Here is a 57,671-nt window from a genome sequence, read left to right on the forward strand (position 1 = left end):
GGGGATGACTGTCGTCAGGAGCGCCCCATGTCCCAGCAAGCCCACCGCCCCGCGCCGCCCACCGCCGACGAGACGACCGACGCGCCCGGGTCCGTGGCCGCGGAGACGGCGGAGGCGCCTCCTCCGCTCGCGGCCCTGCTGGCCCGGGTGAAAGCGCCTGGGATGGTGCGGGCGGACATCGACGCGCTCATCGCGGCGATGGGCCGTGCCCCCTCCGCGGACGAGTCGCTCCGGGAGCGGGCGGACCTGCTGCTGGGACTGATGTCGCGCGACAACCCCGTGGGCAAGTACAGGGGAGAGAACTGGACGACGGTGCGTCAGGCGGCCAAGGCCGCCCTGCTGGACCTGGGGCATCCGTACGCGCTGGAGCTGCCGCCCGAAATGCTGGAGTCGTACCCGTCCGCTCCCCCCGTCGATGACAGCACGCGCACGGGACCGGGCCCCGGGGCAGGAAGCGTCGTCGTCACGCTGCTGTCCTCGTTGCACCAGACGGGCCTCATCAGCCTGGTCGCGGCGTTCACCGGCGCCAGGCGGTTCGACTGGGACTCCTCACTGGGGCAATCCCTCATCCTCGGGATGCTGGGGGTGTGGCTTCCCGCGCTGTGCTCCTTCCTGGGCCACAGCCTGGGGAAGCGCTGGCTGCAAGTCATTGGCGCGGTGGGGCTGTGGTTGCTGTTCGCCGGCTGGGGACTGGCGAGCCTCGCGGGCACGGCCTCCATGGGCCCCGGCAGCCTCCTGCTGCTGCCCTGGCACCTGGCATTGTGGGCCGCCATCGTGATGCGTCCGGTCTCGGAGACCTGACCTGCCCGCTTGACTGGGCCAGCTGAAGGGCCGCCTGGCTGCATGCGTGGCGATCCCCTTCCGGCTCGTCGCACGTCACAAACCGCCTGTCCCGAGTCCATTGCCGTGCCGTTTTCACGCACGCACTCCACCTCGCACGTCGAGGGTGGAGCACAAGGACTTGGATGCACCCCTTTACCCAATATGTGAATCCCTCGCTCGGCAGGCTGCTGCAGACCCTGCATATGGACAAACGCTTCGTGAAGGGCGAAGGCTGCTTCCTTCACGACGCCGAAGACAGGCGCTACCTCGACTTCGTCGCTGCGTATGGCGCCCTGCCTTTCGGGTTCAACCCGCCCGAACTCTGGCAGGTGCTCCACGAGGTGGAGCAGCGCCTGGAGCCCTCGTTCGTGCAGCCCTCGGCACTGGATGCCGCGGGTGCGCTTGCCGAGAAGCTGATTGAGAAAGGTCCGCCGGGCCTTCGCTACGTCACCTTCGCCAACAGCGGTGCCGAGGCGGTGGAGGCAGCCATCAAGCTGTGTCGCGCATCCACGGGACGCCTGGGCATCCTGACCACCCACAACTCCTTCCACGGCAAGACGCTCGGAGCCCTCTCTGCCACCGGCAACGACCATTACCAGCAGGGCTTCGGTGCCCCAGTGGCCGGCTTCGAACGCATCCCCCATGGGGACCTCGATGCCTTGCGACAGGTCCTGGAGGAACGCGCCGGGCAGTTCGCGGCGTTCCTCCTGGAGCCCATCCAGGGCGAGGGGGGCATCGTCGTGCCACCCGCCGGCTACCTCGCGGCGGCAAAGGAGCTGTGCCACGCGCACGGCGTCCTCTTCGTGCTGGATGAGATCCAAACGGGACTGGGCCGGACGGGCCACCTCTTCGCCTGTGAGGCCGAAGGCGTCACCCCCGACGTGATGACCGTGGCCAAGGCACTCGGAGGAGGACTGCTCCCCATCGGTGCGATGCTCTACACCGAGGCCGCCTACACCGAGAAGTTCGTGCTGAAGCACTCCTCGACGTTCGCCGGCAACACCCTGGCCTGCCGGGTGGGTCTGCGCGTCCTGGAGATGCTGACGCGGGATGACCGGGCGCTCGTGCGCCAGGTGGCGGAGAATGGAGCCTTCCTGAAAGCCGGCTTGGAGGAGCTGCGGCTTCGCTACCCCCATGTGCTTCGCGCAGTGCGGGGGCAGGGCTACCTGTTGGGGCTCGAGTTCCAGGTCGATCTGGACTCCTACGGACACGCCAGCCTCCTGGCCGTGCTGGCCGAGCAGAAGAACCTCATCCCGCTGCTCTCCAGCTACCTGCTCGAGGTGGAGGGGCTGCGGGTCGCGCCCACGCTGAACGGCTCTCAGGTCATGCGCATCGAGCCGCCGCTGATCGCCACCCGCGAGATGTGCGCGCAGGCGCTCGGCGCGTTGGATCGGATGCTGAGCGCGCTGGCCGCGGGCGACACCGCCGAGTTGGTTCATCACCTGCTGGGCATGGAGTCCCGCCCGCGGCTCCCGGCGCTGTCGCCCGGACAGCGCCGGCCTGCTCGGACCGGGACTCCCCAGGAGGGCCGGTTCGCCTTCCTGGTCCATCCGGTCACCCTGAGCAACTACACCGAATTCGACAGGAGCCTGGGGGAGCTCCAATCCGACGAGCTGCGGCGGCTCTCCCATCACTTCAATGACCTGATCACGCCCTTCGTGGCCGGGACGACGCGGATCGTGGCCGATGACGGGAGAACAGCCTACGGCGAGTTCATCGTCGTGCCGCGCACCGCCGAGGAGTTCCTGAGGATGCCGTCCACGCAGGCTCAGGCCGAAGTGCGGGCCGCGGTGGACCTCGCTCGGAAGCGAGGAGCACACGTCGTGGGCCTGGGCGCCTACACTTCCGTCGTCACGCGGGGCGGCCTGAGCCTGCGCAAGTCGCCGGTGGCCCTGACCACGGGCAACAGCTACACCGTCGTGTCGGCGGTGGACGCGGTCTCCCAGGTGATGCGGGGGCTTGAGCTCCAGCTCTCTGAGTCAACCGTGGCCGTGGTCGGGGCGACGGGCGCCATCGGCCGGGCGACGACCCTCCTCCTCGCGAAAGAGGTGGGCCGCCTCATTCTGCTGGGCAACCCTGCCCGGCCGGAGCGAAGCCGCCTGCGGCTGCTGCAGGTGGCGCTGGAGCTCTGCCAGTTCCTCGTCAGTCAGCTTCAGGAGGGCCAGGCCTTCCCCGCCGGCTCCCTGGGGGAGGCCGTGCGGAGCCTGGGTCCGCTGCCCATGAACGACCTGACGCCGGAGCATCTCGTACACCTGGTGGCGTGCCTGGAGCAGCAGGGGCAGCTGGTCCTCTCAACCGAGCTCGGCGACATGCTGTCCCAGGCCGACGTGGTCGTGACCGCCACCAGCAGCGTCGAGAAGCTGGTGACCCCCGAACTGCTGAAGGTTGGGGCGGTGGTCTGCGACCTCTCCCGTCCACCGAATGTCTCCCGGGCCGTGAAGCAGGCCCGGCCGGATGTCCTGGTCATCGACGGAGGCGTGGTGGCGGTCCCGGGGCGGCCAGAGCTCGGCTGGAGCTTCGGCTTCGAGAAGGGGCTGGCCTATGCCTGCATGGCCGAGACGATGATCCTCGGGCTGGATCACCACTACGAAGACACCTCCCTGGGAGCCGACCTCAACCTGCCGACCATCCTCCGGCTGCGCCAGAGGGGGGAGGCGTTGGGCTTCAAGACCTCCTGGTTCCGGAGCTTCGACCGCCCACTGTCGGTCACGGAGTGGGACCACCACGTGAAGCTGCGACAGGGCGCGTAGGTCACGCGAGGCCCGCCTCACATTCGACACCCCAAGAGCGCCCCCATGTCCGAGATCGAAATCTGTTCAAGCATCACCGCCATTCCTCACGACGAGTGGCAGGCAATGGTCCCTGCCGATGATCCACGCTGGAACTGGTCCTTCTTCAAGGCGATGGAATCCAGTGCCATCGGTCCAGATGGCTTCGTGTACTTCGTGCGGAGGCAGAACGGGCGGAGGGTGGCCATCCTGCCCGCCTGCTGGTACGCGGGGCTGCCGCTGGAAGTCGCGGCCGGGCAATCCTGGTCGCTGGAAGGGATTCGCCGGCGGTGGCCGGGATTCCTCCGCATCTCCGCGCTCATCTGCGGCCACCCCATGGCGGAAGGGCGGCTGCTGGTAGCTCCCGGCGTGAAGGACGTGGAGCAGGAGACGCTCGTCCACGCAGCCCGGGAGCTGGCGCGGCGGCAGCAACTGCGCTGGCTCATCTTCAAGGACTTCAGGGACGAGGAGCGCATGCAGGTGTTCCCCGGAGAGCTCCTGCCCCCCTTCTTCGCCGCGGAGTCCATGCCCGATGCCGTCCTCTCGCTGCCAGGCAATGGCTTCGAGGACTACGTGGCCCAGCTGAAACCCAAGGCGCGGCGGAATCTGCGCAGCAAGCTGCGCAAGTTCGAGGGCACCCCGGGCGTTCGCATCGAGGTGCTCGAGGACTTCCGCCACCTCATCCCCCAGCTTCTGCCGCTCTACCGGCAGGTCTACGAGCGGGCCGAGGCCCGGCTGGAGCTGCTGACGCCGGAGTTCTTCTCCTCGCTGATGGACAACCGCGAGCTGGGGGCCGTGGTGCTCGCATGCTGGAAGGAAGAGCAGCTGCTCGGGTTCCTCCTCTGCCTGTTCTCCAACGGGAAGTGCGTGAACCTGCGGGTGGGACTGGACTATGAGCGGGCCCACGAACTGCACGTCTACTTCGCGCTCTACGCCGAGAACATCCGGCTGGCCATGGCGCGGGGATGCCGGGAGATCAACTTCTGCCAGACCAGCTACCAGGCCAAGCTTGAGCTGGGCTGCCACCTGCGACCGAGCTCACACGTGATGACCCACAGCCATCCGCTGCTGCGGCCGCTGGCGCGGCGATACATGCCCCGGATGCTGGCGCAGTACCGACACAGCAAGCTGGTTCGAGCCCACCTCGCGCAACCCCAGCCCCAGGTCGCGGACTGATGGGCTTCGTCAGGGACGTGGTCCGGCCCACACCCTCAGGGCTGGACGCCGCGCAGCAGCTCCGCGTTGGCCATCTCCTGGACCAGCAGGACGGTGCGCTCCGTGACGCCCGGGGCCACCGTCAGCGCGATGCGCTCCGTGCCCTTCACGAACTCGTCGTCCGGCCGCGCCTCGTAGCCCAGCGCGGTGAGCTTCTCCTTGTAGAACGCGCGGATCTCCGCCGGGGTCGCCGTCGTCGTGTAGTTCATCGACTTCATCCACTCGAGCTGGGTGCTCATCACGGCACCGCTGCCCGGGTAGACGGGCGCGAAGGGCGGGACCTTCTTCGTCTCGCGCTTGCCCAGGTTCGCGGAGCTGACGATGACCGTCGTCGCGCCCGGCCCCGACGGCTGGAAGAGGACCGTGTACGAGATGAGGTTCTCCGTATCCAGCCCCGTCACCTGCTCGCCCAGCTTGAGCTTCAGCGCCTCCGTCTCCTCCGCGATGTACAGGCCGTTGCGGCCGAACAGCGCGCGGAAGTGGGCCTTCAGCGTCGCCACGTCCTTGCTGGAGACGAGCGTCGAGGTCTCGATGGTGACGCCGTCGACGACGGTCTTCTCCCCGGCCGTCGGCTTCGACACCGCGCCCGGGACGTCCTTCGCGAAGGGCTGCACGGCCGGGGGCGCGGCCAGCGCGCACGTCGCCGCGAACACGACGGCGGCGCAGACGCTCCGGTTCAGTCGCACGTGTATCTCCCCAGGTAGACGAAGTTCGTCGACGTGGATGCGCGAAGCGAGGTCGCGTCGTTGTACGCGACGCGATAGGTCCCTCGCACGCCCCCCGCCAGGTTGTAGTCCATGGGCTGCGTCTGCCAGATGCGCTCGTGGGCCTCGCCGAAGGTGCCCGACTCCTCGCCCCGGAAGCTCAGGTAGAAGCCCGTCACGCGCCCGTCGGGGCTGCTTCCCGTCACGCGCTCCGCGAAGCGCTCCGGCGCGCCAGTCCACCCCATGGAGCGGTCCCAGGTGTCGTGCGTGAGGCTGTGGAACGCCCGGTTCGCGCAGCGCAGCCCGGGGACGTCGTCCTGGAGGAGGATGCACTCCTCGGCCTCGCCCAGGTCCGACGTGAGGCCATGGTCCCCCAAGAGGAGGTTCAGGCGGCCCTGACAGCCAGCGCCCCCCGCCGGCCGGCCCATCCCGCACAGGGCATACGCGCGGCGCGTGAGGTGAGGGGCGGTGAAGAGCCCGTTGTTCGCGTCGTCGAGGAACTGCGTGGGGACGTTGATGGTGCTCACGCTGCCCTGCGTGACGCACGAGAGCGAGCCCGGCTCGCCATAGGCGGGCGCATTCGCGGTCGCCGCGATGTCGAAGCCGTTGCCCGGGTTCGTGTCACGGGTGCACGTCGTGATGAGCTCGTTCGCCCGGGTGAAGACCAGCGTGGGCGCCGGGCCGTTCGCCCTGCTCTGCCGGCCGTCCCAGTTCCCGTAGCGCTGATTGGTATCCAGGGTGGACTGCGGCGCGGCGATCCTCGAGGCGTCGTACCAGGAGTCGCCGTCCACACCCGGGCGCTCTACGCGGTGCGCGGTGGAATCCCACGCCGCCGCCGCCACCGCCTCGTGGGCCTTGAGCGACAGGTGCGTGAGCTCCGCGAAGTGCAGGCCGAAGATGAGCACGGTGACGAACACGCCCAGCCCCAGCACGAGCTCCGCCATCGCCTGGCCGCGCGTCCCCGCTCTCGCGCGCGTCACCATGCGACGTACCCGTTCGCCCGCAGGCTCTCGAGCGCGCCCTGTGCACCGGAGGAGCCGGTGCCCGACAGGAAGTCGTCCGTCTGGCCGTCGAAGGTGGACAGCGTGGGCTGGCCGGGGTCCGGCCGGTCCACGGAGAAGCGCGTCAGCCCCGCGCGCCAGTAGGGCGCGAACAGGTTGGGCGGCTCCGACGAGTGCCCGAACCGGTGGTAGTAGGCGACGCCGGAGCCCACGGCCACCTGGTGTGGCGGTCCGCCCAGGTACTGCCCGCCCGACAGGTCCACGCGCCGGTCCGCGGGCGTGAAGCGGAAGTTGAACGACAGGTCCCACACGTCGCGCTCGGGCACGTAGTCGCGCGACAGCGCCGTCACCAGCTTGGGCTGCCCGCGCAGGTTCTGTGCGTCCGCGACCTGCGAGCCGTTGAAGTCGACGAAGGGGGGGAACGTCTGGAACGCGTGGATGGCGCCGTGGCCCACGCCGTTGTGCTGCGTCGTCGACACCTGCGCGTCGCTGATGTCCACGTCGCGGCCCACGAGGCCCACGGCGATGGAGATGACGTAGGCGGGGATCGGTGACTGGCAGCGCACCCAGTCGCCGAACACCGGCGACAGCGCCACGAAGGCGGTCCGCGTGCGGCCTCCCTCGCCGTCGTGGGCGCGCGGATCATACGGGCGGCCTGACGGGTTGGTCGTGAAGCCAGCGTCGTAGTAGCCCTTCCCGTTGCGCGACGAGCTGAAGAAGATGTGCCCACCCGCGTAGAGGGTGTAGGCGCGCATGGAGAGGCTGTCGGAGGACGCGAACCGGTCCCACTTCTTGCCCTCCGCGCGGTCGCGCAGGAAGGGATGGCCGCGGCTGCCCATCACGATGTGCCCCACCTCGTGCGGCTCCTCACCGTGGACCGGGGCCGCGTGGTCGAACACCGCGTCCGCCAGCTCGCGCCCGGTGACGTCCGTCCCCGCGGGCTGGACCTGGACCTCGCCTGGCGCGGTGAGCCTCGCCTGGTTGAGGTATTGCTGCGCGAAGCCTGTCGGGCCGTTTCCCGCTCGCTCCCGGGCGCGTGCCAGCACCTCCACCTGCGCTTCATGGATGCGCTGCGCCGCGTTCCAGCGCGGCAGCGTCTCCGCCGCGAAGAGCTCGTTGTCCTGCCGCAGCTTGCTGCGGGTCCTGTTGGCGTGATTCGTCGCCAGCACGGCCAGCGCCAGGCTCTGCGCCAGACCGTTGGCGCACGGGCGGCACAGCGGCTTGGGAGGCCAGATGCACTGGATGACGGTGTTGAACGCGTAGGGGACCGCCATCAACTGGAAGAGCGTCGCCGCGTTGTCCGCGTGCTTCCAGTACAGCGTGGACCAGGAGATGAGGCTCAGCGTGCCCAGGGTGGACACGGCGTGCGCCACCTGCACGCGGTTCATCACCGCCACCGCGTTGTACGCGCGCGCGGTGGCCACCGCCGAGCTGTACGCGGATGCGTCCGCCAACGTCTGCAGCTCCATGCGCTCCTTGACCTTGGAGCCCATGGACAGCGTCATGCAGACCATCACGGTGAGCAGGAGCAGGGTCAGCGCGAACAGCACCAGCGTCTGACCGCGTGTGAACCACCCGGGCCTCGTGCTCATGGCGTGAACCCCGGCGCGGCGCACCCGGCCGCGGCGAACTCGGAGAGGCGCGGCGGCGTCATCATGCGCATGGTGGAGGTGACCTCGATGGGGAACGCGTAGTGCCCGCGCGCGATGCGCCGGCCCAGTTCGGCGGCGGTCCGGGCCGCGAGCTGGGGAGCCTCTTGCTCCCAGTCCGCGCGGTGCGCGACGAACAGCGGGTTCGCCTCCGTGTAGCTCTGGATGCCCAGGCGCGCCGCGGCCATCCGCGAGAACACCCAGTCCGCGAACGGGATGCGCAGGGGCGCCCAGAACACCATCCGGACCTCCAGCCGCAGCGGCTCGGTCCGGCCGCCGCGCGGCAGGGGCTGGTCGAACGCGACCACGTCGTCCGCCGTGGGCCGGGGCTGCTCCCGCACCAGCCACACGAGCGCCTCGTCAGCGCCGCCGACCCCGTCCCACCCCGCGCCCTTGTAGCCGCCGTAGTGGTTGTCGCGGAAGCGCCCGAACGACCGGCCCAGCTTCTCTCCCGGGGTGGCCCCCGGGTTCGTGGCGCCGAGGAACGAGTGCACCATGGGCAGCACGGAGAGGAGCGCCGCGTGCGTCATGGGCGTGCACGCGCCGTGGTTCACGGAGCCCACCCGCGTCGCCTGGAACACGCCGTACTGCGCCAGCAGGCGGGACTGGGACAGCAGGAAGAGCTGCATGCTCCCCAGGATGAGGAACAGGACGAGCGGCAGCGTCAGCGCTGATTCCACCGCCGCCTGTCCGGATTCGCGCCCCATCATGGCTTCTCTTTCTCGGGTGGGGTGGACGGCGGGGAGCGGAGGCCCCCGGCCGGGCTCCACCTACTCCGTATTCTCCGCCGTACAGCCGGTGGCACCGCAGTTCTTCGGGATGAACCGCCGGGCCTGCTCGACCTGCTTCGCCGCATCCGGGCAGACGATCTGCTGGCCCTTCTTGTCGCGGCAGAACATCTTCGACGCCTGCTCCATCGCCTCGCGCATCTGCTGCGCTTCGGCCGCCGTGCACCTGCGCATCCCGCCGTTGGCCCCGACGCAGTTCTTCTCGGCGCGGCGCTGCTGGGCCACCTCGCGCTTGTCGTCGGTTCGCTGGCACTGCGCGAAGCAGGCCTCCGCGGAGCTGCTGCAATGCTCACGGCACTTCTCGCCCTCGGCGCAGCTGACGGTGCAGCTGGACTGGCGCTGCGCGCACTTCTGCGCGCACCGGTCGTCCGCGCGCGCCGCCAGGGGCACCAGCACCCACGCGAGGAGGATGGCGCAGGCCCAGGGCACCGCGGTGAGCGGTCGCGCGGAAACGGCCTCTGGTTGGGGACGGGGGTGGTTGAACGGCATGTCAGGGTGCCCCCTTCTCAAGGGCGGACCCAGGGTATGACTGGGAGCACCACTGTGTCGAGAAGTGCCCGGAAATCCGGCTTGGGTGGATTGAACGGCAGACGCCTTGTTTCAACGCAAGGCGCCAAGGATGGCTCACCTCGCCCTACACCTGCGGGGCCCGCTCCCTTATGACCGCTACGGCGAGATGATTGCGTCTCCCTATCCGTTCAACGGCGTGGCCAGGTATTGCCTGATGCCTGACGCCTCCGGAAACCGGCACGCCGACGCGAACTGTGATCCGGATCTCGACCCGGGCCTTCCGGATGCGCAGGGCCTGTTGTGTGCCTACGTCCAGGCCCCGGGCCTTCCGGCGGGCTCCCAGAACTACAAGGTCTGCGTGACCCACCTCGGGACGAGCGACGACCCCACGCGCAAGCAGCAGACCGCGTGGATCCGCGCGCTCGTCAAGCCGGACCTGGATGCGGGCAGGGTCGTCAGCGTCTCGGGCGACTTCAACTCCGAGCCGGACATGCCGTCGCTCAACAACATGTACCGGCAGCGGCTGGTGGGCGACTACACCGGGAACGGCGACTTCGTGGACGGCGACGCCACCGACCCTGACTACTTCGCCAAGGCGCCAAGCGGGGTCACCTGCAAGGCCGCCAACCAGAACCGTCCCGCCATGTGCCGCAGCGGGCAGAACACGGCGCACACCACGTCGGGCATCGACAAGAAGATCGACTACGTGTTCTTCCCCATCGAGCGCCTGGACTTCGCGGCCTACGGGAGGTGGGCCATCGACATGTTCCGTAGACCGGGGAACACGTCGCACCACGATCTGCTCGTGGCTGGCGCCAACCTGAAGTTCCCGTGACAAATCCGTTTTCGCTCCGCGCGGGCGCCCATTAACCTGGGTTCCCCAGCAGCCCTGTCCCACCTCTTGGAGACGAAATGACGCGCGAGTACCCCGAGGAACAGCTCCTGGCGTTCGTCCAGGCCATGGCCAACGTGGCGGCCAGCGATGGCCGCGTCACCGAGGACGAGCGTCAGCAGCTCGATGACGTGGTGAGGGGGTTGGGGCTGTCGCCCCGGGATGAGCAGGTCGCCGCGCTCATCGAAAAAGAGTTCCAGAAGCCCGGCAACCTCACGGACATCGTCAGCAAGATTGAAGTCCGTGAGCTGCGGGTCTCCCTGCTGCGCATGCTCATCGAGGTGGCGTGCGCCGACGGAGAGATCGCGACCGAGGAGCGTGCGGCCGTGAAGGACGCCGCCAAGGCCTTCGGCTTCGACGTGGCGTCCGCCGATGAGCTCATCGGCTGGACGCTCGATTCAATCAAGCTCGAGCAGCGCGAGCAGGAGATCATGGCGAAGCTGCTGTGAGGCGGTGAAGCGCGTCCGGCATCTTCTGAAGCCTGGCAATCCCGACGGGTTGCCAGGCTTCTTGTCTTTTCCGCCCCTAGCGTCCGAGCCGGGCCGCCAGCTCGAGCCGGGCCGCCACGGCCAGCGCATCCGCGCGGTTGTTCTCCACGTCCGTCGAGTGGCCCCGCACCCAATGCCAGGTCACCTGATGGGCCCGGACGGCGTCCAGCAGCTCGCGCCACAGGTCCGCGTTGGACACGGGCTTCTTCGCCGACGTGCGCCAGCCATTGCCCTGCCACGCGTCCAGCCACTTCTCCTCGAAGGCGTTGCACACGTACTTCGAGTCGGTGAACACCTGGACGCGGCACGGCATCTTCAGGGCCTTCAGCGCGATGAGCGCCGCGGTCAGCTCCATCCGGTTGTTGGTGGAGTCCGCTTCCGAGCCCTGGAGCTCCTTGCGGTAGTCCTTGCGCTCGGGAGCGATGAGGATGGCGCCCCAGCCTCCCAGGCCGGGGTTCGGCGAACAGGCACCGTCGCAGTAGATGTGGACCAGGGGGAGCGCCATGGAACGCGCACCCTATCCCATCCGCGCGACGGCGCCTGACCTGGACGCTGTGAGCGCCGTCGCGCTATGGCATGCGCACCATGTCCGCCCAGACGTCGCCCCAGGAAATCACCGCGCAAGTGCGCGAGCGCATCGTCAGCCTCGCCCGGGAGGGCGGCTACTTCGACGCGGTGCTGAACGCGGGCGCGGAGCTGGACCGGCTGAAGCACTACCTGCGCATGCTCGCGGGCCAGGTGCCCGCGCCCCCTGCCCGGCCCGAGCAGTCCCCCACCATCTTCCCCCCGTTCCCCGGCCTGGACGAGCACCCGTGGCGCGACCCGCCGCCCCCGGCCGCGCAGGCGCTGGAGGGCTGCCTGGCCGCAGTGACGCGCGACCTGGAGCGGCTGGAGAACGCGGACCTGCTGCACTACGACTCCGGCATCGTCGGCACGGGCCGCTGGTCCGTGCACCCCATCTACTTTGGCGGCGAGCGCACCGACCGGCTCTTCTGGCCCCAGCTCGCCATGGAAGAGACGGCCGCGGCGGTGCGGTCGCTGGATGGCGAGTGCACCGGCTTCCCGCTGGCGGACGTGCTCTTCTCCTCGCACGCACCCGGCACCACGCTGACGCCGCACTGCTCGTGGGACGGCTTCCGGATGCGGCTGCACCTGGGGCTCAAGGTGCCGGAGGGCTGCGGCATCCGCGTGGGGACGGAAGCGCGGCACTGGCAGCCGGGCCGCGTGCTCACCTTCCATGACTCCTTCGAACACGAAACCTGGAACCGGGGCACCGAGCGCCGCGTGGTGCTCATCGCCGACTGCTGGCATCCCGGCCTCACCCTGCCCGAGCGCGAGGCCCTGCTCGGCCTCACGCGCAAGTTCGAGGTCCGCGCGCTGCTCGCCCAGCTGCGCGTGCCCGAAGCCATGTCCGAACCCCTCCTCGTCCGCTTCGCCGAACAGGAACGCACGGACGCCCAGGTGCGCCGCTTCTGGCGCATGTGAGCGCGTCCCGGAAGGCACGCCATGAACAAACTTCCACAAAAGCCATTGGACGCTCCGGCGCGGATGGCTCGCGCCCTTGTCTCGCTGGACGGCGTGTCCGTGGGGGATGCCTTTGGCGAGCGGTTCTTCGGCGCGCATGAGCTCGTGCAGCCCTGGGTGGCGGAGCGCATCCTTCCCCGCGCGCCGTGGGCGTACACCGACGACACGGAGATGGCGCTGTCCGTCGTCCAGGTGCTGGAAGACCACGGCCACGTGGACCCGGACGCGCTCGCCGACCTCTTCGCGAAGCGCTACCGCCGCGACAAGAACCGCGGCTATGGCGGGACCGCGCACGACATCCTGTGGAAGCTGGGGCTGGGATTGCCGTGGCGTGAAGTGTCCGGAGAGGTCTTCGAAGGCCAGGGCTCCATGGGCAACGGAGCGGCCATGCGCGTGGCGCCCCTGGGGGCGTACTTCGCGGGAGACATGAGCCGGGTGGTGGCGGAAGCGCGCGCGTCAGCGGAGGTGACGCACCTGCACCCGGAGGGACAGGCGGGAGCGATTGCCATCGCGGTCGCCGCCGCGTGGGCCTGCCAGGAACCGGAAGCGCGCGGCTCCATGAAGGAGCTCTTCGACACGGTGCTGGACTGCACGCCCGCCGGGGCCACGCGGCAGGGATTGGAGAAGGCCCGGACGTGGCCTCTGGAGGCCAGCCCTTCGTCCGCGGCGCGCACGCTGGGCAGCGGCCAGAAGGTCCTCTCCGAGGACACCGTGCCCTTCGCCGTGTGGTGCGCGGCAAGACACCTCGACTCCTACGAGGAGGCGCTCTGGTGCACGGTGGCCGGGTTCGGAGACCGGGACACCACCTGCGCCATGGTGGGCGGAATCGTCGCCCTGAGCGCGGGGCACGCCTCCATTCCCCCGGCATGGCTCTCCGCCCGGGAGCCCCTGCGCCGGAGGGTGTGACGCGGACTTCCTGCCGCCCTGTCCATCATTGGAAGCCCGCCTGCTTCAGAACCTTCGCGATGGCGGGGCTCCGGTCCGCCTGCTTTCGTAGGAGATCCGTGTCCATGCCATTTCGCCCCGAGCCCTCGATGCGGACTCCCCCCGCGAGGAGCGCCTGGAGAACCCGCACCGCCTCCGCTTCCGGACAAGCGGCGTCCACGCGCAGGGCCTGGGCGTAGAGATACCCACCCGGATGGCTGGCGATGGCCTGTGCAGTCATCTTGCTCAGCAACAGCGAGACGGCCTCCGCGCTACAGCCGTTGACCGCGAACTTGAGAGGTGTGGTGTTGAAGCGCTCGACGTCGGTGCTCGCCCCGGCCTTGAGCAGCAGCTTCACGAGCTCGGGGTTGCCCTTGTCCTTCTGGAGCCGCTCCGTCGCGGCGAGCAGCGGACGATCGTTGTCGAAACGGTTCCCGTTTGCATTCGCCCCCGCCTTCAACAGGACCCGGACCACCTCCGTGTGTCCATTTTGCGTGGCCCTCAGCAGAGGTCCGCGTGATTCACCTGTCCTTCCATTGGCGGAAGCGCCCATTTCAAGGGTCCGCGTCACCTGAGGGAGCAGTCCCGCTTCGGCGAGCGGGGTGAGGGGAGGCCGGACTCCCGCGTCCAGCAGCGCGTCGACGAGGGAGACCTGACGTTCGTACAGCGCCATCTCCACGGACTCCTGGAGTTGGTTGTCCCAGCCGCGGGTCTTCTGCGTGGGGACGCCCGCGGACAGAACGGCTTGAAGCAACGGCGTGTCCTTGTGGGCCAGGGCCGTCAGCACCGTGTATTGCAGAATGCCGTCCGAAATCCGTCCCTTTCCCTGCCGGGCAAGGAGGGCCACCTGGGGCGTCGCGCGTGCCTGCACCGCGAGAAGGAAGTCGGCCTCCAACAGGCAGGAGCCGGGAGCCGAGACGCCGGAGGACACCAACCGCGCCTCCACGCGCTTCAACTTGCCGTAGCGGGCGAAGCACACCGCGTTCCAGCCCGGCGGAGGCCAGTAGTGGTCATGTCTGGGAACGATCAGCAGCGGATCCGCTCCGACCTCCAGCAGGAGGTTCGCGGACTTCTCGCTTCCCGCTTCACACGCCACCATCAGGGGGGACTGGAGATGGGGATCGTGGATGTCGTCCGTGTCGTTCCGGGACTGCCCCTTCTTCAAGAGCTCGCGCAAGGTCTCGACGTCGTCGGCGGCGAGCGCCCGCATCATCGGGGGCCGGTAGGGCATGACGGAGGTCGCGTGGCTCGTCCATGCGGCCAGGGAGGCCGCACCGAGTACCGCGCGGAACAGCAAACGCAGGGAGCGCGAGATCATGGGCACGTGAAAGAGGCTAGGGGCTCAACAGCTTCTGCAAGCGGGCATCCTTCGTCCGCAGCATCAGGGTTTCCAGGCACTGCTTCCGGGGCGACTGGCGCCCCCGGCCCGCGGGTTCATACAAACACCCCAGCAGGTCCAGGTCGAACGCGGTGAAGGGCGCGATGCTCGCCGCCTGCCGCAGCTCCTTGACGTCGGTTCGGCCCAGGACGTCGTGGGCCCACCTCCAAAGACAGAGGCGGACCGAATCCGCCGCGCCCAGCACCTCCAGGCATTGGCCCGGGCGCTTGATGCTCGCGGGGACGTCGCTTGTGTTCCCGGAGGGCCCTTCCGGGCGGGCGCCCTGGTAACGGATGCGGGGCCGGGACCTGGTGACTTCACAGTCCTCGGGGCAGTTGCAGCGCTGCTCCCGGGCATCACAGACACCGTCGCCACAGCGCAGGCACATGGGCACGTCGGTGGACTTCGCCTGGGGCTCGCAGGTGCCCTCGGACGGCAGGGCGCCACAGCGGGCCACCAGCCCCTCGCAGCACGGCTCCGCCAGTCCACGAGTTCCCTCTGAACCACAGACGCGGTCACTGGGACGGTTGTGCCGGCTGGCGCAGAACCGCTGGCCGTCGCAGTAGGTCAGCCGGATGCAGCTGTCCGCGAAGTCCCCGCATCGTTCGGGAGAGAGGCCGTCGCACCAGACATCCGCGTACGGTTCGGTGGATGCCTTGACGGGCATCCCCGAGTCAGGCGCTGGCGCGGCGGCAACAACTGGAGCAGCGGCGTTCGAAGCCACTTCCTCTGGCGGCGTGGACTCGGAGCGGCGGGAGCACGCCACCTGCATCCCCAAGAGGGTGAGCACGAGCAGCAGGCTGACGCGCAAGCCGTGCTTCCAGGGAAGAGCCGCGCACGTCGCGAGGGGAAGGAGGGCTTTCCGATGGACAGACATTCCAGCATTCAACCTGAAGGCGCTGGAAGATGGCAGGCCCACCTCTGGCCACAAGGAAGCCACCACGATGGAGGAGCCGCATCCGGTGAAGCCTGCGGCTAGATTCGGCTCCGTGAGCGCCTTCCCGACCACCCTCCCCTCCGTTGAAGCCATTCCCTTGCGCGGAGGGCCCGCGCTGCGCTGGGGCGTGCTCGCGCCGGGCCGCATCGCGGGGGGCTTCGTCTGGGCCCTGCACCGGCACACCGACCAGCGCGTCCACGCAGTCGCCTCGCGGGACCCCGAGCGCGCCCAGCGCTTCGCCTCGCAATACGGCATCGCGCGCGTCCACGCGTCCTACGAGCAGCTTGTCACCGACCCCGACGTCGACATCGTCTACGTGGCGTCTCCCCACAGCGAGCACAAGCGACAGGCCCTGCTCGCCATCGCCGCCGGCAAGCACGTCCTCGTGGAGAAACCGCTCGCGCTCGACGCGGACGAGGCCCGCGACATCGCCCGGGCCGCTCGCGCCGCGGGCGTCTTCGCCATGGAGGCCCTGTGGTCGCGCTTCCTTCCCCAGACGCTGCTCATCGAACAGCTGCTGCGCGATGGCGTGCTTGGGGACATCCAGCTCGTCATGGCGGACTTCGGTGGGCGCTTCGACTTCGACCCCGAAGGCCGCGTCTTCAATCCCGCGCTCGGCGGGGGCGCGCTGCTGGACATCGGCATCTATCCCATCTGGCTCGCGCACTTCGTGCTGGGTCCGCCCCCGCATGTGCACGCCACGGGCTCCCTCACCCAGACGGGCGTGGACGGACAGGCGGCCCTCGTCCTCACCTACCCCGCGGGGGCCCAGGCGCTGCTGCACACCACCCTCTTCGCGGAGACGCCCCAGGAGGCCGTCATCGCGGGGACGCACGCGCGCCTCCAGCTCGACTCGCGCTTCTTCACGCCCGGCGGCTTCACGTTGAAGGCCGCCAGGTCGGACGAGCGGCTGCGCTGGACCGACCCGTCTGGCATCCACGGCAGCGATGGGCTCGCGTGGCAGGCCGCCGCGGTCGCACGACACATCGCGGAAGGGCACAGGGAATCTCCCCTGCATCCGCTCGAGCGCAGCATCGCGCTGCTCGAAACCATCGACGCGGCGCGTGGCCAATTGGGCGTTGTCCACCGCGCCGCGCCACATGACGTGGCGCGCAAGGAATAACGGGAAAGGAAACAAGACCCGGATTCCTGTGACCTGAATTGTCACAAATAGCAGACGTCAATCATTGTCATCCCCCGGCCCGCGAGGGTTTGGGCGTCATGGTCTGTGCGTTGCAGACGGCTGGCCTCCGCTGTCCACACCCCAAGGAGGCACGGATGTCGATGACGCGCGCAGGGATGTTCATGGGCCGGTTGCTGACGGCCACGATGTTGGGAGTTTTCGCGGGCTGTCAGGCGGAGCCCTCGCAGGGTTCGGCGCCCGGCGCCACGGAGCAGGAGGTCGCGGCGGCGAGGAACTGTGTGCAGCGCTTCCCGGGCGTCACCCACTGCGCCACGGGCAACGCGACGCTGAAGTCCACCGAGCGGGGCCTGGAGGCCACCGGGCTGACCCAGCTGGGCCAGGACGGCGTCGTCGGCGCCGTGGGCCATGCGGAAGCCTGGCGGCAGAAGGCCGTCATCGACCTGGGGGCTGGCAACGAGGGCGTGACCTACTACGGCCGCAACGCGGACCAGGTCATCAGCACCATCACCCTGGCTCCGGAGCCGGGCGTCCCGGGCGGGATGCGGCTGCTGCCCACGTTCACCGGGAGCCCGGGCGGCTCCGCCTACTCCATCACCGTGCGCGACCACGGCCAGCCGGTGGCGATGATGCTTCCGCACCGCTGGTGGGAGATGACCTCCGTGCAGATCTGGGCGTACCTGGACCGCGAGCGCCACCCGGATTGGTACTTCTTCCGCGTGGTTGGCGGCGGCACGGGTGAGGGCACCGAAGGCGCCTGCGGCTGGCGCGTGCGCTTCCAGGAGGGGGCGTTCCAGGTCACCCTGGAGGACGGCCGCCAGGTGACGGGCGATGAGATTGAGTTCGTGGAGCAGCTCGCGGACGGCGCCTACCCCTACTCGTCCTTCACGCACATCGGCATGACGGGCGCGGTGGACAAGGTCACCGTCCTGGAAGAGGTCGTGACCCTGAACACGAAGTGATGTCCCCGGGGCCCGCGTCCGGCGCGGACGCGGGCCCGCTGTTATGGTCCCGCCGCGGAACGCCGGGACCACTCCCATCCCCCGGCCCACGCTCGGAGGATGTCATGGGATTCCTGCGGCCCCACGCTGAACGCATCTACGCGCTGCTCCGGATCATGGCCGGACTGATGTTCATGCAGCACGGCCTGCAGAAGCTCTTCGGCCTGTTCGGCGGTGTCCCGGCCGGTGCACCGCCGTTCATCGTCTACGGCGCGGGCACCATCGAGTTCCTGGGCGGAGTGCTCGTCGCGCTCGGGCTGTTCGCCGGGCCCGCGGCGTTCATCTCCAGCGGCACGATGGCGTTCGCCTTCTTCATGGGGCACGTGGTGCCCAACGGGGGCAACATGATCCCCATCGCGAACCAGGGCGAGCTCGCGGCGCTCTACTGCTTCGTCTTCCTCTACATCGCCGCGCACGGCTCGGGCATCTGGAGCGTGGACGCCGCGCGCCGGGGCACACCTCGCGCTTGATTGGCCGCCCGCTTTAAGGCGTCCGTCGAGGGGCCAACGTCTCCGCCCACGTTCGGTCCGGCCCCTGAAGCGCGTGTGGTAACGAACGCGCTTGATGAGCTCCTCGATCCGCCCGCACGCGATGGCCTCCAGCGCTTCTCAACCGCCGGAGGCGTCCCACCGTGCGGCCTCGGAGGAGCCCTTCATCCAGCAGGGCGGCGACATGGGCGCCCTGATGCGGGCCCATGACTGGTCCACGAACTCGCTGGGCCCGCTGGAGCACTGGCCGCAGTCCCTGCGGACGTCCGTCAGCACGATGCTCCGCTCGCCCTACCCCATCATCCTCTTCTGGGGCCCCGAGCTGCGGATGCTCTACAACGACCCGTTCCGGCCCATCCTGGGGGCGAAGCATCCCCAGACGCTGGGGGCGCGCGGGAACGAGGCGCTCGTCGAGGAGTGGGCGCAGCTGGGACCGCTGATCCAACGGGCCCAGGACACGGGCGAGCCCATCTACATCGAGGACGGGAACGTCAACTTCGCGCGCCGCCCCGGCGGCCTGCGGGAGGAGTCCTACTTCACCTGGTCCTACAACCCGACCATCGGCGAGTCGGGGGAGATCGCCGGCCTCTTCGCCATCGCGAGTGAGACGACGCGGCAGGTGGTGGGCGACCGCCGGCTGGGCATCCTCCGGGAGCTGTCCATCCGGATGGCCCTGGACAAGAAGGTCGAGCAGCTCTTCCGCTCGCTGGAGGAGGTCCTCTCCCAGGCGGCGTACGACGTGCCCTTCGCGCTGCTCTACGTCGTCAAGGCGGACCAGGCGCGCCTGGTCAGCTGCGCGGGCCTGGAGCGCGGGGCGGCCGCCGCGCCGGTGACGCCCGCGGCGGATGACGCGTCCACCTGGCCGCTCGCGAGCGTCGCGGGGTCGCGGCAGGAGGTCCTCCTGGAGGACCTGGCCCAGCGCTTCGGTCCGCTGCCCGGCGGCCCCTGGCCCGAGCCCACCACCCGCGCCCTGGTCCTTCCGGTGCCCATGGGCGCGGACACCGAGACCACGGCGGTGCTCGTGGCCGGCTTGAGCCCCCTGCGCGCGCTGGACACGGAGTACCGCGGCTTCCTGCAATTGCTGGCGCGGCAGCTCGCCGCCGGCATCACCAGCGCCCGCGCCTACGATGAGGAGCGGCAGCGGGCCGAGGAGCTGGCCCGTCTGGACGCGGCCAAGACGGCGTTCTTCAGCAATGTCAGCCACGAGTTCCGCACGCCGCTCACGCTCATCCTCGGCCCTGTCGAGGACGCGCTGACGAAGACGCCGCGGGCGTTGGAGGGTGAGTCGCTGGAGCTCGTGCGCCGCAATGCCTTGCGGCTCTACAAGATGGTCAACACCCTGCTCGACTTCTCCCGGATGGAAGCGGGACGGGCCCAGGCCACCTACGCGCCCGTGGACCTGTCTGCCTTCACCACCAGCCTGGCGAGCGCCTTCCGCTCCGCGGTGGAGAGCGCGGGCCTGCGGCTGGAGGTGGACTGCCCGCCCCTGCCCGAGCCCCTCTACGTCGACCCGGAGATGTGGGAGAAGGTTGTCCTCAACCTGCTCTCCAACGCGGTGAAGTACACCCACCACGGGGAGATCCGCGTGAGCCTGCGGTGGGAGGACGCGCAGGCCGTCCTGCGCGTCGAGGACACCGGGGTGGGCATCCCCGAGGAGGAGCTGCCGCGCGTCTTCGAGCGCTTCTACCGCGTCCGCGTCACCCAGGGCCGCAGCCATGAGGGGACGGGCATTGGCCTGGCGCTGGTGCAGGAGCTGGTGAAGATGCACGGGGGCCAGACCCACGTGACGAGCCAGCTGGGCACGGGCACCACCTTCACCGTGCGGCTGCCACGCGGAACGGCCCACCTGCCCCCGGAGCGCGTCGAGCGCACGCCGCCGCAGGTCCCGCTGCCTTCGGGCGCCGCGCTCTTCGTCGAGGAGGCGCGCCGCTGGTCCACGGACGCCCCCTCCCTGGACACCGGGCCCACGTCCGAGACCTCCGCGCCGGACGGCGCCCCGGAGCTCGCGCGCTCCCGCATCCTCCTGGTGGACGACAACGCCGACCTGCGCACCTACGTCACGGGGCTGCTCAAGCACGCCTTCCAGCACGTGGAGACCGCCAGGAACGGGCAGGACGCGCTGGAGCAGGCGCGCGTCCGGCCGCCGGACCTCATCCTCTCCGACGTGATGATGCCGGTGCTGGACGGCTTCGGCCTGGTGCGCGCGCTGCGCGCCGACGAGCGCACGCGCGCCATCCCCATCATCCTGCTGTCCGCGCGAGCGGGCGACGAGGCCACGGTGGAGGGCCTGCAGAGCGGCGCGGATGACTACCTGGTGAAGCCCTTCTCCGCGCGCGAGCTGCTGGTGCGGGTGCGCACCCAGCTGGACATGGCCCGCGTGCGCCGGGAGGTGGTCCGCAACGAGGTGGAGCGGGATTCGCTGCGCGAGTCCGTGCGGACGCGGGACGACTTCCTGCGCCTCGTCAGCCACGAGCTGCGCACGCCCGTGAGCGCCCTGTCGCTCAACATCCAGTCCCTGGTGCGCTCCCTGGACGTCCCCGCCGCGGACGCCACCTCCGAAGCCACCCGGCTCAAGGCACGGACCACGGAGAAGCACCTCCACCGCCTGTCGCGGCTGGTGGGGCAGCTGGTGGACGTGTCGGAGTTCGTCACCGGGCCGCTGGACCTGTCGCGGGAGGCGGTGGACCTGGCGGAGCTGGCGGCCACCGTCGTGGCGCAGGCGAAGGAGAAGGCGCTTCGCGCGGACTGTGTCCTCACCCTGGAGGCGCCCCTTCCGGTGGTGGGACGGTACGACCGGGCGAGGCTGCACCAGCTGCTCGACAGTCTGGTGGACAACGCCCTCAAGTTCGGGGCCGGCAGGCCCGTGGAGGTCGCCGTGGCGCGCGCGGAGGGCCGCGTGAGCCTCACGGTCCGGGACCACGGCGCGGGCATCGGGCCGGAGGACCAGGAGCGCGTCTTCGGGCGCTTCGAGCGCGGCGTCCCCGCCAACCACCACGGCGGCTTCGGGCTGGGCCTGTGGATGGCCCGCCACATCGCGGAGGCCCACGGGGGGTGTATCCACCTGGCGGCCACGGAGGGGGGCGGCGCCACCTTCACCACGGTGCTGCCGCTGGAGGACCCTGCCGGAGGATGACCTCCGGTCGCTGGAGCACGGCCCCCCCAGCTGTGCTAATCCCGCGCTGGCCGCAAGGCCGTGTCACCCTCCTCCAGCCCGGAAGACATCCATGGCAGGCAGCAGCCTGATTGCGCTCATCGACGACATCGCCACCATCCTGGATGACGTCTCCATCCTGACGAAGGTCGCGGCGAAGAAGACGGCGGGCGTGCTCGGGGACGACCTGGCGCTCAACGCGCAGCAGGTGACGGGCGTGAACGCGGACCGCGAGCTGCCCGTGGTGTGGGCGGTGGCGAAGGGCTCGCTGGTCAACAAGGCCATCCTGGTGCCGGCGGCGCTGGCCATCAGCGCGCTGGCGCCCTGGCTGGTGACGCCGCTCCTGATGGTGGGCGGCGCCTTCCTGTGCTTCGAGGGCTTCGAGAAGCTGGCGCACAAGTTCCTGCACAGCAAGGAAGAGGACGAAGCGCATCACGCCGAGCTGCGCGAGGTGCTGACGAACCCGAACGTGGACCCGGTGGCCCTGGAGAAGGACAAGATCAAGGGCGCGGTGCGCACGGACTTCATCCTCTCCGCGGAGATCATCGCCATCACGCTGGGCACGGTGGCGACGGTGGACTTCGCCACCCGCGTATCCGTGATGGTGGGCATCGCCCTCATCATGACCGTGGGCGTGTACGGGCTGGTGGCGGGCATCGTGAAGCTGGATGACGCGGGGCTGTATCTCAGCCGCAAGAGCGGGGGCTTCGCGCGAGGCCTGGGCGCGGGCATCCTGCGCACGGCGCCGTGGCTGATGAAGTTCCTCTCCGTGGCGGGGACGGCGGCCATGTTCCTGGTGGGCGGCGGCATCCTCGTGCACGGCATCTCCAGCCTGCACCACGCGGAGGAGTCCTTCTCCGCCTGGGCCGGGCGCGTGCCGGGCGTGGGAAACATCCTGGGCGGCCTGGCCCCCATGCTGCTCAACGCCGCGGTGGGGCTGGGCGCTGGCGCCGTGCTGCTGCTGCTCTTCACCCTGGGCCAGAAGCTGTTCAAGGGCCGGGGCGCGAAGAAGTAGCGCGCGTTCGAGCGAAGTCCGCGTCTGGCACGCTCGCGACGGCGATGGGCAGTGGGCTGCTATCGTGCGCGGATGGAGAACGCATCAAGAACGCAGCAGGGCGGGAGCAACCTCCGGCCTGAAGCCAGGCCGTATACCTGGTCACGGCTCACGGATGATCAGCGCAGAGTGGCACGAGACATCCACGCCTGGCTCGTCGACTATCTCGCGGAGTCTCCCGAGCCTGGACCGTCAGGCGATGAATCGATCCTGGGTTGGAGCCTCGATCAGGCACGCCATTCGAATGTCCTGCTGATCGACGGGGGGCGCGGCAGCGGGAAGACCAGTGTCATGCTCTCGCTGCTGGACCTGTGGAAAGGCCTGTTTGAGAAGACCGTCGTTCCTGCGTCCTCTGACTGGAAGGACCTTCAGCCGGAGCTGGATGCCCTCAACGGAAGCCTCATTCCCGTAGCGGTCTTGGACCTCCAGCCGATTCCGCCCTCGACGTCCTTAAGGACCTGGATCGCGGGACGGCTTGTGGCGCTCGCCCAGAGCGCCGAGGCTCACCAGCCCATCTCCAAAGAGAGCATCGCGAAAAAGCCCATCTGGACTCCCGCCGATGAGCACGAGGCGCCCTGGCGGAAAGCCTGGCGCAAACTGCTCAATGACGCGGCCGCAGGCTGGCATGACCTTGGGGCGGACCGCAGGAAGATCGATCCTGAGTCTCTCGCCGTGGAGCTGGAGGAAGCCGAACTCGCGCGCAGCTCCATCGTCACGCATTGGCGGGCCTTCGTTGACCAGGTCGTCAAAGCCGTGGGCGAGGCCCGTCCCTCCGCCAGCCCCAATGCTCGCATCATCATCCCCATCGACGACGCGGACATGAACCCTCGGCGCTGCGTGGAGCTGCTGGAACTGCTGCGAACCTTGTGGCACCCCAGAGTCGTCTTCCTGCTGACCGGCCACTCCGACCTGTTCCTGAAAACCTTGACCCTCCACTTCCTGGGCATCTTCCGAGCTCAGCTGGGAGGCAGCGCCACGACGGAACGGGAACGGTCCATCCTTGAAGACCAAGAGCCAACAGCGAACGACCTGTCCCTCCAGACCTACGACAAGGTGCTACCTCCGCGTCAACGCTTCGCGCTGAACACCCTGTTGCCAATGGAGCGGGTCCGGTTCCTCTCGGATATTCTTGAAACAAAGGTCTTCAGCAACACCTGGCCGACTGGCGTTTCGACGCTGCGCGGCTACTTCGAACACAATCCCTACGTCCATGGTGCGCTGCCGGATCGGCTTCGCGGCCTTCAGGGCTTGATCCAACGCTGGAACTCGCTCCGGGCCGGGAAGGATGGAGTTGGGACGCCCGTGTATGAGCTCTGGCGTGAGGCCCTGCTTACGGACCGCTACCGGCTCCCCATGGACCACGCGCAATGGTTGACCTCGCTCGTGGGCCTGGAAGACGGGCATCTCCAACTCCAGCATACGGACTGGCGGATCCAACGTCGGCCCAGCAAGGCTGTGCAACTCCAGATCCAGGAGTCAACACACTCTCTCCAGTTCATGGAGGCCGTGGGGTTTGACTGCGTCCTGCCTTTTGCTGAGAAGAACAACACACTGCCATCCCGGCTGAACGCGGCGCTGCTCCTGGCTGTGGACGTCTACCTCCAGGACAGGGGTGAGAGCATCGAGCAGTCGTCGGTCATCCCCCGGGGGCACGAGCACGCGTTGGTCATGAACAAGCTGACCCTGTTGAGGGAAACCAGCACCGTCGTCGCGAACATCCTGAACCCAGGGCAGCCTGCGCCATCCGCCTCGTTCACGACCTGGATTCTCCCCGATTGGCGAACCGTGCTCGAGGCCGCCCTCTTCGATCATCACTGGAATGCGGCGTTGAAGCATCAGAGTACATCCAGGGAGCAGCGGGTTGATTCCATGGCCTATGCGTTCCTATGGACCGTCCTGGCCACTGCGGGCAAAAAACCCAGTGCTCCAGCGCCTTCCAAGAACACCGTGGACTGGAAAGCCATCGCGAACGACCTTGTGAGCGAAACCACCCGACTATTTGAATCCCCCCGGCGCACCGACCACGAGGAGCGCCTTTATCAGTGGTTGATGGGAAGGGCGATTCTGCTTTCAGCTCCAGAGTCGGGAATGTTTCCCAAGTCCGCGAATGCATTGCTTGAGGCGTGGCTTACCCGGATTGAGCACGAACCGGCCCCTTTGAAACAAGAAGCCCTCCAGGCCGCTCGCAATGAGCGACAAGCCCAACTCTCGCGCATCGACCGTCAATACAAGTCCCCCAATGACGTCATGTTTGAGATCGATGCGGCCTTTCCTCATCATGACTGGGCACGACTCCTGGAAATGTGGGATGCGACCAAGGACATGTCCATCCAAAAGCGTCTAAGCAACGAGCTTTCAAGCCTATCTGTCGATGGCCGCAGGCGTACGAACTCAAACATAAGAAATGTAAGAGACTACGCAAACGTTCTTGACCTCAGCATCCCTGTCACTCCCAGCTTCACTGCCCAAAGTCGCGAAGCCCTGGAACGGATTCGAGACATGGGATCTCGAACCCACAGCGCAATCCTATGGCTCTGGAATAGATTGGTGGATGAGTTCGAACCTCAGAACAACAAGCTACGAAAATGGATCACGCCGACCGATGCGGGTGGAAAACTAAATGTTCAGCTCCCTCCCGAACTCAGAAATCGCCTGAACTCATTCGACGTCCTACAAACGCGAGTTGAGAAGGCAGTCAATCTTGAGCCCCCCGGGATGAGCCTTTACCTCTACCAGGTGACGACCCCCAAACCCGCGGATGCCTTACAACAGTTCCTGATCCTGGCTCACGATGTTGTTTTTGACAGTCAAGACACTCAGGCCCGCCCCTTCAATTCGAGTCCCCCAAACGCGAAGATGTTCATCAGCATCCCGCATGCGGATACAGAGGTACTCTATGATGGGAAGCTTGTGCGCATGGGGTGGCCGGCGCCAAGGTGGCGGACCTTCGTAGACTGGAAGAATGAAACACAAAGCTTGACCGACAGCTTCGATGCCCTCAAGACACTCCTAGAGGATGACCCTTCTCTTGCATTTTCCAAGCTTCTGCACGCAAGCTGCCTAGATATTGTTCTACAGGTCAGCCGGAGTGTAAATCAAAGCATGAAGACCCAGGTTCATGCCGATCCACTAAGCCAGGGATTTCTTCGCTGGTATTATTCTGGCTCCTCACTCCGCTCAAACCAGCCTTCACCAGATGCGCCCCCTCAAGGGGAAGCTGCCCTGCTCTATCTGAATTGGGTGCATTGGGCCGTCCCCCTCTTCGCCACTCCGGAACTCGGGCTTGATCCAGAGTACGCGCGAGCAATGCTTGCGGGCCTCTTGGGAGCCGACCGGGCTCAGTTTGAAGGAAACCCCAATCGCAAGCTGCCGAAGCAAAGCGTTGACACCTCCGCGAATTTTCGAGCAATGCGTCGTGAGTGGGCCAGGCATTGTCTCAACACCTCGGACCCCCGGCTTGAGAACACGAATCCACGCCTGTTCCTCCAAGACGTGGACACAAAGCATCGGGGTCATCCTTGGCATGAGGTGTTTGGGAAGGATTCCGAAGATCCGTCATGAATCCCGGAGTTCGTTCTAAACATCTCGCGGCTGAGACGCTTGCGTGGCCCATCGCGTCCCTGAGTTCCTTCCGGCTGGGGTTGCTCCAGCTTGAACGCATGGACTCCGGAACGCTCCATCCCGCGTCCTCCAAGCTCGCTGATGACCTGAGCCACCACCTCAAGCCCCTGGCGCGAGGTGGGTCACTGGAAGTCTTGACCCAGCTCAGAGAGGCTCTTTGGTTCGAAGAGGTCGAGTGGGTCTCGCCACGCTCCAGCCAATGCCGCGTGTCCCTACATTCCTTCCTCATGCGGCAAGCCCAGGCGCGGCTGGAGTTCAGCGGGCCGCGCGTGTGCCTGCGCATCTCGCCCGGCCTCTCCCTTGCGGAGGCCGTGCACCACTGGCGGTGGACCTCCCTCTCGCTGCCTGGCGACGTGCTCATCGCCGCCCATGCGGCGGCGACCGGCCAGGAGCCCCCTGCGGACAGCGTGAGCTTGGGCGCGCCCGAGCTGGATGGTTTCTTCTCGGAGACAGAGCTCGCCCAGACACATCTCCATCTCGGCGCTGCCATCCCCTTCGAACGGCTCTGGACCCACCTCATGGCCGGGATTGCAAGCCAAGACCTTCTCCCCGGCGACCTCAAGGGAACAGCGGGGTTTGTCGACACGCGTGAGTTCCTCTGCTGGCTCGTCACCGCGGCGCTCGCTCGACTCTCGCTCGGCTCGTTCCTCTTTCACCTGGAGCAGGGCCAGGCCCAAGACCTGGGCTCGTTCTTGCCGGGACTCGCGAAGCGGACCCGGCCCCCCCAGGTCTTCCTCGGAGCCATGAGTGCGCTTTCGCAGGGCAAGGACCCTGTGTCCTTCGCGGAGGCGAGGCGGCTGCTGCGCACATTGCAAGGGCAGCCGCCGGAGCGATTACAGGGAGATCCATTGGAGGTCCTGGAGCAGCGCGATCCGCTGTTCGAATGGCTGGGGCTTGCGCCCACTCTTCCCGAAACGCGCTTGATTGCCCGCTCCTTCCGATACCTTCGGACATCCCCAGCGGACAAAGGTTTCGCCTCCCTCTTCTGGCAGTACCTGCGAATCCGGAACCTCACCTACCGGCATCTGGTCCTCGCTCCGGGAACAGGGGGCCTCGACTGGTTCTCCACGCACTTCCGGAACATCTCGCCCTTGCGCAAGGGGATGGATGAGCGCACCCGTGTCTGCTCCGCCCTGGAGATGGATTCACGAGGTGCGCGACTCGCATCCCTGGAGGTTCGCACGTCCCCCAGCGCACACTGGGGTGACATCCGGAACCTCGCGCGCGAGGTTAAGGCCGCGCCCTTCCGCCGCGAGGAACCCGTCGCGCGGGCGCTCGTGCTGCACTTCATCAAGGAAACGCATACATCCCGTCCGGACAAGCTTCCGAACGCGGATCCTCGCCAGCGCGCGCATGGGTGCCGCTTCGGCTCCTATTTCCATGCGCGGGAGCAGGAGGTTCTCGCCATCGAGACCGTCCTGCGGCGACATCCCCGACTGCTCCAGGTCCTCCGGGGGATGGATGTCTGTCACCTTGAGCTCGCGGTGCCAACCTGGGTGTTCGTGCCACTCCTTCAGCGGGTTCGGCAGGCCTCGGCGCGGGTCGCGGAGAGCAGCGGCGGCGGGCTGCGCGCGCTGGGGCTGACACTCCACGCAGGAGAAGAGTTTCGCAGGCTCAGCGAGGGGTTGCGCCACATCCATGAGCCCGTCGAGTTCCAGCTCCTTCAACGGGGCGACAGGTTGGGCCATGCCCTTGCGTTGGGGACAAAGCCGCGGGCATGGTGCCGCGACAACGCCGTCGTTCCACAGCCCAAGGAAGAGCATCTGGATGACCTGCTCTGGGAACTGGACCGCGTTGCCCATGACGACTGGCTCACGCCCAGAGGGCGGGCTCGCTACGTCAAGGAGCAAGCCACGCGACTGGGCGCCGAAATCTATGGAGGGTCGACCGCGCTGGTCGACCTGCGCCAGGCGCGCAAACTCAGAGGGGATGCGTACTTCCTGGCAACAGTTGGATACCCCTTCATGCGAAGCCATGAGCTCGCAAAACAATGGGGCCCTCCGGGAGAGTTGGCGGTTCGCTACCTCTCCGACTTCGCTGTTTACACCCGGGGGCGGCAACCGGAGCTCGTCACGGTGCATCCTACGGACGCCGCCATGCTGGAACGGACTCAACAGTTTCTTCGGAGCACCCTGGCAGCGTTGGAGATCACGATCGAAGCCAATCCGACGAGCAACATGCTTATCGGCGAAGTGGCGCTCGAGCACCATCCCATTTTCAGTCTCCAGCCTCTTCCTGGAAAGGCACGCAAGGGCGTCTCGAGCATCGCGGTGGCATTGGGAAGCGATGACCCGGTGACGCTCGCAACCTCTCTGCCGGACGAGTTCGCCTACTTGTACTTCGAGCTACTTAGAGCGGGGGTTTCTCGCCAGGAGGCGCAGAGCTGGCTGCGTCGGGTCGCCGAAGGCGGGATGCGCGCCCGCTTCACACATCAGCCGACGGGGCCAGGACCTCGCGCGCCGTAGGTGGGGTTGCAATAAACACGTAAATCGTGCAATCACGGCCCCGGGATGTCTTCACGAGTCCAGCAGAGGGGGAAGTTCCATGCGATTGCATTCATGGCTGCGGGGCAGCCTGGTCTTGTTGTGTCTGAGTTGTGGTCCCACGTCGCCGGAAGACGCTCCGGAGCCCGAGCAGGCCCGGGCGCGCACGCGGGCCGAGCAGCTGGTGGCGGAGCGCGGCTTCGACCTCCGGGACGTGTCCCTGGTACCGGACGCGAAGGGAGTGCGGCAGACGCTCCACTTCCGGGGCGTCCCCATCTGGGGATTGGAAGCGAAGACGGCGCTGGACCAGACCCTCTTCTCCAACGTCCGGTTCCAGCCCACGGGCGCGGTGGAGACGGAGGCCCGGTTCACCGAGGCGCAGGCCCGGGACGCAGCGCTCGCGGCCCTGAAGGACGCCACCGCGAAGGTGGAGTCCGCGCGGCTCGTGCTGCTGCCCACCGAGGTGCGCCAGCTGCGCAAGGGCGTGGCCCCGAGCATCACCGGTCCCCGGAACGCCGAGGACTTCGAGCGGGTGGTGACGGGCCTGCGGCTCATCTACCGGCTGAAGCTCTCCACGGGCGGAGATGCGCCGCGGCGGTGGAGCGCGCAGGTGGATGCGCGCTCAGGAGAGCTGCTGCGTCTGGAGCCGCTCGAGCACACGGGCGTGGCCGGGCAGTTCAAGAAGGCCGTGGGCACGGGCTACTACTCGGGGCGGATCTCCCTCGTCGTCTTCGCTGAGACCTTCAGCGGGCTCAACCGGCTGCGGGACAAGTACACCAACGACTACGAAGCCTATGTTTCGCAGGGGAGAGGCGGCACCTACGAGCTCTACCTCGGCACGGACGTGACCCTGGGCGACGGGCTCCTCTATAGCGGGGGCAACGTGCTCGGGACCAACGGCGAGACCGCGGCGGTGGACGCCTACCACGCCGTGGGCCTGTCGTGGTCCGTGTACGAGACCTTCCTGGGGCGCTCGGGCCCGACGGGAACCGGCAGGCCCTTCACGGTCCAGGTGCACGTGAACGCGGCGAACGCGTTCTATATGCCCGACGAGCTCGAGCCGACCGTCCGGTTCGGCTATCGCACCCTGGGCGTCAATCCCAAGACCCCCTTCACCACCACCGACGTCGTGGCCCACGAGCTGGCCCATGACTTCTTCGCCCGGGAACTGGCGGGAGATCCTTCGGATGTTCCGCCGAGCGGGTCGGAGCAGGCAGGGTTGAACGAGGGCACGGGGGACATCTTCGGCTTCGTCACGGAGCTGCTGCGCGACGCGAAGCGGGTGTCGTCCTCGTCGACGAACATCGACGGAGTGGTGCTGAAGCCCTCGAACCTCTCCGTCGCGGAGGAGACGGGGCTCGCGGCCCGCGACCTCCTGTCGCCCTTCTATTCCGAGTGGTTCGACACCATCGGGGACAGGGACGAGCACTACTCCGCGGGCCCCCTGAGCCGGATGTTCCTGCTGCTGGCCTATGGGTGCAGCCCCCAGACCCAGAGCCCGTGGCACTGCTACCTGGTGCCCGAGGGGTTCACCGGCCTGGGCGCCACCGAGGCGCTGCGCATCTGGGCGCAGGCGGTGCAGCTGATGCCGCTGGGCTCGGACTACCTCGACGCCCGCCAGGCGGCGCTCGCGGCGGCGACCGCGCGGGACGGCGTGTACGGAGGCCCCCGCATGAAGGCCGTGGCGCGGGCGTTCGCGGCCATCAACGTCGGCTACAAGCCGGACTCAGTGCCACCGCAGACGACCCTGAGCTGCCGGCAGGTGCAGCAGGACATCGAGTGCACCGGCACCATCACCGACGCCGAAGTTCCGGGGCAGTACAGCACCGCGCCGCGGCTGGTGGTGGACGGCGGCGCGCAGATCAAGACACTGTCCGGCTGGACGTTCGAGCAGGTCGTCCTGCCCGGCGCCGCGCTGGCCCATGGCAATCACACCGTCCAGTTGCAGGCCTGGGACTATTGGCAGAACCCGGCCACCCAGACGGTGACGGTCACGATGGACAAGCAGGCGCCCACCTTCTCCGTCCTGCGCTCGGGGGCGCCCAAGCAGCCCCTCTACTCCGTCACGCCGAGCGACCCTTCCGGAATCCAGGCCGTGGACTTCAGCGCCGACGGCCAGCTCATGTACGGCATCTTCGTGCCCCCCTATGAGCAGGAGCTGGATACCTCCACCTGGACGGATGGCACCCATGACGTGGCCATCAAGGTCTACGACAAATACCTGAACGCAGCCGTCCAGCACTTCGCCCTGAAGGTGGACAACACTCCGCCCGTCCTGACGATGACGGTGGCGGCGGGGACCGAGTCGCCGTTCCCGGTGAGTGTCTCCGTGACGGACATCTCCGCGGTGGCGCGGGTAGACTTCAAGGTGGACGGGTTCGTCTTCGCCACGCGGACCCACGAGGCCACGACGTACCAGGCCAGCTACACGCCCCCGGATGAGCTGGCCCACAACCTCACCGTGGAGGTGACGGACGCCTTCGGCAACAAGGCGACCACGTCCAGGGCGGCCCCACTCGACACCACGCCCCCGGCGGTGACCTTCGCCAAGACGCAGCCGGGCTCGCTGGTGCGGCTGACCGTCAGCGCGACGGATGGCTGTGGCCTTGAATATCCGTATGCGCTGTATGTGGACGGGGCGCTGGTGGCGCAGCCCACGACGCCGTCCTACGTGCTGGACTTCGGGGAGTCGATGACCGCGGGGGCGCATACGTTCCAGGCACTCGTTCGCGATGCGTGCGGCAACACGGCGAACTTCGTGACGTCGTTCATCAAGGACCTCACCCCGCCGGTCATCACGGGCATCACCCGGGACGACACCCAGCCGAAGAAGCCGAAGTTCACCGTGCAGTGCACGGACACGGAGGGCGTGCACCACGTGGAGCTGCGCGAGGGGGGCGTCGTCACCCAGACGGACACCACCGCGCCCTATGAGTTCGTGGTCGACACCACGGGCCGGGCGGACGGCGACTACTCGCTGCTGTTCCAGTGCACGGACATCAACGGCGTCTCCAGCTCGCCGGAGACGCGCACGGTGACGGCGGACAACACCGGTCCCACCCTCAACCTCACGGTCTATGGCGCGGGCCGCTCGTACCTCATCTCCGCGGAGCCCGTGAGCGACCCTCGCGGCATCCAATCTGTCACCCTCGCACAAATCCTGGTCCCCAGCTTCAGCGTCACGCGGACCCAGGCGCCCTGGTCCACGCAGTGGACCATCCCTGGCACCAGCTCCATCCAGACGGACCTGCCGTTCTCCGTCACCGCCAAGGACAACTGGGGAAACACGTCCAGCAAGTTGCTGTATTGCTCGGTGAATACCGCCTCCACCGTGGCGCAATACCGGACCTGCCACTGAGCCGGGGCGGGCCCGTTCCCGCCGGCTGAACACGCTCCAGGCACGGTGCCAGCGCGGGCACCGTGCCTGAGGAACGGGCGTCGTGCACCTCTAACCGACGGTGTAGCAGTAGGTCTTGACGCCCAGGGTCTCATCCGTGGCATCGGAATCGATGGGGCCGTTTTCATCGACCACCGCGTAGTTGAAGGCATCCGCGACGATGAGCGCGACGTTGGGCCGCTTCTTGACGATCGCTTCGACCCCGACTCCCTGGCCGATGGTCAGGTGGATGTCCACGGTGGGGTCGGGGGTCGTGCCTTGCGTCGCGTCACGGCAGATCTGGGTGAAGATGCTGACCCCGTTGAGTGTCACGACCTGGCCGCCATTGCCTGGCTGGAAGGTATAGCCGCCCACGGGCACCGGCACCCCGACCTCCCCCACGCCGTGCTGCTTTCCCACGAAGATCTCCGACTCGCCGCCGAAGTAGCCAATCACCCGGTTCTGCACCTTCTTGTCGGTCTCGACGACGAGCGAGCCCGGCACGATCAGGATCCGCGGGTAGGTGGCTGAAAGCTTCTCCATCGCGGTGAAGTACTGGCTCACCAACGCAACAGGGAGCGGCTCCGCGGGAAGCGGGCGGCCCTTGCCCTTCGCGGCGAATGCGTACTCGGGTGCGGTGAAGATCGACAGGGAACCGGGGTTGCACCGCAGCGAGAACTGAGCGACGGCCTGCTTCAGCGCGGCGAACTTCGCGGTGAGGGGCCGCTCCTCCCAATAGGGATTCACCCCCAGGTTGCAATTCCAGAAACCGATTCGGATGGGCATGGCTGGGTCTCCCCCACGGAATGCTCCATCCTACAGCCTCCGGGCCGTCCCGTTCGCCGCACGCGGGTGCCCGTTCGCCGCCCCCACGTTCCCACCGGCTGAACGCTCCCCCCGCGGGGTGCCAGAGCGGGCACGGTGCTTCCCACCCTCTCGCCCCGAAAGGACACCATGACGCGCAAGCTGCTCGTGTCGTCGCTCCTGTTGCTCGGTCTCACGTGCGCTCCCGCCCTCGCCGCGGACACCTTGCCCAAGGACCGGCATCAACAGGTGGATGCCCTCTTCGCGCCCTGGAGCGGGAAGACGACACCTGGCTGCGCAGTGGGAATCACACACGAGGGCACGCTGGACTACGCACGCGGCTACGGCATGGCGGACCTGGAGCACGACGTCCCCATCACGCCGCAATCCATCTTCCTCATCGCCTCCATCTCCAAGCAGTTCACCGCGTTCTCGATTGGACTGCTGGCGCAGGAGAGCAAGCTGTCCCTGGACGACGACATCCGCAAGCACCTACCGGAGCTGCCCGCGTATGCGAAGACGATCACCGTCGCGCACCTGATGCATCACACCAACGGCCTGCGCGAACAGGGCCAGTTGCTCAATCTGGCCGGCTGGCGCGGTGATGACGTCTACACCGAAGCGGACATCCTCTGGGCGCTGAGCCGGCAACGCGGGGTGAACTTCGAACCGGGCTCGGAGATCGTGTATGGCAATGCCGCGTACACGTTGCTGTCCATCATCGTGCGGCGAGTCTCCGGCAAGCCGCTGCGGGCGTTCGCCGACGAGCGCATCTTCAAGCCGCTGGGCATGGCGGACACCCACTTCCGCGATGATCACACCGAGGTCATTCCCAGGCGCGCATGGGGCTACGGCCCCCGCGAAGGTGGCGGCTGGCGGCTCGGCGTTCCCAACACCGACCACTACGGCTCGAGCAACCTGTTCACCACCGTGGGCGACCTGCTGAAGTGGGAGCAGAACCTGCTCAACGGGCGCGCCGGTGGGCAGGCGCTGGTCACGTCGTTGCAGACCTCCGGCAGATTGAACGACGGCACCGTCACCGGCTACGGCGGGGGCCTGCATTTGACCGGCTATCGAGGCCTGCGCATGGTGAGCCACGACGGCATGGAAGGCGGCTACCGCACGGAGGCCCTGCTCTTCCCGGACCATCGGCTGTCCATCGTGACGTTGTGCAACGGCGGCAACATCGATCCCGGAGAGCTCACACGGAAGGTGGCCGAGGTGTACCTGGGCGCTCACATGAAGAACGTGATGCCGCCCGCCGTGAAGCTGGCGGACGCGCAGCTGGCCACACTGGCCGGCAACTACTGGAGCCCCCAGACGGATGAAGTGGTGCGGCTGGAGCTCAAGGACGGAGCGCTGCGCCAGGTTGGCGTTCCCACTGCGTTCGTGCCCATCGGTAACGGTGCGTTCCGTCCGGGCGAGTCGATGCACGTGTGGCGCTTCACGGCGCCGACGGCCCGTGCTTCGCGTGAGTTGAGCATCCAGGACAGCTGGCCGACGACGCGGAACTTCATCCGCCTGACCGCCCCCGTGCCCTCGGCGTTGGCGACGTTCGCCGGGCAGTACCGCAGCGACGAGCTCGACACGACCTACGCGGTGCGCGTCGCGGACGGAAAGCTGGCCCTCCGCTGGCCGCGCCGGGACGAGGTCGTGCTGGATGCGGTGGGCGGTGACCGTTTCGTGGGCTCGCTCGGCGCGGTCACGTTCACGCGAGCGGCCTCCGGTGGCATCGACGGGTTGACCATCAGTAACCGTCGCCTGCGCCGCCTGCGCGCGGAGAGGCTCGGGGTCGCGCAGGCGCAACGAGCGGCTTCCGCGGCGTCTCAGTAAACGAGAGGACCGGCCGGCGGCGTAGTCCGGTGGACACACGCCGCCGTGTCCCAAAGAGTTCACTTGAGGCCGTCCCTGCAATCCTTGAAAGAGGAGGAATGCAAAGAAAAGCCTCCCTGAAGATCCATTACCTCCTGGCCGGAGTCCTGGTCGCCGTCACAGCTTGTGGAGAGAAGCCGGAGAACGACCCCGAGCTCCAGACACAAAGCGCCGCGGTGACCGCGGGCACGCGGCTCATTGGCGCGCAGTCCGGCCGCTGCCTCGACGTGGCGGGGAACAGCCAGACGCCGGGGACCGAGCTCCACATCTATGACTGCAACGGGCAGGTGAACCAGCGGTTCCTGTTCACGCCCGAGGGCGAGCTGCGCGCGTTCGACGGCGCCCGGTGCATCCAGCCGGAGACGGCCAGCTCCGGAGCCCGGGCCGTCAGCGTCGCCTGTGATGGGACGGCGAACCAGCAGTGGGTCCGCAACACCAACGGCGCGGTGGTCCACACGGCGTCCGCGCGGTGCCTCGACGTGTCCGGCCAGGCCACCGCCAACAGCTCGTCGGTCATCCTCTGGACTTGCAATGGCCAGACGAACCAGCGGTGGTCATTCCCGGCGGACACCCAGGCCCCCACCGTGCCCACGGGGCTCGCGCTGTCCAACGTGACGTGCAACTCAGCCACGCTGTCGTGGTCCCCGTCCACGGACAACCAGGGCGTCGCCTTCTATGACGTCTACCACGACGGCCAGCTCATGAAGTCCGTCTCCGGCGCCGTCGTGTCCACCGGACTCACCGTGGTCCCCGGTGCGACCTGGGGCCTGTATGTGAATGCGCGGGACGCCGCGGGAAATGTCTCCCAGGGCAGCGCCACGCTCTCCATCACCCCGCCTCAGTGCCAGGTGGATACCCAGGCGCCCAGCATCCCGACGGGCGTCGCCGCCACCGCCAATGGCACCAGCGTGACCGTGACCTGGAGCGCATCCACTGACAACGTGGGCGTCAGCGCGTACGACGTGTTCCGCGGGGGCGTGAAGATTGGCACCGTGTCGGGCTCGCCGCCGGGGACGACGTTCATCGACAGTGGCCTGTCCGCGAACACGGCCTACAGCTACGCCGTGCTCGCCCGTGACGCCCAGGCCAATGCGTCCGCCCAGAGCACGGCCGTGACGGTCACCACCGGTCAGGCCTGCGCGAACGCCGTCTGCTCCGTCACGCAGGTCGCCACCGACACAGACATCCCGTGGGGCCTGGTGAACCTGCCGGACGGCTCGGTGCTGTACGGCCGCCGGGACGCGCAGGACATCGTCCGCCTGGACCCGGCGACGGGACAGAAGACGTCCGTGGGGACCGTCCCCAACGTGCAGAGCACCGACGGCGAGGGCGGACTGATGGGGCTGGCCCTCTCCCCCACCTTCTCCACCGACCGGTGGCTGTACGTGATGCACACCTCCCCCACCGACAACCGCATCGTGCGCCTGCGGTATGAGAACAATGCCCTCAACACCGCGTCGCTCCAGGTGCTGCTCCAGGGCATTGGCCGCAACAAGTTCCACAACGGCGGGCGCCTGCGCTTCGGACCGGACGGGAAGCTCTACGCGTCCACCGGGGATGCCCAGAACGGCGCGTACGCGCAGGACCTCAACAACCTGGCCGGCAAGGTGTTGCGGCTCAACACGGACGGCACCGTCCCGTCCGACAACCCCTTCGGCAACTACGTGTGGAGCTACGGCCACCGCAACCCGCAGGGGCTGGCGTTCGATTCGCAGGGACGCCTGTGGGAGCAGGAGTTCGGCAACTCCGTGATGGACGAGACCAACCTCATCCAGAAGGGCGGCAACTACGGCTGGCCCAACTGTGAGGGAACGGTGTCGCAGGGCGGCTCGGGCTGCGCGACGGCCGGGTACATCGCGCCGAAGCAGACCTACTCCACGGCGGATGGCTCCTGCTCCGGCATCGCGGTGGTGCGCGACGTCCTCTACGTGGCCTGCGCGCGCGGCACGCGCCTCTACCGGGAGGTCATCTCCGGCTCCAGCCTGACCAACGTGCAGCAGTTCTTCGTCGGCACCTATGGCCGGCTGCGCACCGTGGAGCCGACCCTGGACGGCAACCTGTGGATGACCACCACCAACCAGGGTGACAAGGACAGCATCCCCAACAACAGCAACGAGAAGATCTTCCGCGTGGTGTTGGGGCAGTAGCGCGCGGCTCACGCATGGCGCCTCTTGCGCCATGCGTGAGCTTTCCCGTCAGTCCGGCCAGGTCCAGTCAGCGACTTCAGGGCGGTCCCGGCCGTGCTCGTGCGCGTAGGCCAGGTTGTCGAGGATGGCGTTCTTCATCTCCTCCTTCAGATGCCCCGCCTTCACGGCCAGCGCCGGCACGCGGTCGATGACGTCGATGACCAGGTGGTAGCGGGACGTCTCGTTCAGGATGGCCAGCTCGAAGGGCGTGTTGATGTTGCCCTTCTCCCGGTAGCCATGCACGTGCAGGTCTTCGTGGTCCAGGAAGCGGTAGGCGAGCTTGTGGATGAGCGAAGCATAGCCGTGGAAGCTGAAGATGATGGGCTTGCCCGGTGGGAACAGGCTTTGAATCTCGCGCTGGGTGGACCCGTGCGGATGATCCGCCGACGACTGCAGCTTGAACAGGTCCACGACGTTGATGAAGCGCAGCTTCAGGTTGGGTGCACGCGCGCGCAGGATGGAGGCCGCGGCCAGGGCCTCCTGCGTCGCGACGTCACCGCAGCAGGCCATGATGACATCCGGCTCCGCGTCCTCGTCCGTGCTGGCCCGCTTCCAGATGCCAATCCCCTTGGCGCAGTGGGCGACGGCCTCGTCCATGCTGGTGAACTGCAGGTGCTTCTGCTTGTCCGCGACGATGACGTTGACGCAGTCGGTGCTGCGCAGGCACTGGTCCGCCACCACCAGGAGCGTGTTGGCGTCCGGCGGCAGGTAGATGCGCGTGACCGTGCCGGACTTGTTCGTCACCAGGTCGATGAAGCCCGGGTCCTGATGTGAGAACCCGTTGTGGTCCTGACGCCACACCGTCGAGGACAGCAGGATGTTCTCCGAGGCGACGGGCGCCCGCCAGCTCACGTGATTCTTGCTGATGTCCAACCACTTGGCGTGCTGGTTGAACATGGAGTCGACGACGTGGGCGAACGCCTCATACGTGTGGAAGAGGCCGTGGCGCCCCGTGAGCAGGTACCCCTCCAGCCACCCCAGCAGCGTGTGCTCCGACAGCATCTCCATGACCCGGCCGTCCCGCGCGAGGTAGCCCCCGTCCGCGTCGTCCGGCACCAGGTTGGCCATCCAGGTCTTCCCGCTCACCTCGTAGAGGGCCTGGAGCCGGTTGGAGGCGGTCTCGTCCGGGCCGAAGACGCGGAAGCTCGTCGGGTTGTCGCGCATGATGTCGCGCAGGAACTCGCCCAGCGGCTTCGTGTTCTCATGCAGCGTGGTGCCGCGCGTGCCGACCTTGACCGCGTAGTCGCGGAAGTCAGGCAGCTTGAGCGCCTTGCGGAGCAGGCCGCCGTTGGCGTGGGGGTTCGCGCTCATCCGCCGGTGCCCCTTGGGCGCGAGCGACCGGAGCTCCGGTATCAGCCGCCCCTCCGAGTCGAACAGCTCCTGGGGCCGGTAACTGAGCATCCAGTCCTCGAGCGCCTTCAGGTGCGCCGGGTTGCCTCGCACGTCGCCGAAGGGGACCTGGTGTGAGCGCCAGGAGCCCTCCAGCTTGTGCCCGTCCAGCTCCTTGGGACCGGTCCAGCCCTTGGGCGCGCGCAGGACGATCATGGGCCAGCGCGGACGCGTCGGGGTGTCCGTCAGCCGCGCCGTCTTCTGCAGGGCCCGGATCTCCGCGACGGCCTGCTCCAGGGTCTCCGCCATCTTCTGGTGCATCTGGGCCGGGTCGCTGCCCTCGACGAAGTAGGGCTTGTAGCCGTAGCCCACGAACAGGGCCTCCAGCTCCTCCGGGCTGATGCGGGCGAGGATGGTCGGGTTGGCGATCTTGTACCCGTTGAGGTTCAGGATGGGCAGCACGGCGCCGTCCCGCACGGGGTTGAGGAACTTGTTCGAGTGCCAGGCCGTCGCGAGCGGCCCCGTCTCGGCTTCGCCGTCACCCACGACGCAGGCGACGATGAGGTCGGGGTTGTCGAAGGCCATGCCGTACGCGTGGGAGAGGCTGTAGCCCAGCTCGCCGCCTTCATGGATGGAGCCCGGCGTCTCCGGGGTGACGTGGCTGCCGATGTGGCCGGGGAAGGAGAACTGCTTGAAGAACCTCCGCATCCCCTCCGCGTCCAGGCTCTTGTCCGGATAGACCTCCGAATAGGTGCCCTCCAGGTACGCCGGTCCGAGCACGCCCGGGGCGCCGTGGCCCGGCCCGGCCACGAAGATGACGTCGAGGTTCTGCTCGACGATGAGCCGGTTCAGGTGGACCCAGGTAAACGAGAGCGCCGGGCTCGCGCCCCAGTGGCCGAGCAGCCGGTGTTTCACGTCCTTGGGCGTCAGGGGCCTTCGCAGCAGCGGGTTGTCCTGGAGGTAGATCATCCCCACCGCCAGGTAGTTGCACGCGCGCCAGTACGCGTTCATCAGCTCCATTTCCCTGGCGGTGAGCGGTCCTCCGCCCCGGGTCCGCTCGCGGTCTGGAGCGGAGGGCCCCTGGCCGTGCTCCCTCGCGGACAACGGCTGCCCATACTCCGACGCTTCCGTCCCTTCGGGGTGTGCCATGACATGCCTCCCATCAGTGGTGGGTGTGGAGTGTTGAGTCAGACGGGCTGTGAATGGAGAACGGCTCCGCGGCCCGGACGAAACCCGCTTCGCCCTCCATGTCCGAGCTGTACGTGCCCAGGGCCGCCGCGCTGTCGCACCAGGCGCGGTGGTGGAACGCCCGCTGGGCGGCGGGCACCTGCTCGTCGCGGCCCCTCCAGGCTTCGAGCGCCTCATCCTGCAGCGCGCGTCCGTAGGAGAAGCTCAGCGTCCAGGGCTTCGGGCCTTCCAGCATATTGATGGCGTTGAGGTGTTCCGTGGCCAGGACCGAGTCCTGTCCGCCGGACAGGAAGACGACTCCGGGGACCGCGGGCGGCACATGGCGTGTCAGGACGCGCAACGTCGCCTCCGCCACCTCCTCCACGGAAGCCTGGCTCGCGAAGCCGTGGCCCGCGGTGATCATGTTCGGCTTGAGCAACATCCCTTCCAGGGACACCCGCGCGGCGAAGAGCTCATTGAAGACCGCTTGCAGCACGCGCCCCGTCACGTCCTCACACCGCTCGAGCGCGTGCACGCCGTCCATCAGGACTTCAGGCTCCACGATAGGCACCAGGCCCTGTTCCTGGCAGAGCGCGGCGTAACGCGCGAGCGCGTGCGCGTTCGCGTGGATGCACGTCGCGGTGGGCAGTCCGGCGCGGATGACGAAGACCGCGCGCCACTTGGCGAAGCGCGCCCCCAGCTCGCGGTACTCCACGAGCCGCTCGCGGAGCCCGTCGAGCCCTTCCGTGACGGACTCTCCCGGCGCGCCAGCCAGGGGGCGGACGCCAGCGTCGACCTTGATGCCAGGGATGATGCCGCGGTCCGCCAGCAGCTTGACCAGCGGAGTGCCTGCCGCGCTGTCCTGCCGGATTGTCTCGTCCTGCAGGATGACACCGCCGATGAACTCGGCGATGCCGGGCGTACTGAAGAGCAGCTCCCGGTAGGCGCGGCGGCTGTCCGCGGTCGACTCAATCTCGCGCGCGGTCAGGCGCTTCGTGATCGTGGAGACCGTCTCGTCCGCCGCCAGGATGCCCATTCCATCCGCGATGATGGCTCGCGCGGTTTCACCGAGCCCTGGCCTCGTCGGCATGTGTTCCTCCCATCTTCTTGAAAGAGAAGCTGAGGGCCCCCTGAAGCGCCGACAACCCGCGAGAGGGCGCTCGGCAACGGGGCTGCCCTGGAGCGCGGGGCTGGATGGTGCGGCCCATACCGCGATGCCATCTTGACCCTGTCTCCCGCTGTCACTGGCGACGTCCGGAAGGACGGGCGCGGCGGCGAGCGGGCGGGCGCTGGAGACAGCCATGACCATCAAGTTGCTCATCGCGGATGTCGACGGGACCATGGTGACGCGGGACAAGGTCCTCACCCCGCGAACCTGCGACGCCGTTGCCCGGCTGCGCGCCAGCGGCATCCTGTTCACCCTCACGAGCGGGCGGCCGCCGCGCGGAATGGCAGGGCTGGTGGCCCCGCTGAAGCTCACCGCCCCGCTGGCGGCCTTCAACGGCGGCGTGTACGTCAAACCCGACCTCACGACGGTGCTGGCGCAGCGGACCCTGCCGCCCGCCATTGCCAGACAGGCCGTCGACTTCATGCTCCAGGCGGGCCTGGATGTCTGGGTCTACCAGGGGGCGGATTGGTTCCTCCGCGCCCCCGAGGCCTTCCGCGTGGCCAGGGAGAAGACCAACGTCGGGTTCGACCCGGTCGTCATCGCGGACCTGCACGGCGTGCTCGACGCCGCCATCAAGCTCGTCGGGGTGAGCGAGGACACAGCGCGGGTCGCGCGGTGCGAGGCCGAGCTCGCCCTGCGGCTGGGGTCGGAGGCCTCGGCGGCGCGCTCGACGCCCTACTACGTCGACGTCACGCACCCCGAAGCGAACAAGGGAATGGTCGTGCGCGAGGCCTCGCGCCTCCTCGGGCTCCCGCTCGAGCAGATCGCGGCCATCGGGGACATGGCCAATGACCTGCCCATGCTGAACACCGCGGGCATGGGCATCGCCATGGGCAACGCCAGCCCCGAGGTCCAACGGTTCGCACGCCACGTCACGCGCACCAACGAGGAGGAGGGCTTTGCCCACGCGGTCGACACCTTCATCCTGGGCCAGCCGCCTCTCGCACGGACGAAGCTGGGGCTTCCGCCCCGCACGCGCGCCTGCCTCTTTGGCCTCGACGGCGTCCTCACCCAGACCTCCAGCCTCCACGCCCGGGCCTGGAAGCAGCTGTGCGACTACTACCTGCGGCAGCGCGCGCTGTCCTCCGGGCAGCCCTTCATCCCCTTCGACCTGGTGCGCGACTACAGCCGCTACTTCGACGGCAAGCCGTCCCAGGAAGGCATCCACGCGTTTCTGGACGCGCGCGGCATCGAACTGCCGGAGAGCACGGTCCACGCACTGAACGACCGCAAGGCGGCGCTCCTGGCGGAGGTGCTCCAGCAGGAGCGTGTGGAGACGTATGAAGGGGCGGTCCGCTACGTCCAGGCCGCGCGCGCCGCGGGGCTCCGGACCGCGGCCGTCTCCGAGAGCAGGCACTGCGCCGGGATGCTCCAGTCGGCCGGCATCCAGGACCTCTTCGACGCGCGGCTCGACGCCACGCTGCCTCCCGAGCTCTACGTCACGGCGGCCCGGACCCTTGGTGTCAGCTGCGAGGAAACGGCCGTCTTCGAGGACACGCCCGCGGGCGTCGCGGCCGCACGGGCGGCCCACTTCGCCTATGTCGTTGGCGTAGACCGGCTGGGCCAACCCGCCGAGCTGCGCCGCCACGGCGCGGACATCGTGGTGGCGGACCCCGCCGCCCTCCTCGATCAGGAGGTCAGTACTTCTCGGGGATGAAGTTCTTCCCCCGGAGCGGAGCGTCGTCGTCGTACTTGCCCTTCATGGAGCGGCGGGGCAGCTCCACCTTGGGTCGCTTCACCTGCTCGTGGGGGATCTTCTCCAGCAGGAAGCGGATGCAGTTGAGCCGCGCCTTCTTCTTGTTGTCGGAGCGCAGGATGTACCAGGGCGCCTGCGGCGTGTCCGTGGCCGACAGCATCTGATCCCTCGCCCGGGAGTAGTCGTACCAGCGCGTCCAGGACTTGAGGTCCATGGGGCTCAGCTTCCACTGCCGGAGGGGGTCGTCGATCCGCGCCGCGAACCGCCGCTCCTGCTCCGCCTGGCCGACCTCGAGCCAGACCTTCAGCAGGAGGATTCCGCTCTCGACCATGTACTTCTCGAAGACGGGACAGCCCACCAGGAAGCGCTCGTGCTCTTCGGGAGTGCAGAAGCCCATCACGGGCTCCACCCCGGCCCGGTTGTACCAGCTGCGGTCGAAGATCACGATCTCGCCCGCCGCGGGGAAATGCGGCACGTACCGCTGCAGGTACATCTGGGATTGCTCCCGGCTTGAAGGCGCCGGGAGGGCCACCACGCGAAACACCCGGGGGCTCACCCGCTCGGTGATGGCGCGAATCGTTCCCCCCTTCCCCGCGGCGTCCCGCCCTTCGAAGACCACGATGACACGCATCCCCTCCTGCTTGACCCAGTCCTGGAGCTGGCAGAGCCGGGCCTGGAGCTTGCGAAGCTCCTTCTCATAGTCCTTGCGCTTCAGGGGCTCCGAATGGGTGTCGTGGGCCATGGCTTGAGGGTCGTGCGGCCCAACGACAAGCGCAATGCGTCCCCTGGGGAGACGCGTCCGCCAGCCTTGTGGGGCCGGCGACATCCCTGTCGCCCCCGGGCCGGTGTCATTCATTGCTGAAAGGACATCGCGGCCTGTCCCGCGGGGCATCCGGACCGCTCGTACTTCCGCGCGCTCTCCGCCGTGCGGACCCTCTTCTCCATCGAGGTGTCTCGGATGCGGGGGGCGGACAACACCATGCAGGGGATGAAGCCGGAGTTCGGCCCCGTCGTCGGCGCATTGCCGCTGCTCGGCGTCCTATCAGCGCTCTTCGGGTGCACGGTAGGCCCCGACTTCAAGAGGCCTGACGTCAACGTCGCCAAGGAGTGGCGCACCCAGGGCGACCCCCGGCTCTCGAAGCAGGCCGAGGTCGATTCCCAATGGTGGAAGTCGTTTGGAGATCCGTCACTCGATCGCCTCGTCGAGACCGCCTACCGGCAGAACCTGCCGCTGCAGATCGCGGGGCTGAGGATCGTGGAGGCGCGAGCCCAGCTGGCCATCCTCACCGGCCGGCAGTATCCGCAGGTGCAGGTGGCCACCGGCAGCGCCGCCGCGGTGGGACGCAGTGAGAACTCCGCCGCGGCCAATCTGTTGGACCTGACCAATCTCGGAGACCTCGACCGCCACTACCTGGAATACCAGCTGGGCTTCGACGCGCTGTGGGAGGTGGATTTCTGGGGCAAGTACCGGCGGGGCGTGGAGTCGGGAACCGCCGGCCTGCTCGCGTCCGTGGCGGACTACCAATCCTCGCTCGTGTCGCTCACCGCGGAGGTCGCGCGGACCTACGTCCTGGTGCGGACGTACGAGGTGCTCATCGAGCAGGCCCGGGAGAACGTCAGGATCCAGGAGGAGGGCTTCCACATCGCCGAGGCGCGCTTCAGCAATGGCGCCACCTCGGAGCTCGACATGACGCAGGCCGCGACCCTGCTGGAGAGCACCCGGGCCACCATTCCCCAGCTGGAAGGCGGGCTGGAGCAGGCTCGCAACGCCCTGAGCACGCTGCTGGGCCAGCCTTCGGGCGCCGTGGAGGCCTTGCTGGCGGGTCCCAAGCGGATTCCCGTGGCGCCCGCGACGGTGGCGGTCGGCATGCCGGCCGAAATCCTGCGGCGGCGCCCGGATGTCCGCAGCGCCGAGCTCTTCGCCGCCGCGCAGTGTGCGCGAATCGGTATCGCCGAGGCGGAGCTCTATCCGAGCTTCTCCCTCTTCGGGACCATCGGGCTCCAGGCGAGCACCAGCGGCGCGTCCTCCGGCAACCTCTTCTCCCTGGGCAGCCTGTTCTATTCAGTGGGCCCCCGCATTGTCTTTCCCTTCCTGAACTACGGCCGCCTGAAGAACGGGGTGCGTGTCGAGGACGCGCGGTTCCAGCAATTGCTGGTCAACTACCGCAACACGGTGCTCAAGGCGGGCCAGGAGGTGGAGGACTCCCTGACGGGCTTCGTCAATGCCCAGAAGGCCATGGCGTTCCACCAAGCCGCCGTGAAGGCCGCGCAGCGGTCGGTGGAGCTCTCGGCGGTGCAGTACCGGGAAGGCGCCGTGGATTACCAGCGCGTGCTGGACGCGCAACGCTCGCTCCTGGAACAACAGAACAACCTGGCCCAGACAAGCTCCTCCATCGCCACGAACCTGGTCGCCCTCTACAAGGCGCTGGGCGGAGGCTGGGAGGTCCGCCGCGACCAGCCCGTCGTGCCGGAGCCGATGCAAGCCGAGATGGAGCAGCGGACGAACTGGGGTGACATGTTGTCCAAGCCGCGGACGCAGGAAGCCAAGACGCTTTCGCAGCCGGGAAAGCAATAGGAGTCCGCCATGCCCAAGCTTCCACAAGGCAAGATGAAGTGGGTCCTCGGGTTGGTCGCCATCGCGATCATCGCGTTCATTGGCTTCCGCTATTGGAAGGGGAAGCAATCCGAGCTGCCGGAGGGAATCTTCTCGGGCAATGGCCGCCTCGAGTCGAAGCTGGCGGATGTCTCCGCCAAGGAACCCCTGCGGGTGAAGCAAATCCTTGTCAACGAAGGCGACCTCGTCCGGCCAGGTCAGGTGCTGGTGCAATTGGACACCACCACGCTGGAGTCCAGCCTGGCGGAAGCCAACGCGAACCTCGCCGCCACGCAGGAGCAGCTGGCGGTGGCCCAGGCGGGGATCGTCAAGCAGAAGAGTGAAATCGAGCTCGCCACCATCGAGGTCGAGCGCGCCCGCAGGCTGGTGGCCCGGGGCGCCGGCTCGCAGCGGGACCTGGACGTTCGCGCGAGCCAGCTGGAGACCACCCAGGCCAGCCTGGCGGAAGCGGAAGCCACGCTGAAGACCTCCAGGAAGGAGATTGAAGTCGCGCGAGCGAATGCCGAGACCATCCAGACGCGCATCGCGGATGCGACGCTCAAGTCTCCGGTGACGGGAAGAGTCCTCTACCGCCTGGCCGAGCCCGGCGAGGTGCTCGCGCCCGGCGGACCGGCGCTCACGCTCGTGAACCTGGAGGACGTGTACATGGAGATCTTCCTCCCGGCCAGCGAGGCCGCCCGGGTGAAGATTGGCTCCGAAGCGCGCCTCACCGTCGACTTCGAGCCCAACCGCTCCATCCCCGGGTACGTGTCCTTCGTGTCCCCGGAAGCGCAGTTCACACCCAAGCAGGTGGAGACGAAGAGCGAGCGGGAGAAGCTGGTGTTCCGCCTGAAGCTCCAGGTCCCCCGCGAGCTGGCCAGCCGCTACGTCGAGCGCATCAAGACAGGCATTCGCGGCGTCGGCTACGTCAAGGTGGACCCCTCCGTGGAGTGGCCCGCCCGGTTGCGGAACGTCATCACGGAGCAATCCGCCTCCCGTTAGCCCGGTGACCCGGAAGGACTCAGCCATGGTCTCATCCGCGTCTCCAGCCTCCCCGGGCGGAGCCTCCAGCAAGCTCGTGGTCTCCATCCAGGACGTGACCCACCGCTACGGCAAGGTCGTCGCGCTCGACGGCATCTCGCTGGATGTTCCCAGCGGCATCATGGTGGGCATCGTGGGGCCTGACGGGGTCGGCAAGTCGACGCTGATGGCCCTGGTCGCCGGCTCCAAGAAGATGCAGCAGGGACGGGTGACGGTCCTGGACGGGGACATCGCGGACGCCCGGCACCGGCGCTCCGTGGGGCCGCGCATCGCGTACATGCCCCAGGGGCTGGGCAAGAACCTCTACCTGGAGCTCAGCGTCTACGACAACGTCGACTTCATGGCCCGGCTCTTCGGACTGTCGCCCGAGGAGCGCAAGGTGCGCGTGCCAGAGCTGCTCGCGGCCACCGGCCTGGGCAAGTTCGCGGAGCGCCCCGCCGGCAAGCTCTCCGGCGGCATGAAGCAGAAGGTGGGGCTGTGCGGCGCGCTGGTGCACGACCCGGATCTGCTCATCCTCGACGAGCCCACCACCGGCGTCGACCCGCTCTCCCGGCGGCAGTTCTGGACCCTCATCGACGACATCCGCGCCGGGCGTCCTGGCATGAGCGTCATGATCTCCACGGCCTACATGGACGAGGCGCAGCAGTGGGACTGGATCGTCGCCATGGACGCGGGGCGCGTGCTGGCGACGGGGACGCCCGCGGAGCTGATGGAGCGCTCGGGGACCCAGAACCTGGAGCAATGCTTCATCGCGCTGCTGCCCGAGGAGAAGCGCCGGGGCCACAAGGAGATCGTCATCCCGCCCCGTACCCCGGGCAACGCGGAGCTGGCCATCGAGGCCCATGGACTGACCCGCCGCTTCGGGACCTTCACCGCCGTCGACCACGTCACCTTGTCGATTGAACGCGGTGAGATCTTCGGCTTCCTGGGCTCCAATGGCTGCGGCAAGTCCACGACCATGAAGATGCTGACCGGCCTGCTGCCACCCACGGAAGGGACGGCGAAGCTCTTCGGCAGCTCCGTGGACGCCGGCAGCATGGAGGTGCGCAAGAAGCTGGGCTACATGACGCAGGCGTTCTCGCTCTACGGCGAGCTGAGCGTCCAGCAGAACCTGGTCCTGCACGCCCGGCTCTACCACCTGCCGCCGGACAAGGCGAAGGGGCGCATCGACGAACTGGTCGAGCGGTTCGGCTTGGGCGCGCACCTGGAGGCGTTGGCCGGGGACCTGCCCATGGGCCTGCGCCAGCGGCTCTCGCTGGCCGTCGCCGTGCTGCACGGACCGCAGATCCTCATCCTGGACGAGCCCACGTCAGGCGTTGATCCCGTCGCCCGGGACAGCTTCTGGGAGCTGCTCATCGACCTGTCGCGCAAGCAGGGCGTCACCATCTTCGTGACGACGCACTTCATGAACGAGGGGATGCGCTGCGACCGCATCTCCCTCATGAACGCGGGAAGGGTGCTGGCGGCGGACTCCCCCCAGAAGCTCATCGAGGCACGCAACGCAGACAGCCTGGAGACCGCCTTCATCGGCTACATGGAAGACGCCATCGCCGAAAAGGCACGCGCCGAAAGCAAGGACGCGAAGCCCAAGGACGCGGCTCCCGCGCACGCGCCCGAGGCCGCCCCGCCCCAGCCTCCGGCCGCGCCTCGAGCGGACCGGGCCGGCCTCCGGCTGCGACTTGGCCGGATGCTCGCATACACCCACAACGAGGCCATCCAGATCCTCCGCGACAAGGTCCGGCTGGCGTTTGCCTTCATCGGCTCGGCGGTGCTGATGCTCGTCTTCGGCTTCGGCATCACGACCGACGTCGAGAACATCCGCTATGCCGCGCTGGACATGGACCAGTCGCCCGAGAGCCGGCTGTATCTCGAGCAGTTCAGCGCGGCGAAACCCTACTTCGCCCTGACCCCGCCCGCCGCCTCCTCGGACGAGGCGCTGCGCCGGCTCCAGTCGGACGATGTCTCGATGGTGCTGGAGATTCCGCCTCGCTTCGGTCTGGATTTGCGCCGGGGCTCGGGACCGGAGGTGCTGGCGCAGGTGGACGGCGCCATGACCTTCCGAGGTGACACCGTGGAGCAGTACGTCCAGGGGGTCCACAACCGGATGCTGCGGGATCCCGCGAGCGGCTTCTATTCCGCCAGCGCGCGCAAGGGCACGGCCAACATCGAAGAGCGCTTCCTCTACAATCCAACCTTCGAGAGCGTCTATTCCATCGTGCCGAGCGTCCCGGCGCTGCTGCTGCTGCTGATCCCCGCCATCCTCATGACGGTCAGCATCGTGCGTGAGAAGGAGCTGGGGTCGATCATCAACTTCTATGTCACGCCCACGGGGAGGCTGGAGTACCTGCTCGGAAAGCAGCTGCCCTACATCGCCATCGGGATGGTCAACTTCTTCATCCTGACCGCCCTGGCGCTGGTGGTCTTCGGTGTTCCCATCAAGGGCAGTTTCCTGACGTTGATCCTCTGCACGCTGTTCTACGTCGCGGCGACGACAGGCATCGGGATGGTGACGTCCACCTTCACCGGCAGTCAGGTGGCGGCCGTCTTCGTCACGGCCATCCTGACCATCGTGCCGACCATCCAGTTCTCCGGCTTGTTGCAGCCCGTCTCCACGCTTCAGGGTGGGGCGGGGGTCGTCGGATCCATCTGGCCGGCCACCTATTACATGCACGCCAGCCTGGGCGCCTTCACCAAGGGACTGGGGGCGGGCCTCATCATGAAGGATGTCGCCTTCCTGGCCGTGTGCGTCCCCGTCCTTCTTGCAATCAGTGTCATCGGCTTGAGAAAGCAGGAGAAATAGAAGTGAACTCCCTGCTGAACATCCTGTGGCTCGGGCTCAAGGAGCTTCGAAGCCTGGTCAGCGACGCGGTGCTGGTCGTGTTCGTCGTCTATGCGTTCACGCTGGCCATCTATGTCCAGGCCACGGGGACCTCGAGCGAGGTGAACAACGCCTCGATTGCCTTCGCCGACGAGGACGGGTCCGCGTTGTCCAAGGAGTTGCTCAACGCCTTCTATCCGCCCCGCTTCAAGCTGCCGGAGCTCATCTCCCCGGACGAGGTCCAGGCGGACATGGACAGGGGCCGGTTCATGTTCGTGGTCGTGATTCCGCCCCGCTTCGAGCACGACCTTCGCGCGGGGCGCAACCCGGACATCCAGGTGAACATCGACGCCACCGCCATGCAGCAGGCGGGCATCGGCTCCGGCTACATCAAGAACATCATCAACGACCGGATCTCCTCCTTCCTCAAGCGCACGGAGGAGGCGGGACCGAAGCCCGTCAACCTCATCGTCCGCAAGCTCTTCAACCCCAACGGGGTTTCGTCCTGGTTCAAGAGCGTGGTGGCCATCATCAATCAAATCACCCTGCTGACCGTCGTGCTGACGGGCGCCGCGGTCATCCGTGAACGCGAACACGGGACGCTGGAGCACCTGCTGGTGATGCCGCTGACCTCGTTCGAGATCGCGATGGCGAAGGTCTGGGCCAACGGGCTGGTGATCCTGGTCGCGACCGCGGCTTCGCTCCTCCTGGTCGTGCACATGGTGCTGAAGGTGCCGTTCGCCGGCTCGGTGGTGCTGTGGTTCGTCGGGGTCGTGCTCTACCTGTTCTTCGCCACGGCGCTCGGCATCTTCCTGGGGACGATTTCACGCTCGATGGCGCAGTTCGCGCTGCTCATCATCCTGGTGGTGCTGGTGCTGATGCTGCTGTCGGGCGGGAGCACGCCCGTGGAGAGCCAGCCGAAGTGGCTGCAGTATGTGACGTACCTCCTGCCTGCCCGGCACTTCGTCAGCTTCTCGCAGGTCATCATCTACCGCGGCGGAGGGCTGGGGGCCGTCTGGCGCCAGTTCCTGATGGTGGCCGCGGTGGGCGTGGGGTTCTTCGTCTACAGCCTGGCGCTCTTCCGCAAGTCCATCGCGGTGAGCAAGTAGGGCGCGACTGGCATCGCGAGGAGGCTCTATCCTCTTCGCGATGATTCGACTGCTCCCCCGGCTCCACCTCTTCGAGTTCCTCGACCAGTCCTGGCTGCCCGCGCTGCTGCGCCGGGGCGAGGTCGACTATCTGCACGTCGTGCTGGACCGCGTGCGGCCCTACGACGCCGTGGCTCCGCAGCTGGGGGACCTGCTGCGCATGTCCGGCACGAACCGGATCATCGACCTGTGCTCCGGGACCGGCGGCCCCTGGCGCACCCTGCTCCCGGCGCTGCGCCGGGTGCACGGCGAGGCCGAGGTGGTCCTCACCGACCTGCACCCCACCCCGGTGCCGGAGCTGCCCGCGGGCGCGCAGTACCGCGACACCCCGGTCGACGTCACCCGCATCCCGGAGGAGCTGACAGGGGTGCGCACCCTCTTCGAGGCGCTTCATCACTTCCGTCCGAAGCAGGCGCGCGCCCTCCTCGCGGACGCCGCCACGCGCGGGGTTCCCATCGCCGCCTTCGAGCTCACGCAGCGCTCGTTGCCCTACGTCCTCTTCCAGCTCCTGCTCATCATCCCCCTGGTGTGGGGCTTCACCCCGCTCATCCGTCCGGTGCGCTGGTGGCGGCTGCTCTTCACCTACCTGGTGCCCATCATCCCGCTGCTCATCCTCTGGGATGGCGTGGTGTCGTCGCTGCGGACCTACGCGCCGGAGGACCTGGAGGAGCTGACCGAGGGGCTCGATGCCAATGGCTACAAGTGGCACACCGGGGTTCATCGCGCACAGGGCATGAACATCACCTATCTCATTGGACTGCCCCGCCCCCGGCCTTGAGCCGGCGGCAAATTCCAGCCATATCAAAGACAGACAGGCAAAAGTTCGAAAACAGTCCTACCTCCTTGGGGTACTCCTTGGAGGGCAAGGCTTCGCACCCCACTCTCCGACCGCTGGGGGCCGGAAGGAGAGGACATGCATGTAAGGAATTGGAGTGCCCTGCTGTGGTTGGGACTGGCGGGGATGGGCTGTGGGGTTTCGCCGGGCGATGAACTGTCCGTGGAGGCCGTCCCCGTGGCCACGGTGGAGGACGACTCCCGCGAGGTGAGTGCCCAGGCCTGCCCTCCGGGGGTGGCATCCCGGGTGGCGTCCATCATGCCCACGGGGTCCGTGGGCTTCATGGGGGAGCTCACGAACGTCCAGGGGACGCTCTACTTCGTCACCTCCGCCTTCGACACCGGTTCGCTCCTGTGGCGCAGCGACGGCACGGAGATGGGAACCGTCCCGCTGAAGGCGTTTCCGGGCCCCCCCGGTGTCTATCAGCCCCAGAGCCTGGTCGCGGTGGGCAACAAGCTCTTCTTCCAGACCCGCACCGACACCACCGGCATGGAGCTCTGGCTCAGTGACGGAACGGCGGGAGGGACCCGGCTGGTCAAGGACATCACCCCCGGAGCGGAAGGCTCCGTGATGACCAACGCCACGGAGCTCGATGGCCGCCTGGTGTTCTTCCGCTGGGTGCCGCTGCCAGGAGGTGGGGCCGGGCCGGAGCTGTGGCGGTCCGACGGCACGTCCGCCGGCACGCTGCGGGTGCGGAACTTCACCAGCACCCCGGGCCTGGGCAATGACACATTGAAGGTCGGCAACGCGTTGCTCTTCGTCTTTTCCGAGGACACGGGCACCACGCTGTGGCGCACCGACGGAACACTGGCCGGGACCACCTCCGTCAAACAGCTGGACGCGGGGAACACCTACCTCTCGGGCGTGAGCCGCCCGGGTGAGCAGCCGCTGTTCATCCTGGAGGACGGCCCCAACTTCGAGGTGTGGAAGACGAATGGCACCGCCGCGGGAACCGTTCGCCTGGACACCTTCGGCAAGCGGGTGAACCTGCTCGGGACCTTGGGCGCGTCTGTCTATCTGACGTCCGTGGACAGCCCGGTGACGAAGCGGCTGCGCATCGACCGGCTCTCGCTGAGCGGCGGAGGCAAGACGGGAATCACCACCCTCCCCAACCCCTACGGGTCCTACGAGTACACGTATCCCTCCGTGCGGACGGCCGTGACCTCCGGCAACGACATCTACTTCACCATGAGCATCGGAAGCGACGCCCCCGTGCCTACGGCCGTATCGCTGTGGGCGACGAATGGAACGGCGGCGGGGACCCGCATGCTCTTCAACAATTCCTATGTGGAGTACGGGTACCCGTATCCCGTGTTCGCCACCGGTACGGGTCAGGTCCTGTTCGGCGGCGCGCCGGACGAAGACGGGCCCGTCCTGCCCTATTTCACCCGAGGCTCCGTGGCGACGCAGGGCCAGCTGGCGGACGTCTTCCAGCCGAAGTCGTTCACCCGCGTGGGCAATCGCATCTTCTTCACCGCCATCGACACCGCCGACGAGGGCCAGCTGTGGTCCGTGCCGGCCACCTTCAGCTGCCCGCCGGGGCCGGCCGTCACCGGGGAGTAACACCGGACACGGCGGGACGCGGTACACTCCCGCGGTCACGTGGCACGCCACCGTGCGACGTGACCGCTGGAATGCCCTCCGACCTGCTGGAAATCTCAGACCTCATCGTCGACTACGACGTCGCGACGCTCCGGCCCCGGCCGGTGTCCCGCGAGTCCGTCGTGGCGCGGCTCATGGCGAACGGCCAGCGCTCCGCCGCGAGGCTCGTGCAGCGGTTCCCCGCGTCCAATGACACGCTCGACGTGGAGGCCTGCAACGGGGCCCTCCTGCGCTCGCACATCGAATTGCAGCGGCTGAGCGAGGAGTTCCTGCAAGCGGACCGCCTCCGCTGCGTGCTGCTCCCCTTGTTGCAAGCGCTGCGCGACACCGGTGTGAAGCCTCCCTTGCGCATCGTCGACGTCGGCTGTGGGCTTGGCTACGCCGTCCGCTCGCTCGCGGCGCATGGCCGGCTGGGGCGCGACGTGGAGCTCATCGGCTGTGACATGAACGTGTCGCTGATTGAAAACGCCCGGCGGCTCGCGGAGGAGGAATCCCTCTCATGCGAGCTGCGGGTCGCGAACGCTTTCCAGTTGGAACAGCCCGGCCACGTCTTCATCTCCACGGGCGTGCTGCATCACTTTCGCGGCAACGACCTGAGCGCGTTCTTCGCCGGCCAGCGGCAGGGGCACGCGTTCGTGCACTACGACATCCAGCACTCGGTGTTGTCCCCCTGGGGTTCGTGGATGTTCCACCAGGCCCGCATGCGCGAGCCGTTGGCGCGCCATGATGGCGTCGTCTCCGCCCGGCGCGTCCATCCCACGGAGACCCTGCTGTCCGCGGCGCGGGGGGCGACGGGGTTCACCTGCGCGTCGCTGGACGGGGCCCGGAACCTCCTGGGCGCCGCGCTGCGTCCCATGAGCGCCACGCTGGGCGCTCGCGCGGAGCTGTGGGAACCGCTCCTGCGCCACCTGGGACCGCTGCGCTCGCGGCTGGGGCCCGCCCGATGAACGCCGTGCTGCCCGTGCTGCTCGCGTTGCTCGCCATCACGGATGCGTCGTTCTGCGGCTTCCGGGTCGCGGCGGGCCGGGATGCCCGCATCTTCAAGGCGGACTTCTACCGGGCCGCCATCCGCCGGGGGATGCTCCGGGGAGTCTTCACGACCGCGGCGGTGGGCTGCGGCATCGCCGGGGCCTGCCTGTTCGCGCCCGGCCTGTTCTCCCAGCTCCTCGTGTGCGCGCGGGCCATCCTCTGGGTGCTCCTGCCGTACGCGACGCTGACCCTGGTGGGCATGGGCGTCTGGGCGGCGGCGGAGGCCGATGTGCGAACGCTCGCGAGCGTGGTGGTCCTGGGGCCGTTCACGCTGATCCGCCCCTGGGTCATCGCCGCGGCGGCCGTCGTGGGCGCGTGGAAGGCGCCGGGCCCCACCGCCGCGCTCGTCACCATCGCGGCGTGCGGCGTCCAGATGGCGATTGAACCCTGGCTGAACGCCGGCATGCGCCCGCGGATCCCGGGTGGTGGGTCCGAGGGGACCGTGAAACAGGAAATCACGCGTCTTTCCTGACACTTCCGGACCGCCTTCCTCCCCTGGCTTGCCCGCCCCCCGGTCCCTTCCTAGGATTCTGGGTTCCGCCGGATCCCCCTCATCACCCTGGAGTCTCCACCATGCGGTACACGCGCAAGAACATCTCCGAGCTGCTGGACACCGTGCAGGGCAACCCTGACGTCGTGGGCTTCTGGACGTCCACCATCGGCAGCTACACGTACAACATCACCCCGTCCGCGGGCGGCAACATCCTCCAGGACATCTACAACCCGAACCACCGGATGTGCGAGGACGGCGGGCAGGTCGTGTTCGAGGACGCGTCCCAGATCGGCTGCTACTAGCGCCCTCCCTGGTTTCTCCCCTCCACGCCACACCCGGAGCACAGCCATGCGTTACACGCGCAAGAACGTCAGCGAGTTGTTGGAGTCGGTGCAGGGCAGCCCGGATGTCCAGGGCCACAGCAGCTCGACCTTCGCCGGCGCTACCTGGAACATGGTCGCCTCCTTCGGCGGCGGAGTCGTCTGGCAGAACTACTGGACCAACCAGTGGACCTGCGAGGACGGCGGCAGCGTCACCGCCGAGGATCGCTCCACGTTCGGCTGCGGGTAGCACGCCCGCGCCTTCCCACCGCCGTTCCCACCCGCCACACGGAGGTTCCCGATGCGTTTCACGCGCAAGGATGTCTCGGAGTTGCTGGAGCAGGTCCACGGAGGCCCGGACGTGATGGGCTTCGCCACGTCGAATTTCTCCAGCACCACGTACTCGCTCGTCGCGTCGGGGCCGGGAACGGTCTGGCAGGACCTCTACAACTCGGCCCACCGGCTGTGTTCCGAGGACGGCGCGACGTCCCCCACCGAGGACTGCGGCGGCCGCATCTAGCCGTCCCGCGGTCCGCAGTGCTTCCCCCCGCTTCCCCCGTCTCGCGGTCCCCTCATGAACACGCGCCTCACCCTGATCCTCAACACCCACATGCCGCAGGTGTTGGGCGAGGGGCCCCTCTTCGATGAGCCGGAGAACTGGCTCTTCGAAGCGCTGACGGAGACGTACATCCCGCTGTTCCGGATGCTGGAGCGCTGGGACTCCCGGCGCTTCGCCGGCACGCTGGTGATGTCCTTCACCCCGTGCCTGGTGGACCAGCTCATCGCCTGCGAGGAGCGCTACACGGGCTACCTCCAGCTGCTCAAGCGCATCGCCACGCGCGAGCTGGAGCGCACGTCCCAGCGGGAGCTCTACAACCGCTACGAGAAGTACCCCCAGCCCCTGTCGGACGAGCAGCTGGACCGGGTCCACCGCACCGCGGGCATGTACCTGCGGCGCGTGGAGGACAGCCTCGCGTTCCTCCAGGCGCACAGCCTGCGGGACGTGTTCGCCTCGCTGGGGCGCTCGCGGCCGCCGGGCGTGCAGCTGTGGACGTCCACGCCGCAGCACAACTTCCTGCCCTTCTTCCAGCCCGCCGTCGCGGACCGGCTGGTGGCGCGGGGCGTGGAGTCCTTCCAGGACGTCTTCGGCCGCGAGCCGGACGGCCTCTGGCTGCCCGAGTGCGCCTTCCAGCCGGGCGTGGAGCGCGTGCTCACGCGCCATGGCATCCGCCGCACCGCGCTCAGCCTGACGGGCATTGGCGCGTCCCAGCCCCAGGACCCCAGCGGCGTGTTCCGCCACGAGGACCTGGAGGTGCTGGTCCACGACTACCGCATCGCGCTGCACCTGTGGAAGTCGCCCGAGTCGACGTTCCCCGCGCACCCCGTGTACCGCGAGTTCTTCCGGGACGTGGGCTTCGACCTGCGCCCCGAGTACTTCGAGGAGCTGGGGGTGCCCGTGCCCGCGAACAAGCGGGGCCACGTGTGGACGGGCCTGAAGTACCAGGCCGTCACCGGCCAGAAGGTCGACCTGGGCCAGAAGGCGCTCTACGACGTGGACGCCGCCCACGCGCAGGTGTCCCGGCACGTGCGCGAGTTCTGGGAGCTTTTGGACTCGCGCCGCTCGCTCGTCCAGGACGGGCAGACGTTCGTGCTCGCGTTCGACACGGAGCTGTTCGGCCACTGGTGGCACGAGGGCATCGAGTGGCTGGAGGGCGTCATGCAGCCCGCCACGCCCCTGGAGGTTCCGGCCGTTCCGGCCACTGCGGCCGCGCCGCCGCCCGAGCCGCCGACGCTGCCGCGGCTCTACTATTCGACGTGGGGGCGCGACTTCTACAGCGAGCACTGGCTGACGCCGGGCAATGCGTGGATGTACGCGCTCATCAAGCTGGTGGAGGCGCAGCTGCCGGAGCCGGTGGACGCGGAGACGCGGGAGACGTGGCGCCGCTTCGAGGTCTTCAGCGGCAGCGACCTGCTCTTCATGATGCCGGACCCGTCCCAGCGGGACCGGGCGCGCGCGCTGTTCCTCGCGCGCTACGCGGACGTCGTGTCGCGGCTGAAGGACTTCTCCTCCGAGCTGCTGACCTCCTTCCCGGTGGACCCCTTCAAGTGCGTGCTCATCCACGTGAGCCGCGCCGGCGGGCAGGAACAGCCGCCGTTCCTCCTGCGCCGGCTGTCCCTGGAGGGTGTGAACACCGGGGCGCGCCGGGAGCTCACGCTCGACGCGGAGGTGCTGGAGGTCGCGGGCCTGCGCGTGGCGTTCCAGTACTTCCTCCTGCACCCGCAGGGCCGCTACGCGCTGCGCGTGGAGGGCTCCGAGCGCGAGCACGTCTTCCAGATGCCGGACTACGGCGTGCCGCTGCTCATCGCGCCGGACACCCGGACCTATCCCAAGTACGACCCGGAGGTGCTGTACCGGAAGCTGGGTGAAATCTGGGAGGGCGACCAGCGGCTGCCGTTGAAGCAGGCCCCCACGCTGCGCAGCCGCCACATGTACACGCGCGCGCAGGTGATGGAGGTGCTCGCGGGCAAGCGGACCGCCGTCTTCAAGTACAACAAGGAGGGCTACGCGCTCCTGCGCTTCCGCGACCGGAGCATGGCCCCGGCGCACGTCGTCTTCGACGATACGGTATCGCTCAGCGACGCGGGCGCGTACATCCAGGCCGGGGAGCTGTCCGTGCCCGTGGTGAGCGACCCGGCGGACATCGCGCGCCACGACTTCGACGCGGTGGTCTTCACCTGCTCGCTCAACTTCGAGACGGAGGTGCCGCACGTCCGGGCGCTGCTGGAAGTGGCCACGCGCAAGCGGCTGCCGGTGGTGTCGCTGTACGACGACATCCTCTATTACGACCTCTTCGACGGGCTGGAGCCGGACCCCGCGCTCTTCTATCGCGTGGCAGTGCCGGAAGAGGACGCGCTCGCGCGCCCGGGTCCGGAGGCGTATGGCCCGCGCAACCTGCTGGGCGTCTTCGGCACGGACACGGTGCAGGGCAAGTTCACCACGCAGGTGTACCTGCGCGAGGCGCTGGCGAAGCACGTGCGCGTGCGCCACCACGCCACCGAGCCCACGGGCATCCTGCTGGGCTCGGACACGGGCTACTCGCGCGTGCTGCGCGTGGAGGGTCCGCAGCGGCAGGCGTTCGAGCGGCGGCTCATGGCGGACCTGGCGCGCGACTGCGACGTGGTCATCACCGGCGGGCAGAACGGCCTGCTCTACACGCCCGCGGGCCTGGACCGCCGGGCCAACGCCTCCACGCTCATCTACGAGACGTTCCTGCCCCGGCTGGTGGTGCTCACCGTGTCGGTGGACACGAAGCCGGAGGACGTGGTCGCCACGCGCGAGTACCTGGACCTGCTGGCCCGCGAGCACGGCGTGCCCTGCACGGTGGTGGGCCTGGCGATGATGGGCGGGCGCAAGCTCCTGGGCAGCCGGTGGACGGAGACGTGGTTCCTGGGCGTCCGGGATGAGGTGCTGGAGGAGGCGCGGCGGAAGATGGAGCAGCACACCGGCCTGCGCGTCCATGCCATTCCCGAGGAAGTGGACGCGCTGGCGCGGAGCGTGCTCACGCACCTGTGATGGAAGCGGGCGGAGCGATGCAGGGCGAAGGGCCTCCCGGGCTGCGGCAGTCGGCGCGCTACCTCGCCGCGCTGCTGCGGC

General features: G+C 68.0%; 43 protein-coding genes (1 of these 43 running past the window's edge). 31 read left to right on the plus strand and 12 right to left on the minus strand.

The annotated features are described in order from the left end of the window. Positions 1-27 precede the first annotated feature (27 nt). The 3 genes from D7W81_RS02380 to D7W81_RS02390 all read left to right on the plus strand — a co-directional run bounded on the left by D7W81_RS02380 (position 28) and on the right by D7W81_RS02390 (position 4,766). The gene (locus D7W81_RS02380) at positions 28-801 is read left to right on the plus strand and encodes a hypothetical protein (protein ID WP_120553673.1); all 774 of its coding nucleotides are present in this window, start codon (positions 28-30) and stop codon (positions 799-801) included. Between the two features lie 224 nt (positions 802-1,025). Continuing rightward, a complete protein-coding gene (locus tag D7W81_RS44000) occupies positions 1,026-3,572 on the plus strand; it encodes an aminotransferase class III-fold pyridoxal phosphate-dependent enzyme (RefSeq protein WP_208721124.1) in 2,547 nt (848 codons plus the stop codon). Between the two features lie 45 nt (positions 3,573-3,617). After that, positions 3,618-4,766 (plus strand): GNAT family N-acetyltransferase, encoded by a 1,149-nt coding sequence (locus D7W81_RS02390; protein WP_120553675.1) that lies wholly within the window; start codon positions 3,618-3,620, stop codon positions 4,764-4,766. A gap of 35 nt (positions 4,767-4,801) precedes the next feature. Here the strand turns inward: D7W81_RS02390 and D7W81_RS02395 are convergent, their stop codons facing one another. From D7W81_RS02395 to D7W81_RS02415, 5 genes are read right to left on the minus strand one after another with little or no spacing between them, the layout of a single operon-like run. Beyond that, complete coding sequence (locus tag D7W81_RS02395; protein WP_120553676.1) at positions 4,802-5,491, minus strand: hypothetical protein; 690 nt, start codon at positions 5,489-5,491, stop codon at positions 4,802-4,804. Beyond that, positions 5,482-6,492, minus strand: coding sequence for a hypothetical protein (locus tag D7W81_RS02400; protein ID WP_120553677.1), 1,011 nt, complete (start codon positions 6,490-6,492; stop codon positions 5,482-5,484). Before D7W81_RS02400 ends, D7W81_RS02395 begins: the two co-directional genes overlap by 10 nt. Beyond that, on the minus strand, positions 6,486-8,102 hold the full coding sequence (locus tag D7W81_RS42925) for a pilus assembly protein TadG-related protein (protein ID WP_208721126.1): 1,617 nt from the start codon (positions 8,100-8,102) through the stop codon (positions 6,486-6,488). Before D7W81_RS42925 ends, D7W81_RS02400 begins: the two co-directional genes overlap by 7 nt. Further along, positions 8,099-8,869, minus strand: a complete 771-nt coding sequence (locus tag D7W81_RS02410; RefSeq protein WP_120553678.1) for a TadE/TadG family type IV pilus assembly protein — start codon at positions 8,867-8,869, stop codon at positions 8,099-8,101. Before D7W81_RS02410 ends, D7W81_RS42925 begins: the two co-directional genes overlap by 4 nt. A 60-nt stretch (positions 8,870-8,929) precedes the next feature. After that, positions 8,930-9,436: a hypothetical protein gene (locus D7W81_RS02415; RefSeq protein ID WP_120553679.1), complete on the minus strand. Its 507-nt coding sequence runs from the start codon at positions 9,434-9,436 to the stop codon at positions 8,930-8,932. Between the two features lie 130 nt (positions 9,437-9,566). Between D7W81_RS02415 and D7W81_RS02420 the strand changes: the two genes are divergently transcribed. Then, entirely contained in the window at positions 9,567-10,292 is a 726-nt protein-coding gene (locus D7W81_RS02420; RefSeq protein WP_147445323.1) for a hypothetical protein, read from the plus strand. A 77-nt stretch (positions 10,293-10,369) separates the two neighbouring features. After that, complete coding sequence (locus tag D7W81_RS02425; protein ID WP_120553681.1) at positions 10,370-10,798, plus strand: tellurite resistance TerB family protein; 429 nt, start codon at positions 10,370-10,372, stop codon at positions 10,796-10,798. Between the two features lie 76 nt (positions 10,799-10,874). On the opposite strand, the gene rnhA is transcribed toward D7W81_RS02425, so the two are convergent. Then, positions 10,875-11,342, minus strand: coding sequence for a ribonuclease HI (gene rnhA, locus D7W81_RS02430; protein ID WP_120553682.1), 468 nt, complete (start codon positions 11,340-11,342; stop codon positions 10,875-10,877). A 71-nt stretch (positions 11,343-11,413) separates the two neighbouring features. Here rnhA and D7W81_RS02435 point away from each other — a divergent pair, with 71 nt between their 5' ends. Beyond that, positions 11,414-12,322: an aspartyl/asparaginyl beta-hydroxylase domain-containing protein gene (locus D7W81_RS02435; RefSeq protein WP_244226922.1), complete on the plus strand. Its 909-nt coding sequence runs from the start codon at positions 11,414-11,416 to the stop codon at positions 12,320-12,322. A gap of 63 nt (positions 12,323-12,385) precedes the next feature. Beyond that, a complete protein-coding gene (locus D7W81_RS02440; RefSeq protein WP_208721128.1) occupies positions 12,386-13,267 on the plus strand; it encodes an ADP-ribosylglycohydrolase family protein in 882 nt (293 codons plus the stop codon). Between the two features lie 25 nt (positions 13,268-13,292). Here D7W81_RS02440 and D7W81_RS02445 read toward each other — a convergent pair whose 3' ends face one another. Next, positions 13,293-14,516: an ankyrin repeat domain-containing protein gene (locus tag D7W81_RS02445; protein WP_158621405.1), complete on the minus strand. Its 1,224-nt coding sequence runs from the start codon at positions 14,514-14,516 to the stop codon at positions 13,293-13,295. Between the two features lie 103 nt (positions 14,517-14,619). Continuing rightward, complete coding sequence (locus D7W81_RS02450) at positions 14,620-15,474, minus strand: hypothetical protein (RefSeq protein WP_147445324.1); 855 nt, start codon at positions 15,472-15,474, stop codon at positions 14,620-14,622. Positions 15,475-15,652: 178 nt separating this feature from the next. On the opposite strand from D7W81_RS02450, the gene D7W81_RS02455 reads away from it, so the two are divergent. From D7W81_RS02455 to D7W81_RS02490, 8 genes are all read left to right on the plus strand, one after another. Continuing rightward, positions 15,653-16,723 (plus strand): Gfo/Idh/MocA family protein, encoded by a 1,071-nt coding sequence (locus tag D7W81_RS02455; RefSeq protein WP_167508023.1) that lies wholly within the window; start codon positions 15,653-15,655, stop codon positions 16,721-16,723. A 155-nt stretch (positions 16,724-16,878) separates the two neighbouring features. Continuing rightward, positions 16,879-17,703 (plus strand): hypothetical protein, encoded by an 825-nt coding sequence (locus D7W81_RS02460; protein WP_147445325.1) that lies wholly within the window; start codon positions 16,879-16,881, stop codon positions 17,701-17,703. A 104-nt stretch (positions 17,704-17,807) separates the two neighbouring features. Then, entirely contained in the window at positions 17,808-18,212 is a 405-nt protein-coding gene (locus D7W81_RS02465) for a DoxX family protein (RefSeq protein ID WP_120553688.1), read from the plus strand. Between the two features lie 94 nt (positions 18,213-18,306). Next, entirely contained in the window at positions 18,307-21,363 is a 3,057-nt protein-coding gene (locus D7W81_RS02470) for a hybrid sensor histidine kinase/response regulator (RefSeq protein ID WP_120553689.1), read from the plus strand. 91 nt (positions 21,364-21,454) lie between these two features. Further along, entirely contained in the window at positions 21,455-22,396 is a 942-nt protein-coding gene (locus D7W81_RS02475) for a DUF808 domain-containing protein (RefSeq protein WP_120553690.1), read from the plus strand. A 168-nt stretch (positions 22,397-22,564) separates the two neighbouring features. After that, positions 22,565-25,996 carry a hypothetical protein gene (locus D7W81_RS02480; RefSeq protein ID WP_147445326.1) on the plus strand — a complete coding sequence of 1,144 codons (3,432 nt, stop codon included), beginning with the start codon at positions 22,565-22,567 and terminating at the stop codon, positions 25,994-25,996. Next, positions 25,993-28,521 (plus strand): amidohydrolase family protein, encoded by a 2,529-nt coding sequence (locus tag D7W81_RS02485; protein ID WP_147445327.1) that lies wholly within the window; start codon positions 25,993-25,995, stop codon positions 28,519-28,521. The genes D7W81_RS02480 and D7W81_RS02485 overlap by 4 nt, the downstream gene beginning before the upstream one ends. 79 nt (positions 28,522-28,600) lie before the next feature. After that, the gene (locus D7W81_RS02490) at positions 28,601-31,897 is read left to right on the plus strand and encodes an Ig-like domain-containing protein (RefSeq protein ID WP_120553693.1); all 3,297 of its coding nucleotides are present in this window, start codon (positions 28,601-28,603) and stop codon (positions 31,895-31,897) included. A gap of 90 nt (positions 31,898-31,987) precedes the next feature. Here D7W81_RS02490 and D7W81_RS02495 read toward each other — a convergent pair whose 3' ends face one another. Beyond that, positions 31,988-32,701, minus strand: a complete 714-nt coding sequence (locus D7W81_RS02495) for a hypothetical protein (RefSeq protein ID WP_120553694.1) — start codon at positions 32,699-32,701, stop codon at positions 31,988-31,990. Between the two features lie 168 nt (positions 32,702-32,869). On the opposite strand from D7W81_RS02495, the gene D7W81_RS02500 reads away from it, so the two are divergent. Together D7W81_RS02500 and D7W81_RS02505 are read left to right on the plus strand one after the other, a co-directional pair. Continuing rightward, on the plus strand, positions 32,870-34,552 hold the full coding sequence (locus D7W81_RS02500) for a serine hydrolase domain-containing protein (RefSeq protein WP_120553695.1): 1,683 nt from the start codon (positions 32,870-32,872) through the stop codon (positions 34,550-34,552). 98 nt (positions 34,553-34,650) lie between these two features. Next, positions 34,651-36,738: a lectin gene (locus tag D7W81_RS02505; protein ID WP_120553696.1), complete on the plus strand. Its 2,088-nt coding sequence runs from the start codon at positions 34,651-34,653 to the stop codon at positions 36,736-36,738. A gap of 48 nt (positions 36,739-36,786) precedes the next feature. Here D7W81_RS02505 and D7W81_RS02510 read toward each other — a convergent pair whose 3' ends face one another. Continuing rightward, positions 36,787-39,255, minus strand: coding sequence for a phosphoketolase family protein (locus D7W81_RS02510; protein ID WP_120553697.1), 2,469 nt, complete (start codon positions 39,253-39,255; stop codon positions 36,787-36,789). Between the two features lie 13 nt (positions 39,256-39,268). Continuing rightward, entirely contained in the window at positions 39,269-40,363 is a 1,095-nt protein-coding gene (locus D7W81_RS02515) for a class I fructose-bisphosphate aldolase (RefSeq protein ID WP_120553698.1), read from the minus strand. Between the two features lie 211 nt (positions 40,364-40,574). On the opposite strand from D7W81_RS02515, the gene D7W81_RS43225 reads away from it, so the two are divergent. Then, entirely contained in the window at positions 40,575-42,098 is a 1,524-nt protein-coding gene (locus tag D7W81_RS43225) for a Cof-type HAD-IIB family hydrolase (RefSeq protein ID WP_244226923.1), read from the plus strand. On the opposite strand, the gene ppk2 is transcribed toward D7W81_RS43225, so the two are convergent. Continuing rightward, entirely contained in the window at positions 42,079-42,879 is an 801-nt protein-coding gene (gene ppk2 / locus D7W81_RS02525) for a polyphosphate kinase 2 (RefSeq protein WP_120553699.1), read from the minus strand. The genes D7W81_RS43225 and ppk2 overlap by 20 nt on opposite strands. Before the next feature lie 183 nt (positions 42,880-43,062). On the opposite strand from ppk2, the gene D7W81_RS02530 reads away from it, so the two are divergent. The 13 genes from D7W81_RS02530 to D7W81_RS02590 all read left to right on the plus strand — a co-directional run. Then, positions 43,063-44,712, plus strand: a complete 1,650-nt coding sequence (locus tag D7W81_RS02530; RefSeq protein WP_244226924.1) for an efflux transporter outer membrane subunit — start codon at positions 43,063-43,065, stop codon at positions 44,710-44,712. Between the two features lie 9 nt (positions 44,713-44,721). Further along, positions 44,722-45,732 (plus strand): HlyD family secretion protein, encoded by a 1,011-nt coding sequence (locus D7W81_RS02535; RefSeq protein WP_120553701.1) that lies wholly within the window; start codon positions 44,722-44,724, stop codon positions 45,730-45,732. 25 nt (positions 45,733-45,757) lie between these two features. Next, positions 45,758-48,571, plus strand: coding sequence for a ribosome-associated ATPase/putative transporter RbbA (rbbA, locus tag D7W81_RS02540; protein WP_120553702.1), 2,814 nt, complete (start codon positions 45,758-45,760; stop codon positions 48,569-48,571). Between the two features lie 2 nt (positions 48,572-48,573). Then, complete coding sequence (locus D7W81_RS02545) at positions 48,574-49,698, plus strand: ABC transporter permease (protein WP_120553703.1); 1,125 nt, start codon at positions 48,574-48,576, stop codon at positions 49,696-49,698. 40 nt (positions 49,699-49,738) lie between these two features. Beyond that, entirely contained in the window at positions 49,739-50,515 is a 777-nt protein-coding gene (locus tag D7W81_RS02550; RefSeq protein WP_120553704.1) for a class I SAM-dependent methyltransferase, read from the plus strand. Positions 50,516-50,650: 135 nt separating this feature from the next. Beyond that, positions 50,651-52,135, plus strand: coding sequence for a hypothetical protein (locus D7W81_RS02555; protein ID WP_120553705.1), 1,485 nt, complete (start codon positions 50,651-50,653; stop codon positions 52,133-52,135). Between the two features lie 71 nt (positions 52,136-52,206). Beyond that, positions 52,207-53,121, plus strand: coding sequence for a class I SAM-dependent methyltransferase (locus D7W81_RS02560; protein ID WP_120553706.1), 915 nt, complete (start codon positions 52,207-52,209; stop codon positions 53,119-53,121). Next, positions 53,118-53,675, plus strand: a complete 558-nt coding sequence (locus D7W81_RS02565; RefSeq protein WP_120553707.1) for a hypothetical protein — start codon at positions 53,118-53,120, stop codon at positions 53,673-53,675. Before D7W81_RS02560 ends, D7W81_RS02565 begins: the two co-directional genes overlap by 4 nt. A gap of 101 nt (positions 53,676-53,776) precedes the next feature. Further along, a complete protein-coding gene (locus D7W81_RS02570) occupies positions 53,777-53,998 on the plus strand; it encodes a hypothetical protein (protein WP_120553708.1) in 222 nt (73 codons plus the stop codon). A gap of 46 nt (positions 53,999-54,044) precedes the next feature. After that, complete coding sequence (locus tag D7W81_RS02575) at positions 54,045-54,266, plus strand: hypothetical protein (protein ID WP_120553709.1); 222 nt, start codon at positions 54,045-54,047, stop codon at positions 54,264-54,266. Between the two features lie 51 nt (positions 54,267-54,317). Beyond that, positions 54,318-54,536 (plus strand): hypothetical protein, encoded by a 219-nt coding sequence (locus tag D7W81_RS02580; RefSeq protein WP_120553710.1) that lies wholly within the window; start codon positions 54,318-54,320, stop codon positions 54,534-54,536. A 54-nt stretch (positions 54,537-54,590) separates the two neighbouring features. Further along, a complete protein-coding gene (locus D7W81_RS02585; RefSeq protein WP_120553711.1) occupies positions 54,591-57,590 on the plus strand; it encodes a DUF1611 domain-containing protein in 3,000 nt (999 codons plus the stop codon). Next, a protein-coding gene (locus D7W81_RS02590) for a peptidase domain-containing ABC transporter (RefSeq protein ID WP_147445328.1) crosses the window boundary here: on the plus strand, positions 57,590-57,671 show its beginning. 1,721 nt of this gene lie beyond the right edge of the window; the window shows 82 of its 1,803 coding nt (coding positions 1-82); it begins with the start codon at positions 57,590-57,592; the stop codon falls past the right edge of the window. Before D7W81_RS02585 ends, D7W81_RS02590 begins: the two co-directional genes overlap by 1 nt.

The organism is Corallococcus aberystwythensis, assembly GCF_003612165.1.
Taxonomy (GTDB): Bacteria; Myxococcota; Myxococcia; order Myxococcales; family Myxococcaceae; genus Corallococcus; species Corallococcus aberystwythensis.

Coding starts and splice junctions, on each gene's coding strand:
- D7W81_RS02380 (WP_120553673.1), top strand. CDS start 28: ATGTCCCAGCAAGCCCACCGCCCCGCGCCGCCCACCGCCGACGAGACG.
- D7W81_RS44000 (WP_208721124.1), top strand. CDS start 1,026: ATGGACAAACGCTTCGTGAAGGGCGAAGGCTGCTTCCTTCACGACGCC.
- D7W81_RS02390 (WP_120553675.1), top strand. CDS start 3,618: ATGTCCGAGATCGAAATCTGTTCAAGCATCACCGCCATTCCTCACGAC.
- D7W81_RS02400 (WP_120553677.1), bottom strand. CDS start 6,492: ATGGTGACGCGCGCGAGAGCGGGGACGCGCGGCCAGGCGATGGCGGAG.
- D7W81_RS42925 (WP_208721126.1), bottom strand. CDS start 8,102: ATGAGCACGAGGCCCGGGTGGTTCACACGCGGTCAGACGCTGGTGCTG.
- D7W81_RS02410 (WP_120553678.1), bottom strand. CDS start 8,869: ATGATGGGGCGCGAATCCGGACAGGCGGCGGTGGAATCAGCGCTGACG.
- D7W81_RS02415 (WP_120553679.1), bottom strand. CDS start 9,436: ATGCCGTTCAACCACCCCCGTCCCCAACCAGAGGCCGTTTCCGCGCGA.
- D7W81_RS02420 (WP_147445323.1), top strand. CDS start 9,567: ATGGCTCACCTCGCCCTACACCTGCGGGGCCCGCTCCCTTATGACCGC.
- D7W81_RS02425 (WP_120553681.1), top strand. CDS start 10,370: ATGACGCGCGAGTACCCCGAGGAACAGCTCCTGGCGTTCGTCCAGGCC.
- rnhA (WP_120553682.1), bottom strand. CDS start 11,342: ATGGCGCTCCCCCTGGTCCACATCTACTGCGACGGTGCCTGTTCGCCG.
- D7W81_RS02435 (WP_244226922.1), top strand. CDS start 11,414: ATGCGCACCATGTCCGCCCAGACGTCGCCCCAGGAAATCACCGCGCAA.
- D7W81_RS02440 (WP_208721128.1), top strand. CDS start 12,386: ATGGCTCGCGCCCTTGTCTCGCTGGACGGCGTGTCCGTGGGGGATGCC.
- D7W81_RS02445 (WP_158621405.1), bottom strand. CDS start 14,516: ATGCCCTACCGGCCCCCGATGATGCGGGCGCTCGCCGCCGACGACGTC.
- D7W81_RS02460 (WP_147445325.1), top strand. CDS start 16,879: ATGTCGATGACGCGCGCAGGGATGTTCATGGGCCGGTTGCTGACGGCC.
- D7W81_RS02465 (WP_120553688.1), top strand. CDS start 17,808: ATGGGATTCCTGCGGCCCCACGCTGAACGCATCTACGCGCTGCTCCGG.
- D7W81_RS02470 (WP_120553689.1), top strand. CDS start 18,307: ATGAGCTCCTCGATCCGCCCGCACGCGATGGCCTCCAGCGCTTCTCAA.
- D7W81_RS02475 (WP_120553690.1), top strand. CDS start 21,455: ATGGCAGGCAGCAGCCTGATTGCGCTCATCGACGACATCGCCACCATC.
- D7W81_RS02485 (WP_147445327.1), top strand. CDS start 25,993: ATGAATCCCGGAGTTCGTTCTAAACATCTCGCGGCTGAGACGCTTGCG.
- D7W81_RS02490 (WP_120553693.1), top strand. CDS start 28,601: ATGCGATTGCATTCATGGCTGCGGGGCAGCCTGGTCTTGTTGTGTCTG.
- D7W81_RS02495 (WP_120553694.1), bottom strand. CDS start 32,701: ATGCCCATCCGAATCGGTTTCTGGAATTGCAACCTGGGGGTGAATCCC.
- D7W81_RS02500 (WP_120553695.1), top strand. CDS start 32,870: ATGACGCGCAAGCTGCTCGTGTCGTCGCTCCTGTTGCTCGGTCTCACG.
- D7W81_RS02505 (WP_120553696.1), top strand. CDS start 34,651: ATGCAAAGAAAAGCCTCCCTGAAGATCCATTACCTCCTGGCCGGAGTC.
- D7W81_RS02510 (WP_120553697.1), bottom strand. CDS start 39,255: ATGGCACACCCCGAAGGGACGGAAGCGTCGGAGTATGGGCAGCCGTTG.
- D7W81_RS02515 (WP_120553698.1), bottom strand. CDS start 40,363: ATGCCGACGAGGCCAGGGCTCGGTGAAACCGCGCGAGCCATCATCGCG.
- D7W81_RS43225 (WP_244226923.1), top strand. CDS start 40,575: ATGACCATCAAGTTGCTCATCGCGGATGTCGACGGGACCATGGTGACG.
- ppk2 (WP_120553699.1), bottom strand. CDS start 42,879: ATGGCCCACGACACCCATTCGGAGCCCCTGAAGCGCAAGGACTATGAG.
- D7W81_RS02535 (WP_120553701.1), top strand. CDS start 44,722: ATGCCCAAGCTTCCACAAGGCAAGATGAAGTGGGTCCTCGGGTTGGTC.
- rbbA (WP_120553702.1), top strand. CDS start 45,758: ATGGTCTCATCCGCGTCTCCAGCCTCCCCGGGCGGAGCCTCCAGCAAG.
- D7W81_RS02550 (WP_120553704.1), top strand. CDS start 49,739: ATGATTCGACTGCTCCCCCGGCTCCACCTCTTCGAGTTCCTCGACCAG.
- D7W81_RS02555 (WP_120553705.1), top strand. CDS start 50,651: ATGCATGTAAGGAATTGGAGTGCCCTGCTGTGGTTGGGACTGGCGGGG.
- D7W81_RS02560 (WP_120553706.1), top strand. CDS start 52,207: ATGCCCTCCGACCTGCTGGAAATCTCAGACCTCATCGTCGACTACGAC.
- D7W81_RS02565 (WP_120553707.1), top strand. CDS start 53,118: ATGAACGCCGTGCTGCCCGTGCTGCTCGCGTTGCTCGCCATCACGGAT.
- D7W81_RS02570 (WP_120553708.1), top strand. CDS start 53,777: ATGCGGTACACGCGCAAGAACATCTCCGAGCTGCTGGACACCGTGCAG.
- D7W81_RS02575 (WP_120553709.1), top strand. CDS start 54,045: ATGCGTTACACGCGCAAGAACGTCAGCGAGTTGTTGGAGTCGGTGCAG.
- D7W81_RS02580 (WP_120553710.1), top strand. CDS start 54,318: ATGCGTTTCACGCGCAAGGATGTCTCGGAGTTGCTGGAGCAGGTCCAC.
- D7W81_RS02585 (WP_120553711.1), top strand. CDS start 54,591: ATGAACACGCGCCTCACCCTGATCCTCAACACCCACATGCCGCAGGTG.